The organism is Microbispora sp. NPDC004025, from assembly GCF_053604425.1.
The window spans coordinates 340,525-389,998 of sequence record NZ_JBSGHN010000001.1; the positions used below are offsets into that span (position 1 = coordinate 340,525).

Here is a 49,474-nt window from a genome sequence, read left to right on the forward strand (position 1 = left end):
CCTGCTGGCCGCCGTGCTGTCGTGGATCGGCTGGCCCTCCAAGTCCGCGCTGACGCCGCTCACCTCCACGACCCTCCTGGAGCTCGTCAAGATCGCCCTGGCCGTGGTCGGCGGCATCGGCGGCGCCGTCGCCCTGGTTGTGGCCTACCGCAAGCAGCGCTTGTCCGAGGACGACGCCCGCCGCGAGGACACCAAGCTGTACGCCGACCGCTTCGACAAAGCCACCGAGAAGCTCGGCAGCAACGCCCCCGCGGTCCGTCTGGCCGGCGTGCACGCCCTGGCCGCACTCGCCGACGACTGGGACGGCGGACGCCAGATGTGCATCGACGTCCTATGCGCCTACCTGCGCATGCCCCCCGAACCCGAACCCGATCCAGCCCAGGACGCGGCCCAACATGCCACCTGGCGGGCCATGCGCGAGGTCCGTGCCACCATCGTCCGCCTCATCACCGCCCACCTCCGTGAGCACGCAACCGTCTCCTGGCGCGGCAGCGATCTGGACTTCACTGGAGTCGTTTTCGACCACGACGCCACCTTCGTCGGCGTCGCCTTCTCCGGCGGACGGGTGTCGTTCATCGGAGCGGTGTTCTCCGCCGGTGCGGTCTCATTCATCGACGCAGTGTTCTCCGGCGGCACGGTGTGGTTCGACGAGGCGGTGTTCTCCGGCGGCGAGGTGTCATTTACCTGGGCGAAGTTCACCGGCAGCCAGGTGTCGTTCCGGCAGGCGGTGTTCTCCAGTGGCGAGGTGTCGTTCAACGGGGCGGTGTTCTCCGGTGGCGCGGTGTGGTTCGACGAGGGGGTGTTCTCCGGCGGCGAGGTGTTGTTCGACGGGGCGGAGTTCTCCGGCAGCCAGGTTTGGTTCGACTCGGTAAAGTTCGCCGGGGGCGAGGTGTCGTTCGACCGGGCCCTGTTCACCGGCGGCGAGGTGCCATTCGACAGGGCGGAGTTCTCCGGCAGCCAGGTGTCGTTCAACGGGGCGGAGTTCTCCGGCGGCGAGGTGTGGTTCGAAGCCGTTGCCAATTGGTCGTACCCACCCACCGGGCTGCCGGCGGCCGCTCCTGGGCTGTACCTGCCAGCGCCTTCCTCCGATGCCGCCGACGAACCTGACCCGGACCCCGCCCCGGACGCGGTCGCTCCTCCTATGGCTACCGAGGAGGAGGAGGCCTGACACCGGCACCGGATCGCCATCCGCGATTCCCTTATCCCGCCTCGCCGTGTCAGCCGCGGCGCGCGGGATCGCCACCCAGGCCGGATGCCTGGTCGAGACCGACGACGACAAGACCAGTCCCGCCGGCCTCACCCTCCACGCCTACGCATGTGCCAACGCGGCCCGCGCCGCTGCAGGGCAACGCGCTGAGCAGCAGGCAGTCCCCGACCCCGTCAGGGCCGGGGGCTGCGGCGTGTCTGGGACCGATCAGTCGAGGTACATCGCGCGGGCCTCATGCTCGCGGCCCGCCCTCGTATGCGACGTTCGAGCACTTTCCGACCCGCGAGGCGGCGCTGATCTCGGAGGCTGAGGCGATCCGCGACGAGCACTCCGCGTTCAATGTCGCAGGCAACGGCACCCCAGGCCGGTCGGCACGGGCGGACGCATGGGAGGCCCGGCAGGATCGCCGAGCCATCGCTGCGGCCCGCACCATGCACGGGCAGCCGGACTACTCAGTGCCGCCGTTCGACGTGCCGTGCCGCTCGTGCCTCGCCCCCGAGTTCGAGCCGTGCCGGACACCGAGCGGCCGGGTACGGGAGCACGCGCACCCTTGCCGGCCCCGCGATTCCCAGCTCGCACGTCAGTGCGCGCACTGCGGGTCCCTGCCCCCGATGCCGGGGTCGGAGCCGGGGCCGCCTCGCGGGCTGTCTCTGGGTGACCGGATCTAACCCAGCAGGCATGCGTCGATGCCGAGGAGCGGGTCGAGGGTCGCCCCCATGCCGATCCCGTCGCAGTCGCCCGCGGGCGGCGGCGGGGTCGGAGCTTCGGCGGCAGGCCGCTCCTCGGGCCGGACGATGACCGCCGGCGAGGGTGGGGGTTGCGGTGGCCGCTGAGGCGAAGGCAGCGGGGCCGGCGGTCGTCTGATCTGGGTGAGCGCGATGGTGGGTTCCGGCGGGGAGGGGCGCGGGGTGTGCGGCCGGGGGCTGCGGCTGGGCGTGGCCGGGGCCCGGCGTGTCGAGGACACGGCGCGGTGGGCCGGAGAGCGGGTCCGGGGCTGCCGCGGCGCCGATGCGGCGTGGGTCATGGTGAGGGCGGAGGCGGGCGTGCGCTCGTGCGTGGGGGAGTTCGGCCGCTGGGACAGGGCGATCGTGGGCGGCACCAGTTCTTCGCGCTCTTCCAGCGGCTGGGGGGGTCCGAGCGTGGTGAAGACTGCGGCGGCGGACGTGGCGGCAGCCACGGCGATCGGGCGCGCGCGGAGGGCCCGTTTGATCTGCTCGACCGCGAGGATCACACCGATCGGCAGGACGACCAGGCCGCGGCGCCGCTTGCGGGCATCTCGAAGGGCGGCCCGGACGGCGTCACGCTGCCGGTCAGGCGGCAGCGTGCTGTTGACGACGATGATGGTCTCGCCGTCCTCGTCCCACATCTGGACGACCGTGTCGGGCGGGAGTTCTTCGTAGCGGATCGTCGTCATGACGCGCGGCCCAGCTCGGTTCGGACGCGGCGGAACGCCCTGCGGAGCTGCTGCCAGTGGAGGGCCTCGCGGACCGCGTCGTCCGGTTGCGGTTCCGCGGAGACGACGAGGGTGACTTCGATGCCGTCCATGTCGACGGTGACCGGTCGGTCGGCGTGCGATCGCGTGTGCCAGGCTTCGACGAGCGGTCCGGGCGGCAGGTCGTCGGGGTCGATGTTGAGTGCCCGGAACTGGAGGGCGATCAGTGTCCGCGCATCGGCGAGTTCCTGCGTCATCTGCGCGAGTTCGGCGGCCATTCGATCGGTCCAGCGCGACACCGTGTTGAGCTTGGTCATTCTGGCTTGCACCCGCTGCAGGATTTCCTCTGGGCTGGCGGGTACTGAATCACCGTTTGCGGGGGTTTGCATCTGGGGGACACCTCGGCGGTCGTGCGTGTTGATCTGTCCGCTTCCCAGGCGTCTCTCTAGAAAAAATTACCCGTTTGGACCGGTCTATATCTTCAGACTTGTTGTGACCTGAAAGTTACAGTTCACGCTTCAATTACTTTTTCGGTCGTCACTACGTATTTTCGGTCGGTCATAAACCGCTGGCCCGGCGAGCGCCCTCACCCTGCTCCCGCGACGCTGTCGCCGTACCTCGCAACGCCTTTATCAACGCGACGGCCGCGGCGCGTTCCTGCTCAGTCAGTTCCTCAATTGCGTGAATCTTCCGCTCCCAGGGCTCGAGCGACGGCCGGCCTTCCGGGGCTCCGCCATGGAGCATGCGGGCGAGCTCTTCCGCGGCGTCTGTGCGGCCGACCATCGAGAGCTGGTCCGGCGTGATGTGCAGCACCCGCGCCGCCCGAGCCAACCACGAAGCCGTGTCGGCCTTCCTGGCATCGTCGGTCGTGGCGGGTCCTGCGACGAACTCGTCCCACTGCTCCTCGGTGAGGCCAGCGAGTGTGGCGGCCTCCGTCTCGGAGAGCCCTCGTCGTTGCCGCGCCCCATGAAGAAGGGCGACCAGGGTGGTGTGGCGCTGGCCGGGCTTCTGGCCGGCGGCGAGGGCGTCGAGCGCACCAGGTGCCCATCCAAGCGCCTGCTCGATCTTGAAGCGGTTGCGGGCCTGCGGCCAACGCTCGCCGGACTCAAGGTTGTAGATCGTCTTGATGTCGACGTCGGCGCGGGTCGCCAGCTGTTGCTGGGTCAGGCCTAGCTCGCCGCGTCGTGAGATCACGTGACGCGCGGCCCGGGCGCGGTCCTGGCTCATGCCCCCAATCATGCCGGGAACAAGTGGGAACATCCATCGGCCCCCGCCGGTGAGTTACAGGAACGTAGCAAGCCTGGTCAGAGGCCTAATCCACCGCAATGGCTCAACCGTTTCCCGATACTTCCAGGTTCTGCCTCGTTCCTCCCTTGAATTCTTCCCGGTTCTTCCCTACTGTTGCGGACATGACAGACAGCACGGACCTGGACCCCGAGGCCGTCCGGATCGGGGCAACCATCCGGGCTCTGCGAAACGCACTCGGATGGACCATCACCGAGCTGGCCGCCGCCGTCGGCAAGAGCCACGCCTACATCTGCAACATCGAGGCCGGCCGCAAGCGGTGCCCCGGCAAGCTCGCCCGGCAGATCGCAGAGGCCCTCGGCGTCCCGGTCGGTGCGATCGTGAGCCCCGGCTACGACACCGAGGCGATCACCGCTGAGGCGAAGTCAGCATGAACAACCTCACGCCCTACCCACCGCAGCAGCCGATGAAGCAGTGCGGCGGCTGCCAGTCGATGAACGAGCCGTACCGCACCACCTGCCGCAACTGCCAGCAGCCCCTGAGCGACTGATCATGGAGCGCTCCAGAACCACCGAAGCCGTGCGGGACGAAGAGCGCCGGGCCGCGATTGAACGGATCGCCGCCGCCGCGCCTCCACTGACCGCCGAGCAGATCGTCGCGCTCCGCCGGGTCTTCCACGGCACCGGCACCCGCAGCGCCGCCCGCCACCAGGCCGCGGCCTGACCTACCCGACCCCCACCCCCCAGGAGCCCCGATGCTCGACCGTGACCAGCGCGCCGACCGCTACCGCGCCCAGACCGGCCGCCGCGAGCTGACGCCGCGCCAGCGCCGCCGCATCGACCACAAGGACGGTCACCAGTCGCCGGAGGCCACCGGCCGCCGCGAGGACGCGAGGAAGGCCCGCGCCGAGCGTCGCGCCCTCCGCAAGATCCGCCTCGCTTCCCCCTTCGCCCGCTGACCAGCGGGCCCACAGACCGGGCGGCCAACCAGGCCGTCCACGACAGAAAGATCACATCTCAGATGAAGAAGATCCTGCTCTCCCTGGCCGCCTTCGCGGCCCTGATGATCAGCGGCATCGCCGTCGCGCCGGCCAGCACCGCCGACGCCGCCCCCGCCCCCGTCACGGGCGACCTGCGGATCGTCAGGGTCGGCACCGACGCCATGGGAGCGGACAGCTTCGCCAACCGCAACCGCGAGTACGTCACCTTCCAGAACGTGTCCGGCCACCCGGTCAACGTCGCGGGCGTGCTCGTCGAGGACAACTGGGCCCACGGCCGCACGCTCGCGCACCGGCCGCACACCTGCAACACCTACAAGATCACCGATCTGCCGGACAACAGCACCACAGAGATCGCCAACGGCGAGTACGTGACCGTCTTCAACGGCACCCGCGTCGGCGGCGACTACAAGGCCGGGGCCGAGTACCGGCTGTACGCCAACAGCGACACCGACTGCGGCACCTTCGGCCAGTTCTACAACAACGACGCCGACACGGCCTGGGTGACCAAGGCCGACGGCGGCGAGCTGGCCAACAAGAGCTGGGACTGGAACGGCGGCTACTACGTCCGCTAGTCCCCGATGACTCCCGCACCCCCGGCGCCGCGGTGCCCCCTTGGCCGCCGCGGAGTGCGGGACCCCCGGAAAAGCCGAAGCCCCGGGCTGCGTCACCAGTCCGGGGCGGGTGCCGGGACCCCCGGCACTCCCAACCCTAGTCCGAAGGGACCCCCGAAGATGGCACGCATCGAAGTTCCGGCCTCCGAGCCGCTGCTGACCCCGGCCGAGGTCGCGACGATGTTCCGCGTCGACCCCAAGACCGTGACCCGCTGGGCGAAGGCGGGGAAGCTCACCTCCATCCGGACCCTCGGCGGTCACCGCCGCTACAAGGAGTCCGAGGTCCGCGCGCTCCTCAACGGCACCAACACGGCGGCGAAGTAGCCATGGCCCCGTTGATCCTGCCCGCCTGCCGCACCCTGCTGGGTGAGCGCGAGGCGTACACCATCGAGTTCGTCGGGCACCGGCCCGGCGGCGACGTCGACGCGGTTGTGTCGGTCACGCAGTACGACCACACCGCGCGCCCGACGTACCTGCCGTTCCGCCGTAGCGGGCGCAACTGGCGGCCCCTCGCCGGCCTCACCCACGTCCTGGACGACGCGATCGGTATGGCCGAGCGGTCGCCCCGGTACGCCGGGTGGGACAGCGAGGAGCTGGCCGCCGTGCTCGCCACCACGGACGGAGGCCGGTCGTGAGCAGTCTCACTGATCTCGCGTTGACGTGGCCGGAGCGGACCCCGGTCGCGCATCGGCAGACCGGCGCGACCGGCCGGATCGCGACCTGCCCGCCCCGGGACCCGATCAGTCTCGACCAGGGCGGCGGCTCCAGGGCGCACATGTTCCTCGGTGACGGGCCGATCGTCTGGGTCGACTGGTCGGACCGTGAGGGCTGCTGGATGCGGCCCCGCGCCCTCCGCAAGGTCGGCAAGGAGGGGCGATGAGCGTCAACGCCTCCGCGCTGCGCGAGACCCTCGCCCACATCGAGGCCCTGCCCAACCTGGAGGGCTGGCAGCAGGGGTCCTACCGCTGCGAGTCCGGGATGTGCTTCGCCGGGTGGCGGTGCGACCTGTCCGGCGGCCAGTGGGCGACCGGCATCGACGACATGCGCACCGTCCGCTTCCCCGACCATGAGCCCTGGTTCGCGGCGTCCTGCCTGGTCGCCGAACCCGGCGACACCTACGTCGCCGAGCTCGACGGCGTGCGCGTCACCCCCGCCCACCACCGCGCCGCTCGTCTGCTCGGGCTGAACGAGGGTCAGGCGGCCGAGCTGTTCGACGGCGTCAACGACCTGGGCGACCTGCGGGAGAACGTCGGCCTCCTGATCGGCACCGTGCCGCACGTGACGATCGAGGCCGTGCCCGACGCGGGCCGGGACCGGGCCGCCGCCGAGCGCGATGAGGAGACGATCCTCGCCGCCCGCCTGGTCATCGCCGAGGTCCGGCCCGACCAGCCGACCGCCTACCACCGGCGCGAGGACTGGATTCCGTTGGAGGCCATGCCGTCGCACGCGCGACGCGTCGCGGAGGTGCTCGGCCTGCCGTACATCGAGCCGCTCGACCCCGCCGTCGCCGCACTGCTGCGCGGGGGTGAGGCGCTGTGACCGCCATCGCTCACCATGCCGGGCCGTCCCGCAGCGCGCACCCCGCTTCCCCGCCCCGGCACGCCCGCGCACCCCTGCCCGTCCGCGCCGCCCGCGCCGTACACCGACTCGACACGACCCGGACCGTCCGCGTCGTACTGCTGATCGCCGCGCTGCTGGAGGCGTCGGTCGCCGGCGGGTGGATGGCCGCGCTCGGCGTCACCGGCACGGGCCTGGTGCTCGCGGGTAACGCCGTGCTGCTCCTGGTCGCGGGGGCGGTGATCCGATGAACCGCCTGCTCTTCCTGATCGGGGTGGGGCTCACGGCCCTCGCCGTGGTCACGATGATCCAGGACGGTCCCAGCGTGCTCCTCGTGATCGGCGCGCTGGGCGGCCTCGGCGTCGCCGCGCTGTCCTTCCCCGTCACCACCACGAAGGTCGAGCCGACCACGGTGCTGCCGCCGGCCGACCCGGGCCTGCGGGACGAGGCGATCGCCAAGGCCCGGCAGATGCCCACCGAGGCGCTGGTCGCCCGGCACAACGTGGGCGCCCGCTACGGCGGGGTCCTGCCGGAAGTGATGGCCGCCGTCGAGGTGGTGCTGGAGGAGCGGGGCGTGCCCCTGTGCTCCTGCGGCGCGCCGCTCCCCGACGGCGTGCACGAGGCCGTCTGCCAGGAGGTTCGGTCATGAAGCACCGCCTGATGATGTGGCTCTGCCTGGCCCTGGTCCCCGCGACCGTCGGGTTCAACCTGGCCGAGGGCATGCCGTGGCTGGCCGTCGTCCACACCGCCGTCGCCCTCATGGCCGCCGGCACCTGTTACGGCCTCGCCAAGAATGACCGCCTCCTCACGGAGAACGCCGAGCAGCTCGCCGAGAACACGCGGCAGCTCGCGGAGAACGACCAGCAGCTCACCGAGCTGGCCGTCGCCAACTTCCGGCACATGCCGCTCCACGAGCTGGTCGCCCGTCACGACGACAGCGCCGTCGGCCGTCAGCCCCTCTACCCGCCCGTCATGGCCGCCGCCTGCGCCGTCCTGCGCGAGCGGATGACCGACTGCGGCTGCGAAGGAGACCCCTCGTGAACGACCTGCACCTCACCACCGTCATCCACGGCACCCTCACCCCCGACCAGGTGCGGCACCAGCTCAGCGAAGACGGCTGGTCCACCTTCGACCTCGGGCCCCTCCGCGTCCAGGTGCCCCGCACCGACGTCAGCCGCGTCCGCGCCGCCCGCGCCCTCGCCCGGACCATCGCCGCGCAGGCCGACTTCTGGGACCGCGACCTCGGCGCCATCGAGGCCGAGCTGGAGGCCGTCGACGCGAAGCAGACGGCAGAGCCCGAGACGCCCCAGGCCGACGACCCGGGGACGGCCGGAGAGCCGGCGGCCGACACGTCGGGGATCGGCGAGTTGCCCGAGAACCAGGAGCGCGCCTTCCAGAAGTTCGAGGCCGGCCACGCCACCCAGCCGCCCGAGCCCGACATCGAGGAAGACCTCCCCAACGGCGACACGGGCAAGCGGCCGGCCCGGCGACGCACACGGAGCTCGTGATGCACGGCCCCAACTGCACGTGTTCGCGCTGCACAGCGGCGACCGACCGACTGCTCCGGGACGCCACCACCCGGAGACGCGGCTGCCTCTCCTTCGTGGCCCTGCCGATCGCGGCCCTCGTCGCGCTGCTGCTCATGGGACGCCACACCGCGCCGCAGCGGAAGCTCACCGACGACGTGCTCGCCGAGTGGGAGCAGCTGTGGCGGTCGCAGAACCCCGACGAGTGGATGGGGCCGCTGCGCCGCGGCGGCTCCCGCGTCGAGCAGCGCATGCGCCAGACGTACCGCGACCGCGGCCTGCTGCTGGCCAAGCGCGTCGGCCGCAAGGCCCTGCGCCTGCGCCAGGCCATCTCGAAGGGCGGCCGGTCATGACCTACACCCCGCTCTGGTCGGAGCGCGCCGAGAAGATGCGCGAGGTCCTCGCCGCCCTCGACCCCGAGCACCCCGAAACCGAGATCGACGCAGCGATCCACCGGCTCGGCACCTGGGTCGCCACCGCCGTACAAGGCAACTTCCCCGACGTCTCCCCCCAGCTGCTCGGCTGGGTCTACCTCGACATGGCCGGGGGACTGAAGCAGGTCATCGACCAGGCCCCGCACGTGCCGCCGCGCCGCCTGGCCGGGCTGCTGCTCGTCGTCGGCAAGAACCTCATCGAGGAGAAGCCGTGATCACGACACGCACCCAGGACGACATCCTCACCCGCGCCCGCACGATCCAGAACGACGACTTCTTCGGCTTCCGCACAGAGGTCCTCGTCGGCGCCCTCGAATACGAGCACGCCCGCGGGTTCCTCAAGCCGGAGACCACGGCCGAGGAGTGGGGGCCGGCCCCAGATGACGAGGCCATCCTCGCCCAGGCCCGCGACTACTACCAGTTCGCCCTCGACAAGATCCGCGACCACCGCGGCATCTCCGCCAGCCGGTCAGTGGCCAAGCTGACCGAGTTCGCCTGGCTGCTCGGCAAGGACGACGTCGTCACGGCCATGGATCAGGCGGACTACGCGCAGTACGGCGCGCCGAAGATCAAGGCGTTCGCGACCGGGCTCGGCCTCGCCTGGCCACCCGACGAGGACATGACCCGCATGGCGGCCGGCGAGCCCTGCACGCCCGACTGCGCGGAGGGGTGCGGCCGATGAACCCCCGCATCACTCAGCTCCGCGCCGCGCTCCAGCACGACGCCCTCGGCATACACGACGTCGCCGAGACCTACCAGGGCCCCGGCGAGGAGGGCTTCACCGAGGAGTTCACCGTCGTGTTCGACGACGGCACCGAGCTGCACGTCCAGATCCAGGAGGGCGCATGCCCGGCGAAGTGAGCGATTACACGGGCCAGATCGGCCTGTGCACCGCGATCGTCTGCACGGCGCTCAGCACCGAGGAGATGACCGCCCGCCTCAACACCGACCACCCGACCGGCATCAGCTCCCGCTGGGAGATCGCCGACCACTTCCCTGATGGCACGCCCAACGGGAAGCCGTGCGATGAGCAGCCCGGCACCCGCCGACACCTGCTGTTCGAATGCTGAGGGGGAGGAGATGTCCACCACAGATGAGCTGATCACCCCGACGGCCCGCCTGCTCGCCCCCGCCGAGATCACCCGCGACGAGTGGCTGACCGTACGACAGCAAGGCATCGGCGGCAGTGACGTGGCCGCGATCCTCGGCATGGACCGCCACCGTGGACCCCTCCACGTCTACCAGGACAAGCGCGGCGAGCTGGCAGAGCGCCGTAACCCGCGCCTGGACCGCGCCGCCCGCCGAGGCCACCGCCTCGAAGGGCTCGTCGCTGAGCTGTTCGCCGAAGAGACCGGCCACGCCGTCGTCGCATCCCCGGGAACGCTCCAGCACGCCGAACACCCCTGGATGCTGGCCAACCCCGACCGCATCGTCTTCGAGGAACACGCCGACCTCCTCCACGGCCGCATCCTCGAATGCAAGTCCCGCACCTGGCGCTCCGCCCGCCGAGAGGACTGGGGCGGCGACGAGCCGCCCGACGGCCCGGCGCTCCAGGCGCACTGGTACATGGCCGTCACCGGCTACGAAGCGGCCTTCGTCGCCGGCCTCGTAGACGACGACTTCCGCTGGTTCCGGCTGGAGCGGGACGAGGACCTGATCGGCCACCTGGTGCAGCTGATCGGGGAGTTCTGGCACGACCACGTCCTCGCTGGTGTCGAGCCGGACCCGGGCGACCTCGCGAGCACCGACGAGCTGCTGTCCCAGATGTGGGACGTGAAGCCGGACTCGATCAAGCTGTTCACTCCGACGGAAGCCGCTGAGGCCGACGCCCTGATCGCCCGCCGCGACGACCTGAAGAAGCAGATCGCCGACCTTGAACGCGACCTGGGCGCCGTCGAGAACAAGCTCAAGGCCAACCTGGGCGACGCGGAGATCGCGATCGCCCCTGGCCGGGAGCTCTACTCGTGGAAGCGCAACGGCAACTTCGCGCCGAAGCGGTTCCGCGAGGCCCGGCCCGATCTCGCCGCTGAGTACCGCACCCTTGCGCCCCGGCTGGACCTGGACGCCCTGAAGTCCCACCACCCCGACGTGTACGCGGCGTTCCGCGCCCGCGTGCTCCGTGTCCCTGGGAGCCCCGAATGACCTTGAAAGATCGCGTCGCCACGCGCGCTACCGGCCAGCGGCCGTCCGGCAAGGAACTGGCCGTCAAGCAGAAGGTCGCCACCGCGCGCCAGCTGTTCAAGCAGATGGCGCCGCAGTTCCAGATGGCGCTGCCGAAGCACGTCACCGTCGACCGGTTCATGCGCATGGCGCTGACATGCGTGCAGAAGACCCCGGCGCTGCTCGACTGCAGCCAGGAGAGCCTGCTGGCCGCGCTGCTGGAGTCGGCCCGCCTGGGCCTGGAGCCCGGCACCAAGCAGGCCGCGATCGTGCCGTACGGCAAGACGGCGACCTTCGTGGCGCAGTGGCAGGGCCTCGTGCACCTGATGTACAACTCCGGCCGCGTCACGTCGGTGGTGGCCGAGTTCATCTACGAGCACGACGAGTGGGACTACTCGATCGGAGACGGCGGGACGTTCTGGCACCGGCCGAACCTGTTGGTCGCCGACCGCGGCAAGCCGGTCCTGGTGTACGCCTTCGCGGAGATCAAGGGCGGCGGCCGGTCGAAGATCGTCACCCTGAACCGGGCCCAGGCCGAAGAGGTCCGCGACAAGTACAGCAAGGCCTACCAGCTCGCCGAGAAGCACCGCCGCGAGGACCCCGCCGGGTTCGAGCGCACCCCCGACAAGGGCTGGTTCAACTCCACCTGGCACACCGAGTTCGACGCCATGTGGCGCAAGTCCGCGGTCCGCCGCCTCGCCGATTGGGTCCCGCAGTCGCCCGAGCTCGTCGAGCTGCTCCAGCGGGAGAACGAGGCCGGCGAGTCCGAGCTGCCCGAGGTCGACTGGGAGGTCGAGGCCCTTTCGGAGAGCGAGGAGCCCGAGACCCCGGGCGCTCCGGCCGACGACCTGGCCGACTCGCCCGCCCTCGCGGGGGAGCAGCAGCCGGCCGACGACGGCTGGCCGCCGGTGACCAAACCCGGGAGCGGGGTGACCCCCGGTGGCGACTGATCCGCGCTCCATGGCCTGCAGCTACCTGTCCCGCGGCAAGGTCATCGTCACGAACGTCACCCCGGGCGACGAGCAGGCCCGCCGCCCGGCCGGGGTCGTGGCGATCGTCGAGGGCAACTCCGGCAAGTACCTGGTCACGCTGCGGGACGGTGCCTGGTCCTGCACCTGCGGGCGGCCTGCGGAGTGCGCGCACGCCGCCGCGGTGCAGCTGGTCACTGGCTGGCCGTCCCTCGCCAGGAGGCAGTGATGAGCGACCGCTACGACCTGATCGACGCGCTGACCCACATGGCGGAGGAGATCGCCACCGAGGTCCAGCAGGAGCAGGCCGGAGGTGCTCCGTCATGAGCGTTGTCGGCCTGGACGACGGCGTCAAGCACGGCACGAAGCAGGGCTACTACCAGCACCGCTACCGCAAGACCGACGCGTGCGACGAGTGCAAGGCGGCCCTGGCCGAGGACCGCCGCACCGCGCGCGAGGCGAACGCCGCCGCGTCCGGCAAGAAGACGCGCACGAAGACGGCCGCCGCCCCCGCGGCACCCATCACGCTGACCCCGCCGCCCGCCCTCGACACCGACCGGCCGCACATCGGCCTGCCCGTTGCCGGGCGCGAGCTGGAGATCGGCGACGTCATCGTGCACCTCGCCAAGCACTACCCGATCGACCGATTCGAGCCCTACAACGGCGGCCTCAAGGGCGTCCTCGGGCCCGGCACCCGGGTCGCGTGCTCCGGCACCTGGGGCATGACCGTCGGCCCCGACTCCACCGTCCGCATCCTCCCGCGCCCAGGCGGTGACGCATGAAGTACGTCCTCATCGACAACGACGGCGACCTCCATGTCAAGAACGGGACCTGGTCGGAGATCCGCGTCGAGGTCGGCCCTGAAGGCCCCACCGGCGTGACCATCCCGCCGCACGACGGATGGCCCGGCACCTGGCTCCGCGGCTGGGTCAACGACGTCGGCCTGCTGAAGCCGGAGACCTACCCGCGGAACGTCGCCGGGTCGCTGGTCCTGACCGGCTGCGGCGCCGCGCTCCACCCCTACCCAGGGCCGGTCATCATCACCGGCTTCGACCAGCACACCCGCGACGTGTGCGACCTGGACGACGAGCTGATCCGCACCGTCACCGAGATCCACGCCGACGCCCGCGCCGCGCTCGCCGGCGAACCCGGGCCTCTGTACGACAGCGCCCGTGAGGTCGCTGAGCACGTGCGGACCTGCCCCACCCCCGGCATGCGCATCCTCAACGTCGACGAGTTCTTCCGGGGGCGGGGATGACGTACGCCGAGATCGCCGCCCGCCTGCGCGGGCTCGCCCAGCAGAAGCCCACCGACGTCTGGCGGGCCCTGCATGCCCTCGCCCACGAGATCGAGACCGGCCCGGACATGGACGCCCTCGTGGACGCCACCCAGCCGGCGAACCCCACGCCGCCGACGCCCACCACGCCCCAGCCCGCAGCCACGCCCACGCCTGGCCTGCTCCGCATCTTCGGGAGGTGGCGGTGACCGACCAGACCACCACCGTCGAGACCGAGGAACCGCCCGGCCTCCGGCTCACCGTGACCTTCGAGTTCGACGGCCGCGACTCCGTTGAGCGCGCCCAGGAGTTCGTCACCCGGTGGATGGCCAAGCAGCTCCGTACCGACCCCGCCGAGTTGCGCCCGGTCAAGGTGCAGGCGATGAACTTCCGCGTCGGGCAGATGCACTCCTTCCGGGTGCCCAGCGCCGCCAAGGAGCTGACCCGCCGCCGCAAGGACCTTGGCCTCACGCAGGCCCAACTCGGTGAGCTCGCCAGCGTTCACCAGGTCACGGTGTCCGCGTTCGAACGCGGGGTCATACCCAAGTCCTCCCCGTCGTACGCCGCGATCGTCGCCGCCCTGGAAAAGGCGGAGGCCCAGGCGTGAGCACGACCACTGGACTCGCCGCCGTTGAGCCGACCCACCTGGGCTCCGGCGGCGACCCGGCACGCGCGCTGAGGGGAAGCAGCGCCGTGCCGAACCCGCCTCGCCCCGATTGGGGACGGGGTGAGGCGGGCCCCACACGTCCAGGCCTGGCCCGGCTGGGGGGTCAGGGCCGGGCCTGGACCCGCACGTGGCCCGTCGCGCCGGAGGGGACGCGGCGGGCCACCAGGAGGCGGCCATGACGCGCAGCGACCACGGCCTCACCACCGACCGGGCGGCCGGCCCCGACTGGGCGGCCGGCCCCGACTGGGCGGTGCGTGGCCTGTGCCGCGAGCTCGCCGCCCGGGGCGAGGTGGAGCCCGACCTGTGGTTCCCGCCTTCGGAGTTGGCCTCGAAGCCCGAGGTCAAGAAGGCCAAGCGGATCTGCGGCTCCTGCCCCGTCTGGCCGGAGTGCCGCGCCTACGCCCTGGAGCGGGGCGAGGAGTTCGGCATCTGGGGGGCTCTGACCTCGCGGGAGCGGCGCAAGACGGCCACACGGACGGGGGCGGCGTGAAGTGCGCTTCGCGACCGCCCCAGCGAAGGGGGAGAGGATTCATGTTCACCTCGTCACCAGACGCGGTTGCAGGCGGGGCGGCCTGCGGCTCATGACCTGGTTCGCAGTAGACGACTCGTTCCACTCCCACCCCAAGGTGATGGCGCTGGCTTCGGATCCAGCTGCCCTCGGGCTGTGGGTCATCGCAGGCTCGTGGTCCTGCGCGAACCTCACGGATGGGTTCGTGCCCGACTACGCGCTGCCGCGACTGGCCGAAGGCTCGAGGGACCTGGCCAAGCAGCTCGTCGCCGCGGGGCTGTGGAGGCGAGCGAAGGGCGGATACCGCTTCCACGACTGGTCCGTCTATCAGGAGTCCCGGACGGAGCGGTTGCAGAAGCGCGAGGAATGGCGGGCCAAGAAGGCCGAACAACGCGCCAAGAGGAAGGCGCGGGGAGAAGAGCCGCAGGTGAAAGGGGAGATGTCCCCCGGGGACAACCCGGGGGACTCTCCAGGGGAGTCCCGCGAGCGTCCCGCTCTTCCCAGCCCCAGTCCCAGTCCCAGTCCCACTCCCTCTGTAGGTGGTTCTCAGTCGTCGTCATCTACTCGCCGTAACGGGCGCGCGAGCGACGACGACGATCGAAGTCCGGAGATCGACAAGCGGATCACCGAGCTGCTCGCCGACCTCACCGGGCGCACCGTGCCGCCCGACTGGGCAGCCAAGATCCGCCGCGACCTCATCGACGGCCGCGACGTCACCAACCCGTACCGGTACGTCTCCCGCGCCATCCGCGAGCGACCGAAGGACTTCCTGCCCCCGCCGGGCCCAGCCGAGCCCTGCCCGGTCCACCCGTACGAATCCCAGCCCTGCCGCAGCTGCGCAGCCGACCGGAAGGCGGTGTCATGACCGACGCCGACCCGTTCGAGAACGACGCCCGCCGCCTGGCCGCCGCGTTCACCCGGCGCCTCCGCGACGCCGGAGCCCCGACCTCCGACCTGCTCGCCGGCGAACTCGTCGTCATGGCCCGCGGGCACGGATGGCGGCCCGTCGCGAACCTCGCCCCGCCCCCGACCCCGCCGGCGGAGGGCGGCGAGACGGCCGCGCCGCGCCTGCCGGAGGAGTACCTCGTCCGGAAGGCGGCGCTCGACACCCGGCCGCCGTGCACCTGCCATCACCTCGTCGGCGAGCACGCGCTCGTCTGCGGCGCCCGGGAGGCCTGCACCAGGTGCGGCTGCCCCACCTACACCCCAGCCCCTTCGAGGAGTTCCTGATGGCCCCGCGCATCAGCGTGCACATCGAGACCCTGCCGAACGGCCGCAAGCAGGCCCGCTGCGACATGACCGACGACTGCACGGCCGGCCCCGGCGGCACTCCCTGGCGGGGCGAGGAGCACGCGGTCAAGGCCGCGGCCGAGGCGGAGGCCCGCACCCACCGGCAGTGGCACCGCGCCCAGCTACCCGTACCGACCCCCTGATTGGAGACCCCCTGATGAAGAGACGAAACCCGCAGGACTACTCGCCGGAGGAGTTCGACGCCGTGGTCGCGATGATCCAGAACGATCCGGAACTCCGCGCCGACATCGAAGCGATCACCGGCCAGACCCTCGACGGTAAGTCGCCCCGCGACCTGTTCAACCTGTTCCGCTCGATCCAGAAGGCCGCAGACGTGCAGATCGCCGTCGTGAACTACGGCCGCGCCCGCCAGGCGATCCGTGACACCCGCGCGGCGCTCGAGGCGGACGCCGACGCCGAGGAATCGCTGCGGCTCGCCCGCAACCGCATCCTGGAGCTGGAGAGGTCGAACGAGGAACTCAAGCGGAAGAACTACGCCCTGTCCCGCGGGCACGGCGCGACGCCGCTGCCGCACGCCGCTGGGGGCCGGTCATGAGCGCGACCGCCATCTTCGGCACCAGCTCCCAGATCGTCTCCTACCGGGTGCGCCTGCAGATCCTCGACAAGATCATCGGCGGCGTTCCGTCCAGCCCCAGCGTCATCAAGGGCTGGCTGAAGTCGAGGCTCGACCTCGGCGACCGGGACCTCCAGGAACTCGCCGAGCAGACCCTGGCCCAGCGGTTCCCCGACCGCCAGCCGACGGCGGACGCACTCGCCGAGGCCCTCATGGAGTCCGACGCGGCCGAGGTGTCCGTCAACGGCTTCAAGCGGATGCCGGACGGCGTGCTCGCCTTCGAGGGCCGGTGCGTGAAGGCCGGCTTGAAGGAGTGGGCGAACAGCGCCTACCCGGGCGTGGACTGGCCGTCGAAGAAGAAGGTGGCGAGCAGCTTCAGGAAGGGGTTGATGGCGACCCTCGCCGAGCGCGTGTTCGTCCCGGAGGTGTTCATCCCGCTGGGCGTGACCGCGCCGACGGGGATCGAGGAGCGCGTCAAGCACGTCAAGACGCCGTCCGGCCCGCGGTCCTCGATCTCCCGGGTGGAGTACGTCGAGCGTCCGCTGCTGGAGTTCACCGTCCGCGTCCACGACGACTTCCTCTCCATCGAGGAGTGGGGCCGCATCTGGGAGCGCGGCGAGGACATCGGCCTCGGCGCCGACCGGTCCCGGTCTGACGGTCGTTTCGAGCTGCTCTGCTGGGAGCAGGTGTGAGGCTCCCGAACCGCGACGCCGTGGTCGATACGGCTAGCCCTGCTGACAGTGCCACTCGTGGTCTTGCCCTGCCGCGCCATCCCGACTGGCCTACCGCTACCCGATCCCGGCCGTCCCCGCCGCGAGCCGACAAGCCCCGCCGCATCTGGCCATCACGTTCCGAGACGACATGCCAAGCCGTTCCGTCGCACGCCAGGCCAGGCCGACTTTCCGTTTCGAGCCGACCCAAGACGACTGCTCTCCCCCAGTCATGCCCGGTCATGCCACGCCTGCCCCAGCCGACCAGCCAAGTCAGCCCCATTCCGGCCCATCCCTACGCGACCAGCCATGCCTTCAGCGCACCGACCCCTACCAACCTGACCTCTCGAGCCCAGCCCGACCTTGCCGGAGCCGCCCATGCCCACCCAGCACGACACGCCACCCCAGGCGGAGGCCCTGCGCGCATGACCGACCACCGCGACTGCCGCGGCCTGATCGTCGGGCTCGTCGCCCGCACCAACCAGCTCGGCATCACTCGGCAGGCACTCGCCGACGCGCTCGGCGTCACCCGCTACACGGTCAACGCCTGGTTCCGCGGCGAGTACCTTCCGAGCTTCGCCCACACCGCCGCCTGGGCCCAGCACATCGGGCTGCGCCTGGCCGTCGTCGAGAACGGGCGGGTCCTCTCCCAGGGGGAGGACATCCCCGACGACCTCGGCTGGCTCCGCCGCCGGCAGAACCTGTCCCAGCGGGACGTCGCCGGCCGCGGCTACGTGTCCAAGGCGGTGATCAGCAAGCGGGAGCGCATGACCGAGCCGGGGCTGGTCACGGTGCACGACCACGTGACCCTGCTCGGCTACCGCCTCACCCTCCTACATGCCGAGCCTGCGGCGGTGGGCGCATGACGGCCCCGCTGCTGGTCCTCACCGTCCTGGGCGAGCCGGCCGGGCAGGGCAACCTGAAGGGCACCGCCAGCGGGAAGCTGCGGCACGCCAACAGCGGCGAGCTGAAGGCCTGGCGGGAGAAGATCCGCGCCGCCGCGCTCGACGCCCTCGGCGCTCACGAATGGACCGGCACCGGCAAGCAGCCGTGTGTCCTGTGCGGCCTGGTGCCGAAGGACCACACCGAGATCCTCGGCCCGGTGCGGCTGGAGGCCGTCGTCACCGTGGCCCGCCCGAAGACGGCGCACTCCGACTGGCCGATCACCCGCTCCTCCTCGGACTGGGACCACTACGGCCGCGCGATCGGCGACGCCCTCACCGGCGTCGCCTACGCCGACGACTCCCAGGTCGTCGACGGCCGCGTCATCACGACCTACCCGCACGTCCACCCCAGCGCGCTCGGAGCACCAGGCGCCGTCATCCGCATCTGGAACGGAGTCTCATGACCCAGCTCAAGTTCGATACGAAACTCGGTGCTGGCGCGTCGGCCGCGCTGGAGCCCCACATCCGGCCCATCTACGACCGGCCCGACTCCACCCGCCTGGCCATCATCGAGTTCCGCCACATCGAGCGCACCCAGCCGGCCGCCGGATCCGAGAAGGACCCCTCGGTGAAGGTGCGGATCATCTCGTGCGAGATCCCGAACAAGGACCAGGAGGGCGCGGTCCGGGAAGCCCAGCGCGCGCTGTACCTGCAGCGGACCGCGACCGGCACGCTCGACGACGACGGCGAGTTCGTACTCACCGACGCCACGCTGAAGCAGATCGGCGGCCTCCTGCACGAGGTCGAGGTCGCCCGCCTCCGCGCAGGCCTGCGCCGCTGGGTGGACTACGCCGCCCGGGTGAACTCGCAGACCAACCTCACGGACACCGAGATGCGGCACGAGCTGGACCTGGTCGCGAACGGCCTGCGCGCCCTGCTCGATAACGCCCCCGAGGAGGCGTGATGGGCTGGGCATCCGCAGGAGACATCTTCGATCCCGTCGCTCGTGAGCTGATCCAAATGGGTGCTGCGCCGGAGATCAAGCGGCGAGTCTGCAGCGTCCTTGTCAAGGCCCTGCAGGGGCCCGGTTGGGACACCGAGGGCGAGAGCCTCGGCGAGTTCGATCACGACCCCGCCATCGTCGAGGCCTTCCGCGAGCACGGCATTGTCCAGCCGTGCGCGGACGAGAGCGGCCCCGAGGGCGCCAGTTGGTGTGAGCGCGAGCGCGGCCACGGCGGCGACGACGACGACAAGCTCGGCCACACCTGGACGCGTGCAGAGGAGGACTCCTGATGTTCACGTCTCTCGACATCCGCCCCGATCTCGAAGCCGCCCCCTGGACGGACCTGGGCGCGGCGGGCGGCCCGGACCTGCACGGCACGCTGGAGCGGGTCGGCCTGCTGCCGAACGGCACCCAGGGCGGCCGGCCGTCGGTCGCGCTGCTGATCCGCCTGCCCGACGGCCGGACCGTCGTGGCGGAGACCACGTGGGCACTGCTCGACGGCGCCGCCCGGGCGCTGGCCGCCTCTCCGGTCGCCGAGGCCGACCGCCGGAAGCAGGAGGGCCGGCCGTGAGCTACACCAGCTACCTGTCCGGCGAGATCGCTGTCGACCCACCGATCCCGTGGTCCGAGCTTAAGAGCAGCCCCTTCGTCCGGACGCCGGAGCGGAAGGAGTACGAGCGGCTCGTCTGGCTACGCATGGTCGAGGAGACCGTGGAGACCGACGAAGGCACGCTCATTCGGAAGCAGGCCGTCGCGATCCGCCCGTCTCAGGCCGACGAGTTGCGTGCCGGTGGGCTCACGCGCGAGGTGCAGGAGATCGTCACGGCGCACGGCGAGGGCCGCGCTTTCCTCGGGCTGATCCTCGTGCGCGGCGAGGAGTCGCCGGACCTGTGGCGTGTCCGCGTCGAGAACGGCCAGGCGCTCGAGGAACGTCCCCGGATCACGTGGCCGGACGGAACCGTGTGGGAGGAAGCATGAGCCACGACTACCGGCAGACCGGTCACCGGATGGGCTCTGGCCGTGAGGCCCTGGTGGACGCGGTCGCCGCCTACCACCACGCGAACGAGTCGATCCACATGCACGAGAACGTCGGCAGCGACAAGCCGTGCGCGTACTGCTGGCTCCGCGCGGGCCGGGCGGTGCAGATCCTCGCCCAGCAGGGCGCGCTCCTCGACGGACCGCTCGCCGAGGTCCGCGCCGAACGAGCCCGCCAGGACGCGCAGTGGGGTGAACAGAACCACCCCGACGGCACCCACGACTGCCAGGACACCCGCGCCTACGCCGACATGGCCCGGGAGTGGTGCCAGAGCGCCGCCGAGGCCGGACAGGTGACCTGGCAGAACATCCTCAACGAGGAGGTCGCCGAGCTGTTCGCCGAGGAGGACCCGGCCAAGCTGCGCACCGAGCTGATCCAGGTGGCCGCCGTCGCCCTGGCGTGGGTCGAAGCGATCGACCGGCGTACGGCCGAAGCGGACCAGGCGGAGGAGTCGTGAGCACCGTGAAGGTCACCTGCCTCGTCATCTCCTGCGACCGCTGCGGCCTGAAGCTGGGGGAGTCCAGCACCGACGCCCCGGTCCGCCTGCCCGCTGACGTGCCGTACGAGAACAGCGGCGTGTGGCGGGAGGAGGACTGGCGGAAGGTCGGCGACCGGGACCTCGACCCGAACTGCTGGACCTACGGCGAGCCTGCGGGCACCGGGGTCATCGTGGAGCTGCCGCATCCGCTGTCGAGGCGGGTGGGGGCATGACCGAGCCGTACACCCACTCCGACACTGACCGGTGCACCCTGACCGTGGAGCCGATCGCGGGCGGCACCGCGCTCACCGCACACGATCCCTCGGACAACCACGAGGTCATCGTCCACGTGCGTGGCAGCGCCCTCGACGAGCTGGTCACCGCGATGTACGCCGCCGCCGGGCGCAAGGTCATCATCCTCCCGGACGTGAACTGGTATGGCACCGACCGGACCGCCTTCGCCTTCAACGGCATCCGCATCACCAGGAACGGAAAGACCATCACACTGCCCCGCGCAACGGTCAACGCGGTCACCGCGCGCGGCCTCGCCGCGGTCCTCGCCGGCCTGGCGGACGCCGCCGACTCTGAGCCCGACCCGGCCGAGCTCGCGGCCCTCGCCGAGCAGCTGCGCACCTGGGCCGCGCAGAACAACAACACCGTCGGTCGCGGCGACTGCCGCGACCTCGCCCGGCAGCTGCTCGCCGCCGGCTACCGCAAAGCGGACGGCTGAAGCGGGCCCGCCGCGACCCGGGGGCCGCGGCGGGCCACGCCCATCAACCACGAGAAAGAGACCCCTGATGGACACTCCCCTCCAGCTCATCCGCGTGGATGAGCCCGCACGCCGCGCCTGGCAAGGCGACCACGAGCTGACCCTGACCCCAAGGCTGTTCGACCTGCTCGCCCTGCTCGTCGCGCACGCCGGCCGGGTCGTCGCCTACGAAGAGATCCTGCGCAGGGTGTGGCACTCGACCTGGATCGGCGGGATGAAGACCGTGCACGTGCACGTCGGGCATCTGCGGCGTGCGCTGGGCGACGACGCGGACCAGCCGCGGTACATCACAACGGTCCGCGGGGTGGGCCTGCGCCTGGCGGACGACGCCGTGGCAGCGTCCCCGACGCCGGAGCCGCCGGCGTACCAGCTGCCGCTGCGGATCGACCGGCACGGGCAGACGATCTACGACGCCGACGACGTGCTCGTTGCGGCGGCGATGACTCCGCGCGCGGCCCTGTGGCTGGTCGAGGTCGCCAACACCGGGGCGACGGCATGAACACCACGGAAGCGAACGCGGTCAACAGGCTGCTGGACTGGATCCTCGACACCCGCACGCCGTCCGGCGGCCACGTCACGGACGGTGAGGCGATGGAGCGGGCGGCATGGCTGGCCGACCGGGCGCACCTGGCCCTACGGGCGGGAGGAACTGGCGAGAGTGTGCTCCGGCAGTGGCGGGAGCGGCGGCCGTATGTGATCCACGACTGCCCCGATGGCGCGCGGGCACCGCTGCGCGTCGTCCTCGACGACGAGACCGGAGGCGGCCGTGGCTGAGCCCCTGTTCGGCGTCGAGCAGCCCGCGCACCCGCCCGCCCCCGACGAGTCAGAGGGTGTGCGCCGCACGAAGCGGCAGGCGGCGCTCCTCGCCGCCGGGAAGCACCCGCTGTCCGCCGTCGTCTCCGGGCTCCGCCTCCACCCCGAGGCCGCACCCCACGATGACCGCCAGGCGCCCGGCCGCCGCTGCGGCAACTGCGCCTTCCGCCGCCCCGGCGTCTACCCCAAGTGCACCTTCGGCGACCGCACCCGCATGAGCAGCGGCCCCGCCACCGACTGCCGCGCCTGGTGGCCCGCGTGCCCCGAGCACGAATGGAAGGAGGGCGGCCGTGGCTGACCCGAACGCCGACGACATCCTCGGCGACGCCGGGTACGCCGCCATCGAACTCGTCGGCCGGACCGGCGCGAGCAACCTGGAGATCGGCTACCTCCACGACGGCGTGCCCCTCGAGGAAGCCGGCTGGTACGCCCACGCCCAGTACCGCGGGGCCCGGATCACGGCGGAGGACCACACCAGCCCGGCCGCCGCGCTGGAGGCGCTCGCCCGCCGCCTGCTCACCGGAGGCAAGTGCACGCACTGCGGCGGCCTGGTCGCCCTGACCGACCGCGGCGCGCTCGCGTACGCCACGAGCACGCTCGTCGACGGCACCCCCTGGAACGTCGAGCAGGCGCGCGAGGCCGGGCAGTGCCGGTGGCGGCGCATCGGCCGCACCTGGAAGCGAGGCTGCGAATGACCTGGACTCTCCGGCAGGGACCAGAACAGCAGTGGGTCGCTGACGAGCGGTCGGCGCCCGGCATCTACCTGGAGCACCTCGACGGAGTCGCCTGGACGGAAGCACCACTCCCGCGCCGGTGGCACCGGTGCCGGCCCCAGACCCGCGCGCTCGACCGCGGCATGCGGGTGTTCCGGTGCCCGTGCGGGGCGATCGCGTTGGACGAACCGAGCGGGTGGGTGGACCGCAACTCTGGCCGCCGGTGGTGGTCGCTGTGACCCCGGCCGTACCGGCCACGACGATCGCGGGGATCCTCGCCGCCTGGGAGCGTCTCAAGCCCGACCCGGTGATCGTGTTCTGCCGCCCGGACGACGTCGACTGGGTCGAGGCGGCGTGCGACGCGCTGCCCTGGCCCGTGAAGGTCGCGCTGAGCGAGATCATGCCCGCCGGGCAGCTGTACATCTGGAAGGGGCCGGAACTGTGACACCAGCAGAGGAAGTCGTCACGCTCGTCGGCGAGCTCCGACCGCTCATCGCCCAGCTGCAGGAGCTGCTCGCCGAGCCCGTCGAGGACGCCACCAAGGGCTCCACACAGTCCCACAAGGTCACCGGATCGCCCGCGCCCTGGCACGCCGAGGCCGGGCCCCTGCTCCTCACCATCCACGCCGGCGTACGCGACCTGGAAGCCGACCTGCGCTACCACCTGACCGGCCACACCCGCCTGCGCGTGCAGTACCAAACCACGGGGCAGCGCGACGGCCGTACGGTCCGACGCGTCCTGAAGGGAGAGGCCCCGCGCGGCGGCAGCGACGCGAACACCACCGCCGCCCTCGACGCCATCACCCACCTCGTGCACGGCGTCCCCGACGACATCGCCCGCCAGGCCCGCGCACAGCTCGACACGTGGGTACGGCAGGCGCGGGAGGTCCGCGACATCGGCGAGGCCGAGAAGTGGATCCCGATCCACGTCCCGAAGGGGGCCCTGCCGCCCGAATGCCCGTACTGCCGCACCTTCTCCCTGCGGATCGCGCAGGAGTCGGGGCGGGTGCGCTGCGCGAACGTGCGGTGCGAGGACTCGAACGGGGAGCGCCCGCGTGGCCGGATCGACAAGAACCAGCTGAACGGAGACGCCATGCTGGTCTGGGCCGACGGCCGCACCATCTACTACGGGCAGGCCACCTGAGCCCTCAGCGCGTGATCGATGTCCGCGGGGGCGTCCTGTTCAAAGTCCTGCGGCAAGGTTGAGGGGCCTGGATTGTCGTTCTTATGTGGGTGAACCGACCCCGGCGTACAGTGACGCCATGGTCGCGATATGGCAGGCGACGCTTTGGGGCTTGGCCGGTGGCGTCTGTGTGGAGAGCCTCGAATTATATGCGCGCATTAAGCGCGTCCGAAAATGGTCGTGGCGGAAGCCGATCCCGCAGGGGCTCGCCGCCTATCTAACATCAGTGGCAATTAGAGCTGGGGTGGGAGCGCTGCTTGCCGCGGCGGCGGCGAGTAGCGGGCAGATCTCGGGTGAGTTCGCCGCACTCGCACTAGGCGTCGCCGCACCCTTGGTAGTGGAGAAGCTCAGCCGGATGGCGGTTGTCATGCCACAGGGCGTGGACGCAGGCTTGAATGACGGCGAAGCGTCTAAGGCTGAGAATCGGGGACAGCACGTAATACCTGGTGTCGCTGCCGCGGAGAAGGTAACCGATGTCACCTAGAGAAACTTTCGTGCATCGCTTGGGTAGTGCACTGGCGCGCTGGGACGACAGCTACCCCAAGATACAGACGCCCGAGGCTGCGCCCCCAGTCGCCAGGAACCCGAAAACCTTCGCAGGACGTGTCCTGCTAGCCCTGGCCCGCTGGGACGGGCACCTCGCGGATGCCGAGCAAGGCACTGAAACCATTGTTAGTAGTAGATCCGTTCACGAGGAGACCTTCCAATACGTTGAGCAGCCACGTACGCGTGCCCGCCGAGCGGCGACGGGTGCCGAGAGCGCCACCGGGCTCGGGCCAGGGCGGGTTGTTGTTGCTCAGGCTGATCGTTTGCACATGGGAACGGGCGACTCCTCCCGCAGGGCCGGCCCCGTCAGTCCATCGCCCTTACCTGTCTGGCAACTTTTCCTGGGCGATGTGGCTTGCGTGCTAGCAGCAGGAGGAATTGTTATTCTCGTATTCGGGCTACTCGCCATCTTCCCTGTGTCTACAGCCGAGATACTGGTTAGTATCGCCCTCGTTGCATTATGGCCAGCGACACTGGCTCTGATGGGCGCCTATCGGGAACGGGTATACGGCGAAGGATCAGAAGAGTTCCACAGCATATTCAAGGCTGCCGCTATTTTATTGGCGGCTGCGTCAATAGCAGCTTATCTTTTCGGGCTGTATATCGCTCGCAGCCATGCCCTCACGCTGCTGTCACTCACCTTTGCGTTGACCGTTCTTTCGCGCCATAGCATGCGGCGGTTGAGGAATAGACAGGCGAAGGGCGAGGGCACCCGCCGCCTGGTGGTAGCTGGGTATCGAGCGCAGGTAAGCGATCTGGTTACTCAATTTCGGCGTCAGCCCAACCACGGCATGCAAGTAGTGGGGGTGTGCCTGGTTGATGCGGAGAGTGACATCAATGTGCACGACCTTCCCACTTTAGGAACATTGAGGGACCTCGGAGAGGCAGCCGCCCTGGTCGATGCTGACGCAGTCGTAGTCCTGGCCTCTCCGGCGCTCGACGGTACAGCGCTTCGACGGTTGGTCGAGGATCTGCAGGCACGGCATGTCGACCTGCTCATCGCACCCACCGTGATCGACATAGCTAAGCGCAGACTCAGCGTTCGATCGGTCGCGGGCATGCCACTACTTCAGGTCGAAGTTCAGGAGTCGCGGAGTGCCAGTTGGTGGGTCAAGGCGGTATTTGATCGTATCGTCGCCGCGGTGGCTCTCGTTACCCTGAGCTTGCCTATGATCGCAATTGCTCTCATAATCCGCGCTACGAGCCTGGGTCCAGCACTCCATAGGCAAACGAGGATCGGGAAGGGCGGCCGCGAGTTCCAAGCCCTGAAATTCCGAACGATGGTGGTGGATGCGGACCAGCTAAAGAATGTTCTCCTGGATGATGTGGAGAGTTCTGGGATGCTTTTCCAGATCAGGCCCGATCCACGCATCACCCGAGTGGGCGCCTTTCTCCGCAGATACTCGTTGGATGAGCTGCCGCTACTGATCAACGTACTGCGGGGGGAGATGTCGCTCGTAGGACCGCGGCCTCCGCTCCCTGTGGAGGTCGATATGCATGGCCCTGACATGCGTCAGCGTTTGAGGGTGAAGCCGGGTATGGTTGGACTTTGGCGAGTGAGTGGAATATCCGACCTCAGCTGGGAGGACATGCGTCGCCTTGACGAGCGCTATCTGCAGAATTGGTCCCTGACTCTGGACCTGCAGATTCTCTGGAAAAGTATAATCGCCGCGTTGGGATCGTGACTGATCGCGCCATGCCCCATTAACAGGGTCTGTAATTCGAGGCGGCTGGAAGTGCAATCGTCGCGATGACGCTTCGCTGGCTGATCGTCGCGGATTGATTGTGGCGTTGGAGGTGACTAGTGCGATGCGGCGGGACGCTCCGTGCTCGACACGCTGAACAGGTCGAGATGCTCGTCCGGATCACGACCGACCTCCTCGACGATCGCGCACGCGCTGAACTGACCCCGGACCGGAGCCCCCGCTGATGGCGAGGGCTCCGTGTTGCATATACCGAGCCGCAGGAGGGCCAAGGGCCGGGCCGGTTACTCGAGCGTGCGGAGGCGAGGCAGGGGGGCGCGCTCGTCCTCGTCGGTCCAGAGCAGGGCTTCCACAGCTACGCGCATGCCTGCGTCGCGGAACCACGCCGGGACCTCAGAGTTGGAGAACCTCCCATGCATGAGGGCGTTACGCGAGTGCCGCAGCTTGGCGATGTTAAGCGCGCGCCTTCCATCCGGCAGCCGCTCCACGTACTCCCAAAGGGGGTGGTCGGATGAGGCTGTTTTGGCGAGCATGATGAGTTCCGCGGTCAGCTCTTCTGCCGTGAGAGGGAAGGTCCTTGGAACACGTTGCTCTCTGCTCCGCAGAGAGCTGATCGCCTTGCCGATCGCTCTCGCAGGGCCGCCCATCAGACGAAGTGCGAACCGAACTGAGTGGTAGAGCCGCGTCAAGGGGAGCCCCGCGGATCCACGGCTGATGTGCTGCAGTTCCGGCAACCACTCGTCCTCGAAGATCTGCTGGCGGCAGTCCTCCGGCAATCCGCGGGCGGCGCGCTCAAGGAGCCACGTGGGGAAGCGCTCCAGCCTGGTGGCCGCCTCCTCCTTGATCAGATCGCTGCATGTCGTGCACACCACCGTGACGATGGCGGCGATGATGGCGGCGATCCCGCCGAGGAAGTAGAGGGCGGCCTCGACGAGGAAGTCGTTCACGCGGTACCGCCTTGCGTCCGAAGCCGAGCCGCCGCCGGCGGGCGGAAGGCCTCGCTGAGTGCCTCCAGCCGGGTGGCCGCCATGATGGCGCCGTCCGGCGTGAGAGTGTAGATGCGCCGGGCTCGGCGGCCGGCCTCCTTCGGGTCGATGTCTTCCGGGCTGCTCTTGATCCAGCCAGCGCGCTCCAGCGTGGCGAGGATCGGGTAGGTGGTCCCGCTGGGCTGGCCGGTGAGCTGCATGAGCTCGAAGCCGTAGCGGGGCTGGTCGATGTCCTCCAGGAAGACCTTCAGGATCTGCGCCATCTTGGGTGTGACGCTGACGTGTTCGGCCATGCCGAAGATCCTACATACCCCTATGTAGATTTTACAAATCCGCCACATCCTGTAGGTCCCGTCAGCTCGACGACCCGGACGCGGAACCCATCGGGGCCGAGGAGCGTCTCCGTGCTCCGACCGTACGGCCGGCCTCCGCCGTGGGCACCGCTGGCTTAACGATTCGATCTCTCGCCCTGGACGCCAGCGACCGGGGGAGGGCCACCCGGGTTCGTTTGGCGTGCGCGAGCTGGTGGAGTGGGACAGCCTGAGCGAGGAAGAGCGGGCATCGCGTCGGTGCACCCCATGCCGCTGGCCGCGCGGCTCGACGACGTTGGTGCCATGGAGGCGACGATGGAGCCGGTCTGCCGCACCTGTGAGGGGACAGGCGAGCGGCGGTAGGGCTAACAATTCGATCTCTACCACCGGACCCGATCCCCAGCGGGTGGATCATCGGCTTTTGGACCGATGCAGCTACGCCCCCCGGAGCGCACGATGGCTTACCAAATCCCGCAGCCACCCCCGTACGGCTACCCTGCAGCCCCGCCGCCGCGCAAGACCAACGGCCTGGCGGTCGCGAGCCTCGTCCTGGGCCTCACCGGGTTCGTCACCTGCGGCTTCACCAGCATCCTCGCCGTCGTCTTCGGCCACGTCGCGCTCAGCCAGATCCGCCGCGACCACACCGACGGCCGCGGCATGGCCATCGGCGGCCTGGTCCTCGGCTGGATCCTCACCGGCCTGTGGATCATCTACTGGATCCTCGTGTTCGCCGGTGCGATCGCGGGCATCGGCGGGATCGGTTCCGGCGCGGCGGGAGACCCGACCCCCGGTCGCAGCAGGCTCACCGTCAACGAGACCACCGACGGGAAGCCCGCGGCCGGCGACCACGAGGTGGTCTTCGAAGCCGAGGGAAACGGCGGCGCCACCTCGGCGAACAACGTCACCTACAACCTCGGCTTTGACCTCAAGCAGGAGGCCGGCGTGCCGCTGCCGTACACGAAGACCGTCACGGCTGACGACGACACACGGACGATTTCGCTGTGGGTGCAGAACGCCGACGACAAGGGCAACGTGACGTGCCGCATCAAGGTGGACGGGAAGACCGTCCGCGAGGCGACCGCCAAGGGTCCCTACGGCGTGTGCCGCGTCCAGGTGGACGGGCTGGGCCAGTAGCGCCCGACGTCCTTATCCGATCGCGGGTAATCTGCTGGACGAGCGCGACGCGCTGAACTGAACCCCGATCACGGAGCCCCCGCCGCTGTGATTGGGCGGGGGCGACGCTCAACCCTTGTCGCCGAACTCCTTACGGACCTCGCGGATAACGGTCTCAGCGTTCTGGTCGGCTGCGCTCTGCTGCGCAAGAGTGCGCCGGACCTCCGCCTCTTTCTCCAGTAGGTTCTCCAGAATCCGTCCGGCTTCCCAGGCGATGTCGGGGCGACCAGCCCGCAGCGCGCGCTCCAGCGCGTCCTGAGCCTCCTGGCGGATCTGGGCTCCTTCGGGGTCGTGCAGGGCGGCGCGCCCGGTCGCCGCAAGGGCCTTGGACTCCTGCAAGAGCTGCTGAAGTCGGGTCAGGTCGGGCATGTTTGGGTTATTCACGTTTGGGACCATAGCTGCCGCCCCCGACAACCCGAGCGGGTTCGGGGGCTGGCGGGGCGGCCATGGCCGCGGGCAACCCGCCGGTCCAGGCCCACCAAGATGGGACCTACTTGACCGTACGGCTGCGTCCGGCGCCGGCCTACGGGTGAATGCCGAGCAGGCGCTCGGCGAACTGCAGAAGGCTTTCGAGCACACCGACGGCCGAGGCCGCTGCGACGGCGGGCTTCCAGGCGTCGAGCCACACTCGGGCCATCTTCACCTCGGGGACGGTCGGCATGGGCGGCATGGCCGCCGTCACCACGGGGCCCGCGACATGTTCCTCGGACGGGATCCCAGTCGGCCGGATGACCTGGACGGTGGCCGTACCCGTGATCCCGAGGAACGCCGTTCCGCTCACCGGCCGGATGGACGGTTGTGATTGGAGCTCTTCGAGGAAGTCGACGGCCGTGTCGGCAACGGCTCGGATCTTGCGGAAGACGGCCAGCACTTCGGCCGGTATCTCGATGCGTTCGCTCACGCAGAATCCCCTCGTATGCGGGTCAAAGGCGCAACTCACCCCGTGCGCTTGCGGCACGGTACCGCGTCGTCGCCTGTCGCCGCCTCGGATTGAGCCCGTGTCGCCCGCTTACGCCTATCTGGTGCGCTACATCCCGCTTACTTCCCTAAAACCTTGTAGTAGTCACGTTGACTCTCGTAGTCGCGCCGCAGATACTTAGTAGTAGTCACAATTACTAAGTTTTGTCGGGAGGGCGCGATGATCGAGGTCGGGACCCTGGTTCACTACCACGGCAGCATCGAGGCGCTCCACGGCCAGACCTTCACCGTCGCCCGCCACTGCTGCGACGGCACCCGGCACGTCCTCAACGGCGACGCCGTCCTGCGCCACGTTCGCGCGGCCAGCATCACCCCGGTCGACCAGCCCGACCCGCGCGCCGAACTGGAGCGCGCCATCGCCGCCGAACTGCCCGTCATGATCACCTACGTGGCGGCGGACGGCGAGTGGACCACCCGCACGATCGAGCCGTACGAGCTGACCGAGACCCGCACGGGGGAGCAGCTCGTCCGCGCGATGGACCGCCGCTCCGGCGAGACCCGCTCGTTCCGTCTCGACCGCATCCACGCCCTGAACGTCATGCCGGGCGGGGTGTTCCTCCTCGACCACACGCCCATCCGGGAGCGTGCCGCGCTCGCCCGCATCCGCGCCGAGATCCGCGAGGTCGACCCGGTCGGCTACGGCTACGACGGCATGCGCTGGACCCCCGACTCCCCGATCCCCGTCCTCTGAACCCGCGCCGGGCGGCGAACCAGCCGCCCGGCCCCACCCTCCCGAAAGGACACGATCATGACGATCGACGTCAACCAGCAGCTGTACGACCAGCGGCGCGCCGCCGTCGCCTCCGGCCGTTGGACCCGCCGCGACGACGGCTCCTACGTCGCCTACGACCGCGCCGAAGTCGTCGGCCGCGACGGGCTCGACATGACCCTCGGGGCCGCCGCCCTCTACACCACCACCCCGGCATGGCACGGCCTCGGCAACGTCGTCCCCGGCGGCACCAGCGACATCGGCCGCGTCCTCGCGCTGGGCGGGATCGACTTCGAGGTCGCCCGCCGCGAGGTCCGGTTCTCGTTCATGGGGGAGGGCGAGGCCACCCCCAGCCTGCGGACGTTCGACGGCCAGTACGTCACCGTCCGCACCGACACCGGAGACCCCCTCGGCGTCGTCGGCGCCCGCTACGAAGTGATCCAGAACCGCGACCTGTTCACCTTCCTCGAAGACCTCGTCGGCGAGCACGACATGATCTGGGAATCCGCCGGGGCGCTGCGCGGCGGCCGGAAGGTGTTCGTGTCCATGCGCCTGCCGGAGTCGGTCACGATCGACGCGGAGGGCATCGCCGACGAGATCGTCCCGTTCGTCGTCATGCTCAACTCCCACGACGCCAGCTCCCCGGCCCAGGCGCTCGTCACGCCGTGGCGGCCGGTGTGCGCCAACACCGAACGGTTCGCCGTCCACGACGCCTACACCCGATGGTCCGTGCGGCACACCGCCGGGGCGCTCGACCGCATCCACGAAGCCCGCCGCGCGCTCGGGCTGACCGTCGCCTACTACGAGGAGTGGGCGACGGAGGAGACCCAGCTCGCGCAGACCGCCGTCGTCCTCGACGACGTGCGCCGCCTGATCGACGACCTGTGGCCCGTCGACGAAGACGCCCCGCTCCGGACGACCAACCGGGCCGACGCCCGCCGCGAGCAGGTCATGGCGATGTACGAGAACGAGGCGGACCGGCTCGGCCGCACCGCCTACGCCGCCGAACGCGCCGTCACCGCCTACCTCGACCACATCGCGCCCCGGCGGCCCGGCAAGACCATGACCGAGGAGATCGCCCGCGCGACCGCCCTCCTGGAGGGCGCCGACGACGAGATCAAGACCAAGGCGCACAAGCGGCTCATGCTGCTCGCCCGCCGCTGACCTTCACCCCGGGGCGGCCCGCTCGGAGGACGCGCCGCCCCACCCCGAACCCCTTGGGGGCCGGACACGCGACCCGGGCACGTCCCACTGGCTCGCTTCCGGCCCCCAGGCCTATCCGGACGGAGACCGCCATGCCCCTGCCCACCTTCGACACCACACGCCGCCGCGCGCACCGCCTGCTCGGCGCCGCCGCCGACGAACTCCGCGCCGACTGCCGCCCGGGCGCCGGCCCGAACCCCGCCCAGGCGGAAGCCGTCCGTACGGTGCTCGACCTCCTCGGCCGCGCCCGCGCGCACCTGGACCTGGCGGCCCGCCTCGACGACGAGCCGACCGACGACCACGCGCCGCCCACCTTCGGGGCCCGGCCGTGATCCCAGCTCCACACCCCGCGCTCGTCGAGCTCGACAGCCGGCGAATCCTGCGGGTTACCCTCCCGGCATGGTGGCGGCCCCGCGATAATCCTTGTCGTACCCGATGCGACAAGGAGCCCGCGGTGGCCGCCCCCGATCCCGACGCTGACTACTGGACCATGCAGGACATCGCCGACTACCTCGGCGTGCAACTCCGCACGGTCCACACCTACCGGCACCGCGGCGCCAAGGGCGAAGCCGGCGGCCTGCCGGCGGAGGACAAGATGATGGGCCGCACACCGGTGTGGAAGCCCGCGCGCATCATCCGCTGGGACAAGGACCGGCCCGGGCAAGGCGTCGGCGGCGGCCGGCCCCGCAAAAGCGAGGGGCAATAGACGTGGCCCAGGAGTTGCTGGTCGCGATGATCGGCGTGGGAGGAACAGTCGCGGGCTCGGCGGTGACCTTCATCGGTACCGGCGTCTTGCAGTGGCGGCAGGGACGCGGAGCGGACCAGAAGGCTCGGCAGCAGGCCGTCTCGGAACTGCTGACTGCAGCCGTGATGCTCCATAGCTCAGTACAGGCGTTCCGGGTCGCGTGGATCAACCATCGGTCGCTGTTCAGTCCGGCTCGCGCGGTGATGACCGACTACAACCTCGCCCTGTTGCCACGGCTCGAACGGGTGACACGAGCGCTCAGCGATGTGACGCAATGGCGATCGCGGAGATCGCAGCGCATGGTTGACGCGGCTCGCCGCCTCACAGACGCGGCCGGACAGCTGGTGGAGAATGCCGGCACGACGAGCGACTCCACATACAAGAAGGCGTGCACCGCATTCAATGACGCACTGCGTGAGTTCCGGTCAGCCGTGGACAAGCGTGGAGCCTGAAAAGGAAACGGGAGACGAGCGTGCCTGACGCCGAGGGGATCGAGCCGACCGCCGTCGCGATCATTCACCGGCCCGCCACGCGGATGGTCATGGAGGAGTGGCAGTCGGGCGACGTCGTACTCGACAACCGGGGCAACCTGTACGCCCGCGCCTCCGAGAGGGACGCTGGCCAGGGGTACCCCTGGGGCTACGTGAGCGGTGCCACCCGCACGGTCGACGGGCAGGCGTGGGTACCCGAGGGCTCGCTGGAGGAAGGCTTTCCAGTGCGCCCGCTGACGCTGCTCGTACGAGAGGGGAGACCCGTCCGATGAACGCGCCCGCCCCGACGAGACGCTCGCCCCGGATCGCCCAGCTCGTCCTGGCCGAGGAGTGTGTGATGTGATCGGGCCGAGGCGGCACGAGTGATTTAGGTCACAGTCGGTGGGGGGCATCTCTACCAGTGGGCAAGAGCATGTCCCCCGACCTGTAATCGCGCTCCTACTCGAAAGGGCAAGAGTCTGCCCCAGAAATAGAACGTGTTTCAGTTCGCATCAGCTCCAAAGCTAGGGTTATAACAACGTGGAAGGGCCTCCTACCTGCCCAGAGTTGACTGCCCTGACCGGTAGGAGGCCCGACCACCTCTTACGAGGTGTGATGAGAATCGACGGCAATCCAGATGATCCACAAGATCAGCCTGGCCGCCGCGAGATGGGTGCGAACCCGCAGGTTCACATCTCGGTCGTTCTCCTTACGACGGTGACGCCCCATGGGATGTCCCTTCTCCGCCGGACCGTCCGGCGGATTTGCCAACGGACGGGTTGTGTCGAGGAGACCGGGACATCTTCCAGCGCGAGCCGTCTCAGATCACCGTAAAGCCACGGCCGCGTCACCGGCGGCGTCCGGCGGCCTGGGAGAGACAAGGGGGATGACGATCCTTAACCAGGGGAGATCGCGACGCCCCCTCGGTGGGAGATGTCTCATCCCCATCCCCGGGTACCGACGGGTCGCCGGGCACCAATGGTCGGTTCAGCGCGCCGACGCTGCGCTTGATCGTCCCGTTAGAAGAGGGGCTGCGCTTCGACCCAGCGCTGCACGAACGCGACGCCCTCGTCGGTCAAGGCGTACACGTCGTTGGTCTGTGTCTCGACGATGAGGCTCTCGCCCCAGTAGTGCCCGTTGCGCAACGGGGGATACCAGGGGATCTCCTCTAAATAACCCTCCCGCAGAAGGAACATCACGAGGACGCGAGAACTGGGCGGGAGCTCAATGTGCCGCTCCTCTGGGTGCATAGCGAAGTACACGAGCACGCGGCGCTCGACGTCGCCATAGCGACTGTTCAGCAATCCGAGGTTCGCCTTGTACTGGCGGAGCGCCTTACGGTCGAGCTTCCGCGGGCCGGTGCCGTTCTGCTTCCGAGCATGGCAGTTCGCGCAGAGCAAGATCAGATTGTCGAACTCATGCTTCTTGACCTTGGCGTAGTCATCGATGTGCTCTATCTGCAGGCCCTCGGTCTGCTTGCACGTCGGTATGGCACATCGGTGGCCGGCCTCCATGAAGACGGCGCGCTCGATGTCGGCCGGGATTCGCGGGCGTCCCTCTGCCATGAGATCACCTGACCGAGGTCTTGGAAGCGCGGGCGGCGCGCCGCTTGGCCACCTCGGCGGCGATCTCTTCCCGGCTGGAGGGTTCCCACCCGTCAGGGTCCGCAGCCCATTTATCGGTCAATTCGGCGAGGGCTCCCGCCCAAGTTCCAAGGGCGACCCATGCTGAAACCTTGTCCTGGTCGTTCATGTCGAACGTGGCCTCATACTCAGGGACCCATGTTCCGATCAACTCGGTCATGCGCTCACTGAGCCACTCACGAAATGGCGCGTAGCGCTCGTCGGGTATGGCCGCCAGCGGACTTGCTGCATTCATCACCTCGCCGAGACTGGCCATAACGCTGCCTATATTGCTTTTCGTTACCGTGAAGGCCAGTTGCCGGAACGCGAGGGCGAGGCGCTCCGCTCTATCCCGGCGCCGCTCGTCCACCCGGGCCTCGAACGCCTTCCGGTCCGCCTCCTCCCGAACCTGCCGCTCGTGCTCATCCGCCGCCTCGCGGGCTTCCCGCTCCTTCCGGATCAAATACACCGTCACAGCAACAGAACCGGCGATCGCGAGGACCGCGCCAACGATCGCACCGCCGAAGTCGCCCCAGACGATGTCCTTCCAGAAGTCGATGCCGTCGGGCGGCGGAACGACGGTGATCACCGGCGTGGGGGCAGTGGTGAAGATAGGCACTGTCTGCGTGACGGTGACTGTGGGAACGGGCGACGGCGTCGGCGCCATGAAGAGCATGCGCGGAACCTATCGGACGGGGCTGACAATTCGAACAAACCGCCGGGGCTGATCATGCAACGGCCGTCGGTCGCGCTGGAGTTCCCGCAATGATGGTGGTGTGAGCGGATGGACGATCGATGACGCGGCCCAGCTGCTGCACCCGGAGATGAGCACGGAGGAGATCCGAGCCATGATCGAGCTGTTCAGCATCCCGCCGTACGGCTCACGCCGCACCGGGCGCCGCGGCCGGCCCCTCGCGACGTACGACCCCACCGTCCTGCAACACGCCCACGCCGTGGTGCTGCGCGCTCGTGTTGACCTTGGTGTATTTCGGGCCGCATAATTCGCAGTGAAGAGGTGTCCCTAAACCCGGCCGATATGCCGGGTTTTCGCATATCGGGGGTCAGTCCCAGACGCCGGTCACGCGCCACCCCGCCCGCTCCTGGACGAGCTTCAGCACGCCGGACCCGGCCGGGCCGACCGCCCGCACCACGTGGTGCCGCACCGTGAGCTTCTCGATCGGTAGCCCGGCGCCGTCGCCTGTCCACCACGGCGCCTGTTCCTCCCAGTGCGGTTCGACCGGTTCGGCCACCCGATAGATCCGGCCCCAGGCGTGGATCCGGACCGGGAGTCCGTGCTCATCGGTCTCGACCTTCGCGGGTTCGTTGTAGCGCCGCACCCGCCCAGTATCGTGCACCTGTTCGAGCCTGCTCAGTAGGCCGGGCAGATGTACGTCCGGACAGCGGCCAGGATCTTCGCTGACTTCGCCTTGCCGAAGCCATCCGGGTGATCCGGCGAGGTGAAGCGCATGTTCGTCAGCTGCACCAGCCGGTCGCGGTCGTCGGGGTGCTCCTTGATCGAACTGCACTGGTTGCGGGCCCGGTCCACAGCCTTGTCCTCCTTGCCGTGGACGATGTCCGGGTCAATCGCTTCCAGGGCCTGGATGAAAGCGGCTTGAGTCCTCGGGTCCGGCTTCGGGGGGATCCCGGCGTCCGCCTGGATGCTCGACATGACGGCCGAGGGGATCGCTGTCGGCTTGGCCGTGGTCGGCGCCGAGGGCTGGCTCTCGGAGCCGCACCCGCCGACGAGCAACACGGCAGCGATACCGAGTAACGCGATGGGTCTCATGTCGTGACCGTATGACCACGCCCCATGATCCCAAGCCTTTCGTAATCACTCCGATACGGGGAGGCGCCGTGTCGCCGTACACGAAGGCGTGGCTGATCTGGGGCGGCGTCACCGCCGGCGGGTTCGCCGTGATCGAGGGCCTCGCGCTGGCATCGGGCGACATGGCCAACACCTTGTCCGCGCACCTGCGCCTGGCCCTCGGGCTCGACCCAGCACGCCGGTGGGGCGTCATCGGGGGCCTCGCCTTCACCGCCGCCTGCGTCTGGCTGATCTGGCACATCGTGATCGACCGGTCGAAGAAAGCCCGGTGACCGGTCGGCTGTGCCCCCGCACATGGGGATCGGCCTGCCCCGACCACTACGGCCACTCGCACCGCTGCACCCGCGTCCGCGTCCACAAGGGCCCGTGCGAGTGCGAATGCTCCGCCACGAACGGCGACTACCCCTAACCCGAGGAGAGCGCGATGCCGCGGAGCCCAGGCCGCACCGGCCGACGGTGGCGCCGCGCCCGCGCCCAGCTCTTCGCCGAAGCCCCGGACCTGTGCTGGCTGTGCGGTCACGCCGGCACCACGGACGCCGACCACGAGCCCGCGCTGAAGATCCTGGAACAGCTGGGGCTCGATCCGTGCGACCAGCGCTACCTGCGCCGGGCGCACGGCGTGAACGGCTGCCCGACCTGCGGCCGTAAATGCAACCAGGAAAAGGGGGCCAAGACCATGCTCCCCGCCTCACCCACCTCCCGGGCCTGGTGATGATCTACCGGGTTCTGCCAGTTCCTGCTGGACTGGCAGTCGCATGGAGTATTCGGGGGCGGTGGCAGAGCCAGCACGCCCGGTGGCGCATCTGAGTCCGGGCAGCACGCCGTGGGGCTGATCGTCGTATCGGGGCCACCAGCATCGGGGAAAACCACCTGGGTCCGGGAACACGCTCGCCCCGGTGACATCGTCGTCGACTACGACCGCCTCGTGCTCGCTCTCACCGTTGACGGATCCGACACCCTCGACCACCCACGCCACCTGCGCAGTGTGGCCTCACGCGCCCGCAGCGCAGCCATCCGTGAAGCGCTGCAGCACACCCAGCACTGCGACGTGTACGTCATCCACTCGCTGCCCCCTGCTGACGCCCTCGCACGATACGCAGAGCACAACGCACAACTGATCACCATCGACCCCGGCCGCGACGTCGTCCTCACACGCATCCGCCGCGAGCGCCCACCCACCATGCTCGCCGTCGCAGAGCGCTGGTACGCAAGCAATAATCACGCAGCGCAACCAGCCACAGTCACATCACGCCCTTGGTGACCCAGTGCGACCGACCCAATGGTGTCACGCACAGTAACAATCAGCTCTTGCTCACAATTAGTGACAACCGCAGCTCACAGCCCGCAGGCACGTTTGCCCAGGTCGCAGGGGTAGGGGGGCTACCTCCCATCGTGATCATGTAACCCCCGGGGGACCCCGCGCCCACTCGCCCGTTTCTCTCCCCACTACAAAAAGTGATTTCCTCAAGATCGATACAGACCGTGACGATCGCCGGATCCCGCTTTGTCACTTTCCGTGAACCCCCGTGGTGTCACTCTGCGTCACTAGTGTCAGGAGGTGGCCATGGTTGCCGATGACATGCCCGCCCTCGTCGCCGCGGTGCAGGCGGACCTGAAGCGGTGGCAGATCCGCCCGGACTCGGCGCTCGCCGCGAGCGCGCTGGACCTCGCGGAGCGGCTGTCGGCGCCGGGGATCCGGCCGGCCGCGGCGAGCATGCTGCACGCGCAGCTGCGGGCGACCTTGACGGACCTGGCGAAGCTCGCGGTGCCGGAGGAGAAGCCGGGCGACCCGATCGACGAGCTGCAGAAGCGGCGTAACGAGCGGCGGAAGGGCGCATGACGACCGCGCTCACGCCCGTGATCGGCGCGCAGGAGCCGCGGATCGTCTCGATCCCGCCGTACCGGTCGTCGGCGGGGCAGGAGGCCATCGAGCTCGCCGCGTCGGTCGGGCTGGTCCTCGACCCGTGGCAGGAGTTCTGCCTTCATCACGGCCTGGGCGAGCGGGCCGACGGCCGGTGGGCGGCGTTCGAGTGTGGCGTCGTTGTGAGCCGGCAGAACGGCAAGGGCGGCGTCTTCGAAGCGAGGTGCCTGGCCGGGCTGTACTTGTTCGGCGAGCGGCTGATCCTTTACAGCGCTCACGAGTTCAAGACCGCGCAGGAGATGTTCCTGCGGATGCGGATGCTGGTCGAGGGGAGCGACGCGCTGCGCCGCCGGGTGAAGAAGATCCCGACGTCGCATGGCGAGGAGGGCATCGAGCTGCTCGACGGCCGCCGGCTGCGGTTCGTGGCGCGCTCGACTGGCTCCGGCCGCGGTTTCAGCGGCGACTTGAACATCATGGACGAGGCGTTCAACTTGCCGGACACGGCGGTGGATGCGCTGATGCCCACGATGTCCGCGAGGCCGAATCCGCAGTTGTGGTACGGCTCCAGCGCGGCGGACAAGAGGCTCGCGCCGTGTGAGCAGCTGGCCCGGGTGCGGCGCCGCGGTATCAAGGGCGACGACCCGAGCCTGTTCTACGCCGAATGGTCGATCGACCCGCACTCGGAGCAGTGCGCGCGGGACGAGAACGGCGCCCTCACCTGTACTGATCACGATGACCCGGACGCGGTGGAGTCGTGGGCGAAGGCCAACCCGGCGCTGGGGATCCGGATCTCGGTGGAGCACGTCGCCCGGGAGCGCGCCTCGATGGGGGAGAAGGGCTTCCTGCGGGAGCGGCTCGGCGTGGGCGACTGGCCGAGCGATCAGGCCGACCAGTGGGCCGTGATCCCCGAGGCGAGGTGGCGGGCGCTGGCCGACCCGAGCAGCGAGATGGTGTCCCGGGTGGCGTTCGCGATCCACACGGCGCCGGACCGGTCGTGGACGGCCATCAGCGTGGCTGGCCGGCGCGCGGATGGGCTGCTGCACCTGGAGGTCGTGGACTACCGGCCGGGCACGCGGTGGGCGGTCGAGCGTGCCGTGCAGCTGCAGGAGCGGTGGGACCCGGCGGCGCTGGTGGTGGACGCGGGCGGCCCGGCGGGGTCGCTGATCGCGGATCTGGAGGCGGCGGGTCTGGAGGTCGTCAAGCCGACCTCGCGGGATGTCGGGCACGGCTTCGGCCAGGTGATCGATGCGGTGATGCCGGAGGACGGGGAGCCGACGTTGCGGTATCTGCCGCATCCGGCGTTGGACGCGGCGGTGGCCGGTGCGGTGACGCGGCGGCTCGGTGATGCCAAGGCGTGGGACGCGCGGGCGGCCGGGGTGGACATCTGCGCGCTGGTGGCCGGAACTCACGCCGTGTGGGGCTATCTGGCGCACGGCCAGGTCGAGGCGGAGACGGTCGAGCCGTACGCGGTGTGGGACTGAAGGAGCGGAGGACCATGGTCACCTTGAGCATCCCGATGGAGCAGATTCGGGAGGAGGCCCGGCAGCTCGACCCCGTGCGGGTGCTGCTGGCGGTCCTGGTCGCGCCGTTCCTGGCCGTCGGCTGGACGGCGCGGGCGGTGTGGACGCTGCTGACGCTGGCGTACGCCGCGGTGAAGGTCGGCTGGCAGGTCGGCCCGCAGGGTCCCTCGGGCCCGAGCCGACCGCGGGATGCCCGATGAGCGCGGAGCTGGCCGACCTGCTGGAGAGCGTTGAGGAGGCGGCCATCGTCCGGCCGGGTGACACGCTCGTCCTGCGCCTCGGCGAGGGCGTCTCCGCCGAGCAGTTCGCCCGGTTCCGCGACGGCGCGCTGCCCGCCCTGAAGGAGCGCCTGCCCGACGTCGAGCTGCTACTCGTCGGCGGGGTGGAGCAGATGGTCGTGCACCGCCCCGGTGAGGGCGACGGCCCCTGATGGGTGTCCTCGAGCGGATCGCCGCCGCCTACGTCGAGACCAGCCAGCGGCCCTCCGCTGACGCGCGTTTCGGCTGGGACGACTACCTCAGCCTGTTCACCGGCGGCGACCCGTTCGTGTCCGGTTTCCGGCAGACACTCGCTGGGTCGCAGGAGCGCATCGAGGGCAACTTCGAGGGCATCGTCAACGGCGCCTACAAGAGGTCGGGCGTCGTGTTCGCGTGCATCCTCGCCCGGCTGCTGATCTTCTCCGAGGCGCGGTTCCAGTGGCAGCGCATGCAGGAGGGCCGGCCCGGGAAACTGTTCGGCACGCCGGAGCTGGCCCTGTTGGAGACGCCGTGGCCGAACGGCACGACCGGCGATCTGCTCGCGAGGATGGAACAGGACGCCTCCATGGCGGGCAACTTCTTCGCGACCAGGCGCCGGGGCCGGGCCGGGCAGCGGGTCGTGCGGATGCGGCCGGACTGGGTGACGATCGTCCTCGGATCGGATGACGACCCGCAGGTCGAGCCGTGGGACCTGGACGCCGAGCTGGTCGGCTACTTCTACCAGCCTGGTGGCCCCGGCTCGGACCGGGATCCGGTGTTCCTGCTGCCGGAGGAAGTCGCGCACTACGCGCCGATCCCCGACCCGCTCGCCACCTACCGCGGCATGTCGTGGCTGACAGGTGTGATGCGGGAGATCGAGGCCGACCAGGCCGCGACCACGCACAAGCTGAAGTTCTTCACCAACGGCGCCACGCCCAACCTCGTGGTCAGCATGGACGCCAAGGTCACGCCGGAGGCGTTCGAACGGTTCAAGGCCGTGATGGACGCCAAGCACAAGGGCCTGCACAACGCGTACAAGACGCTCTACCTGGGCGGCGGCGCGGACGTGAAAGTCGTCGGCAACAGCTTCGAGCAGATGAGCTTCAAGGCGGTGCAGGCGCTGGGGGAGACCCGGATTGCCGCCGCGGCGGGGGTGCCGCCGGTCATCGTGGGCCTGTCGGAGGGCCTGCAGTCAGCCACGTACAGCAATTACGCGCAGGCCAGGCGCCGATTCGCGGACGGCACGCTCAGGCCCCTGTGGAGGTCCGCAGCCGGGGCGCTGGCGACGCTGCTGACCAGGCCGGGCAATGCGAGCGGGCCGGCGCGCCTCTGGTACGACGACAGGGACATCAGTTTTCTGAGGGAGGACGCCAAGGAGGCCGCGGACATCCTCCGCCAGCAGGCGTCCACGATCAACCAGCTGATCATGGCGGGCTACGAGGCCGATTCCGTGATCGCCGCCGTCACCTCCGGTGACTTCACCCAGCTCACCCACACCGGCCTCTTCAGTGTCCAGCTCCAGCCACCCGGAACCCGGGCTCGCCGACGTGCTCTTGCGCAGGCGCGAGCTCGCGCGCTCGCACTTGGCGGCGCGCTCCCGAATACCGACACCGACGACATGGAAGGGCCGTGATGAAGTCGCGGGATCTGATCACCGTTCGTGCGCTCACCGTGCCTGCCGCCCTCCTGTCGCGGGCCGCAGCCGCCCAGGCGGCCGACCCGGCCGAACGCGGCGACCAGTCGACGCTGCGGGCCGACGGCGACGCCCAGGTCATGGTGCTGCGGTTCTCTGCGTTCGGCGTCTGGTACGAGATCAACTCCTGGTATGAGGGCCGCTTCCTGGAGCGGGTCCTGCCCGGTGCGTTCACCAAGACCATCGCCGAGCGGGGCGACCGGGTGAAGATCCTGTTCAACCACGGAACGGACTTCTTCATCGGCGACAAGATCCTCGGCGTGCCGGAGGTGCTGGAGGAGCGGTCCGACGGCGCGTATGCCGAGGTGCCCCTGCTGGACACCAGTTACAACCGGGACCTGATTCCGGGCCTGGCCGCCAAGGGCTACGGCAGCTCGTTCATGTTCAACGTCACGGACGAGCTGTGGAACTACGACCCCGAGCCCTCCGAGCACAACCCCGACGGGCTGCCCGAGCGATCGATCCTGCAGGTGCGGCTGTTCGAGGCCGGCCCGGTCACCTGGCCCGCCAGCCACGCCGCGACCGCCGGGCTGCGCTCCATCGGCATGACCGACTGGTACGGCGAGCAGCTCCGCTCCCGGGACCGCGACCGGCACGAGGCGCTCGTGCGGTCCTTCACAGACTTCCGTGACAAGCACGGACTTCGCACCTCCGGCGGTGAGGCCGCCCGAGCCGACGCGGACCCCGTCCGCGACGAGCCGGGCACCGCGCCGCAGGGGGCCGCGGACAGCCCGACCGACGCGCCGGACACCCCGGTAGTGCACCACGCGAGCGGTCTCACCCCATCACAGCGCGGCGCCCGCTTCCGGGCGCAGCGCTACCCATTCCTGACCAAGGAGGCGTCCTGATGGACGAGATCCTGCGCAGGCTCGGTGAGATCGAGACCGAGATGCGCGCACTGCACGAGGCCGCCGGAGACGAGCCGTTCACCGACGAGCAGCAGACCCGCTGGAACGAGCTGGAGGAGCAGCGCGCCGAGCAGCTGCGCCTGCAGGAGGAAGAGCGCGCCCGCCAGGCGGAGCTGGAGCGGCGCCGCGGCATGGTGGCGAACTTCGCCGCGCGCGGCGCGACCGAGCCCGGCGACGGCAACGTGGACGTGCGTGGCCCGCGGTCGCCGGAGTTCATGCAGCGCGTCGACCCGTGGGACGGCAGCGAGCTGCGCGCCCTGTCCCGACGGGAGGTGCGTGACCGGTCGCTGAAGGTCCTGGAGGCCAGGGACAGCACGCGGCACCTGGCGACCGACCAGGTCGACAAGGTCGACCGGCTGCTGCGCGCCCGCACGGACAACTGCGACGGCGGTGTCATCGGCCGGCGGCTGCTGGCCACGGAGAACGACGCCTACCGCAGCGCGTTCATGAAGGCCAGCCTGCACGCGCACCCGGTGTTCACCGAGGAGGAGGCGCGGGCGGTCGACGAGTTCCGCGCCATGTCCGGCGGTACCGACGCGGCCGGCGGGTTCGGGATTCCGGTCCTGATCGACCCGACGATCATCCTGACGGCGCAGGGGTCGCTGAACCCGTTCCGGCGGATCTCCCGCCAGGTGACGATCACGACCGACGAGTGGAAGGGCGTGTCCAGCGCCGGCGTCTCGTGGTCGTACGACGCGGAGGGGGCGACCGTCTCCGACGACTCGCCGACGCTCGCGCAGCCGTCCGTCAAGGTGCACATGGCCCGCGGCTTCATCCCGTACTCGATCGAGGTCGGGATGGACTACCCGGGGTTCGCCGACGAGATGTCGACGCTCCTCACGGAGGGCTACGACGAGCTGCAGGCCCAGTCGATGGCTGTCGGCACCGGCTCCAACCAGCCGTTCGGAATCATCACGGCGCTGGACGCCAACACCAACGTCGAGGTCGTCGTCACCACCGACGGCGCGTTCGGCGGCGTCGACATCAACAAGGTGTGGGGCGCCCTGCCCGACCGGTGGAAGCAGAACGCCACCTGGGTGATGAACCACGACGTCGGCAACGAGGTCGCCACGTTCGGCAACGGCAACAACCTGTCGTTCATGACCGTCGACCTGACCGGCGTGCTGGAGACGATCCGGCAGCGGCCGGTCGAGTTCGCCAGCTACTTCCCGGACTTCACCGGGACGACCAACGCGAGCAACATCCTCGTCGTCGGCGACTTCCGCAACTACCTGATCGCCGACCGGGCGGGCATGAGCCTGGAGCTGGTGCCGCACCTGTTCGACGTCACGAACAACCGGCCCACCGGTCAGCGCGGCTGGTTCGCCTGGGCCCGGCACGGCGCGAACTCGATCAACGACAACGGGTTCCGCCTCCTGCAGAACCAGTAGGCGTAACCGTTCCCCTGGCCGGTCCAGCTCCGATGCTGCCCGGCCAGGGGCCGCAGCTCCGCCGGCCGCCCGGGTGGTCGGCCGGCGGGAACACGCAACCACCCGCCACCACCCGGAGAGGCAGATCACGTCATGGACGTCGTCATCGCGACCGACACCGTCAACGTCACCTTCGACGGTCAGCGGGTGCACATCCCGCGCGGCACCGCGTGGGACGCCGCTGATCCGCTGGTCAAGAAGTTCCCGGGCCTGTTCTCCGCGGATGACCGGCACGCGATGCGCACCCAGCCCCGCCGGGATCCGGAAGACGCGGCCGGGGAGCCGCCGGTCGAGCGGGCCACCCGGGCGCCGGGTGAGCGGAGCCCGGCGCGCCGGCCGAGGACGGCCAGGTGACCGCACCGGCCGCCGAGCGGGATGACGCGTCGGCGGTCGCGGCCGGGTCGGCGTGCCTGGCGTACGTGCACGCCGAGGAGGTGGCGCATTCCTGGCACCTGTCGGTCGTGGGGATGCTCGGGTACGACATGGCGCACCAGCAGCGGCTCCTGCGCGGGGGGTTCCTCGCGATGCGGTGCGGCACCGGCGGCATCGTCGAGGCCCGCAACCAGACGGTGCGCCGCTTCCTCGACGGGGACGCCGAGTGGCTGTTCTGGCTGGACACCGACATGGGGGTCGGGGAAGACGTCCTCGACCGGCTGATTGCTTCCGCTGACCCGGTGGAGCGGCCGATCATCGGCGCGTTGTGCTTCGCGCAGCAGGAGTACGCCCCGGATGGGATGGGCGGTTACCGCACCCGGGCCTGCCCGACCTTGTATCGCTGGCTGGAGGCTGGCGATGGGCGGCAGGGCTTCACGGCGTGGCGGGATTACCCGCGGGATGAGCTCGTGGAGGTCGCCGCGACCGGATCGGCGTGCCTGGTGATCCACCGCAGTGTGCTCGTCGTGGTGGGCGAGCGGTACGGGCCGAACTGGTATGGCCGGATGACCAACCCGTCGACGGGCCAGCTGCTAAGCGAGGACCTGTCGTTCTGCGCGAGGGCCGTGCAGTGCGGCTACCCGATTCACGTGGACACGCGGGTGAAGACCTCTCACCTGAAACCGGTCTGGCTTGCGGAGGAGGACTTCCGTGGCTGACCTGGTGACTGCAGAGGACCCAGTGCGCGCCGCGCTGTCTGCGCCGGCGTATAGGGAGGCGTTCGTCAAGGCCATGAGCGGCCGGGCGGACGAGCTGACTGAGGAAGAGCGCGACGCGGTACGGCGGGCGCGTGAGGTGACCGGCACACCGGGCGGTGCGTACCCCATGCCGGTGCGTGACCGCGCAGGGGACGAGTAGGCGGCTGAGCTGTGCCCCGCAAAAACCTGTGCCCGAACCCCTGTTTGACGAACGACGTCGCGGGCTGGGGCGGCGGAAGCACACCGGTCCGTACGGACGTGTCCGGGCTGGGGTTCGCCCGCCAGTGGGCGGCCCGCTACTCCGGCGGGTCGTTCGTTCTTTCCCCGCAGGGTGCGGTCACTCCTGGCCTGACCTACACGGCGTCCACCTACCTCAGGCCGGAGACGTTCCCGATCAACGGCACCGTCTGGATCGAGTTTCTGAATTCCGGCGGCGGGTCCCTGACGTTCGCCAACGGTCCGTTCTCCGCCACCAACGGGGTGGTTACACGGATCAGCATGACGGGCACGGCGCCGGCTAGTGCGGCCAGTGCGTGGCTCGTGGTGACTGGTGAGAACTACGCCGTCAACCCCACGTCATATTCGATGTGCCTGATCGAGCAGTCGAGCACCTTGGACAGCTACTTCGACGGCTCGTCGCCGGGTGCCATCTGGGACGGTACGCCGGGCAACAGCACCTCAACCCTCCCCGATGCCGCCGCCGCGCCTCCACCGCAGTCGCCGTATCGGGGCCGCCGCCACCTGTTGATCCGCTGACCCAGTAAGTGAGGGATTCTCTATGGCCGTGTCCGTGGCCGTGTACGGCAAGATGCAGCAGTCGCTGTGGGAGGGGCGGATCAACTTCGCCACCGACACGATCAAGGCGATGCTGCTCAGCAGCTACACCGTCGGCAGCACGCAGGACAGCGCGCAGTTCGTGAGCGACGTGGTGCTCGGCGGCGTCGGCGTCGAGACCTCCGGGTCGGGCTACACCGCCGGCGGGCAGGCCCTTGCCTCCAAGTCCGTCACCTACACCGCGGCGAACAGCTGGGGGACGCAGCGCGCCAACTCCACGGCGTACACCGTCGGGGACGTGGTGCGCCCGGCGTCGGCCAACGGCTACGTCTACCAGTGCATCGTGGCCGGTACCTCGGGCGGCAGCGTTCCGACGTACCCGACGGTGATCGGGCAGACGGTGACGGACGGTGGTGTGACGTGGGCGTGCGTCGGCCGCGGCGTGCTGGTGATCGACGCGCAGGATCCGTCGTGGACGACGTCCAACCCCGGCACCCTGGCCGCGTCGCACATGCTGGTGTACAAGGACACCGGCACCCCCTCCACGTCGCCTGTGATCCTGTACTGGGACCTCGGCGGCACGCAGATCGCCTCCAACGGTGGCGCGTTCACCCCGCAGCTCGATGCGACCGAGGGCCTGCTCGTTTCGTTTACAGGGTGACGCGGCTCGTCGTCTCGCGGGTTGCCCGCCCAGGTGCGCTGGTCGTCCCGGCGCTGGTGATCGGCCCGTCGGGTCGGGTGATGCTGCGGCCTGGGTCGGCCGCCGCCGGGGGGTGGCCGGACGCGACGAACACGGGGTTCGGGGCGTGGCCGGGCTACACCGGGGCCCTGACCGACTACACGGGGCCGATGCCGATCACGGGCGGCACCTACGAGGGGCTGCGGTTCACCGGGGAGACAGCGATCGGCACCGCCGCCGCACGGCCGACCGGTGTGACGTTCCGCGGGTGCCTGTTCGAGCTGACGGTGCCGAACATGCCGAACGTGCAGGACTACGGCACGAACACGACGTTCGAGTACTGCACGTTCCGGCCAGCCGCCGTCACCCAGCCGCCGGTCAGCTTTGGCCAGTCCTACCAGTTCGGGATCAACCACTCGGGGCTGGGGCTGACCGCGCGCAGGTGCGAGTTCTGGGGCTTCGGCAACGCGATCCAGCTCGAGCGCTCGAACTCCGCCAACCCAGTGCTCGTCGAGCACTGCTACATGCACGACGCCGCCGACCAGGCGCACGGCGAGTACCACCACGACGGCATCCTGTCGTCGGACGGCGGGCCGAACATCACGCACATCACCATCCGCGGAAACACCATCGTGTCCGGCGGGAACACGAACGCGATCGCGCTGCAGACCGCCGGCCAGTACTACTCGAACTTCACCGCGACGGGGAACCTGCTGGGCGGGTTCGGGGCGACGGTCAACATCGGCGGCAACGGCACCGGCAACTCGAACGTGGTGTTCACCGACAACACGCTGACCACGTTGATCAAGCCGGTGTTCCGCGAGGTGTACGGCTGGGCGGACGGCAACGGCAACCTTTGGCGCCGCAACCGGTGGCTCGTCCCCCCGGGTGCCGAGTACGGCAATCCCGCCGACTCCGGCAAGTACTGGACCCCGGCCGGGGTGAGCGCCACCGACTGGACCGGCTGAGCAAGAGGGAGACCGGCATGGGTCGTATGTACAGCGCGCCGATCAACGTGGGCGCCCACACCGCGCAGATCGACTACTTCGAGTTGCTCGCCGCCGCCGGGAAGCCGCTGCTGCTGCACGGCTTCGAGCTGGGGCAGGCGACGGAGGTCGGCGACGCGCAGGAGGAGCAGCTCGTCCTGGTGCTCAAGCGCATCACGGGCGCGCCCACCTCCGGCAGCGGCGGCGGCACCTCGACCTTCGCCCCGCTCACCCCGAATGACACGGCGGCCGGGGCCACGCTCGAGACGGGCAACACCACGAAGCTGACCGGCGGCACGTCGGCGGAGCTGGCCCGGTTCGCCTGGAACGTGCGCGCGCCGCTGCTGTACCTGCCGCCGCCGGAGGGCCGTATCACGCTCGACGCCGGCACCCGGCTCGTCCTGGAAGAGACGACCACCCCGGCCGACTCCGTCACCGGGCCGGTCGGCTGGATCCTCGTCGAAGAACTGGTGTAACCGGTGCGGCGGACCTACCCGTCGCGGCGGTCCGGTGTAGCGGTCTACCGCAGCCCGTCCCGGGTTCACTGGCAGCGGCGGCGGCGCCTGCTCGCCTCTGCTGCCGCAACGCCGACGGGCGTCACCCTGCCGGGCCGGGTCGGTGCGGTACGGCTGACCGCCTCGGCGGGGTCCGTCGCGGTCACCGACATCCTGCCCGCGGCAGGCGAGGCAGTCGTCCGCCTGCGCGCCGGGTCCGGTGCGGTCCTCTCGGTCCGCGTCGCGCCGCTCCCGGGTGCGGGTGGGGCTGTGCGGGTCCGCGCAGCTGCGGGTGCGGTATCCGCCGCCCAGGCCGTGCAGGTTCCGGCACCCTCGGGCGGACTGCGGCTGCGGGCGTCCGCCGCGGCCGTCACCGCGGCACAGATGGCTCCGCTCGCGGGCTCGGCCGGTGCGCTGCGCCTGGCCCCGAGTTCCGGCGCGGTGACCGCAGCACTGGTGGCCACGCCGGTCGGGGCGGCTGGTGCTGTTCGTGTTCGCCCGGGCGCGGGCGCGGTGACCTCGGCGGTGGGCGTTGCCCTGGCGGCGGGGCCGGGGGGCGTGCGGCTGCGGCCGGCCGCTGGTGCCGTGTTCGCCGTCGGCCAGGCGCCGGTGGCAGGCGGTCCGGGGGCCCTGCGGCTGCGGGCGTCGGCTGGTGCGGTCTCGACCGTGGCAGGCGGCACCTCCGTCGCCGCCGCGGGGCGTGCCGGTGGTCTTCTGCTGCGCGCCGCCCAGGCGAACCTCCTGGCGGTCCGGCACACGTCCGTCGTGGGCTCCGCGGGGGCGCTCACCGTGCGGGCAGGGGCGGGGGCGGTCGCCGCCGCTCAGGTGCCGACCGTGGCCGGGGCGGCGGGTTGTGTGCGGGTCGCAGCTGGTCCCGCCCGGGTCTTGGCCGTCCAGGTCGCGGCCCCGGTAGGCCCGGCCGGTGCGGTCTTCCTACGCGGCGGGGCAGGTGCACTGACAGGGCCGGCCAGCGTGGCGCTGGCTGGGGTGGCCGGGCTGATCCAGTGTCGTGCCGGGCGCGGCTCGGTCAGCGTGAGCTCAGGGCGGCCGGGGCGGGCGGTGCTCCGTGCTGGGCATGCGGCGGCGGTGTTGGTGTCTGCGGGTTCGTCCTCGCAGGCGATCCTGCGGGGAGGGGTCTCATGACGACCTACGGGGTCGGCTCGGTCGTCACGCTGACGACGCAGGTCGCTGACAGCGCCGGAACGCTGGTCGACCCGGCGGGCATCACGCTGACGATTCAGCTGCCCGACGCCACCACCGAGGGCCCGTTCACCGCTCCGGACGTCGTGCACGAGGGAACCGGGCTGTACCGGTACGACTACACGACCACGATTGCCGGGCGGCACATCGCCCGCTGGGCGTCTGCCACCCCGTCGGGGGTGGATGAGGAGCCGTTTGAGGTCGCCGCGCAGTGGGCGGAGGCCGGGGTCCTGTCCCTGCGGGAAGGCA

Annotated in this window: 87 protein-coding genes (2 of these 87 running past the window's edge); 76 read left to right on the forward strand and 11 right to left on the reverse strand. The window is 70.0% G+C overall.

Annotated elements, in window-relative coordinates:
* Positions 1–1,168: the 3' portion of a pentapeptide repeat-containing protein gene (locus ACWEQG_RS01445; protein ID WP_452280702.1), read on the forward strand. Its footprint begins 173 nt before the window's first position; 1,168 of the gene's 1,341 nt are visible here — the last part of the coding sequence; its start codon lies off the left edge, out of view; it ends in the stop codon at positions 1,166–1,168.
* Between the two features lie 703 nt (positions 1,169–1,871).
* Here the strand turns inward: ACWEQG_RS01445 and ACWEQG_RS01450 are convergent.
* From ACWEQG_RS01450 to ACWEQG_RS01460, 3 genes are all read right to left on the reverse strand, one after another.
* Positions 1,872–2,621, reverse strand: a complete 750-nt coding sequence (locus tag ACWEQG_RS01450) for a hypothetical protein (protein WP_452280704.1) — start codon at positions 2,619–2,621, stop codon at positions 1,872–1,874.
* A complete protein-coding gene (locus tag ACWEQG_RS01455) occupies positions 2,618–2,956 on the reverse strand; it encodes a hypothetical protein (RefSeq protein ID WP_452280706.1) in 339 nt (112 codons plus the stop codon). Before ACWEQG_RS01455 ends, ACWEQG_RS01450 begins: the two co-directional genes overlap by 4 nt.
* Before the next feature lie 241 nt (positions 2,957–3,197).
* Positions 3,198–3,866 (reverse strand): helix-turn-helix transcriptional regulator, encoded by a 669-nt coding sequence (locus ACWEQG_RS01460; protein WP_452280708.1) that lies wholly within the window; start codon positions 3,864–3,866, stop codon positions 3,198–3,200.
* A 182-nt stretch (positions 3,867–4,048) separates the two neighbouring features.
* Between ACWEQG_RS01460 and ACWEQG_RS01465 the strand changes: the two genes are divergently transcribed.
* The 48 genes from ACWEQG_RS01465 to ACWEQG_RS01700 all read left to right on the forward strand — a co-directional run bounded on the left by ACWEQG_RS01465 (position 4,049) and on the right by ACWEQG_RS01700 (position 26,274).
* A complete protein-coding gene (locus tag ACWEQG_RS01465) occupies positions 4,049–4,318 on the forward strand; it encodes a helix-turn-helix domain-containing protein (RefSeq protein ID WP_452280709.1) in 270 nt (89 codons plus the stop codon).
* 118 nt (positions 4,319–4,436) lie between these two features.
* Positions 4,437–4,607: a hypothetical protein gene (locus ACWEQG_RS01470; RefSeq protein WP_452280711.1), complete on the forward strand. Its 171-nt coding sequence runs from the start codon at positions 4,437–4,439 to the stop codon at positions 4,605–4,607.
* 31 nt (positions 4,608–4,638) lie between these two features.
* Positions 4,639–4,842, forward strand: a complete 204-nt coding sequence (locus ACWEQG_RS01475; RefSeq protein ID WP_452280713.1) for a hypothetical protein — start codon at positions 4,639–4,641, stop codon at positions 4,840–4,842.
* Positions 4,843–4,904: 62 nt separating this feature from the next.
* Positions 4,905–5,456 (forward strand): hypothetical protein, encoded by a 552-nt coding sequence (locus ACWEQG_RS01480; protein ID WP_452280715.1) that lies wholly within the window; start codon positions 4,905–4,907, stop codon positions 5,454–5,456.
* A 159-nt stretch (positions 5,457–5,615) separates the two neighbouring features.
* Positions 5,616–5,819 (forward strand): BldC family transcriptional regulator, encoded by a 204-nt coding sequence (locus tag ACWEQG_RS01485; RefSeq protein WP_452280717.1) that lies wholly within the window; start codon positions 5,616–5,618, stop codon positions 5,817–5,819.
* Between the two features lie 2 nt (positions 5,820–5,821).
* On the forward strand, positions 5,822–6,130 hold the full coding sequence (locus tag ACWEQG_RS01490; RefSeq protein ID WP_452280719.1) for a hypothetical protein: 309 nt from the start codon (positions 5,822–5,824) through the stop codon (positions 6,128–6,130).
* A complete protein-coding gene (locus ACWEQG_RS01495; protein ID WP_452280721.1) occupies positions 6,127–6,375 on the forward strand; it encodes a hypothetical protein in 249 nt (82 codons plus the stop codon). Before ACWEQG_RS01490 ends, ACWEQG_RS01495 begins: the two co-directional genes overlap by 4 nt.
* Positions 6,372–7,034, forward strand: a complete 663-nt coding sequence (locus tag ACWEQG_RS01500) for a hypothetical protein (RefSeq protein WP_452280723.1) — start codon at positions 6,372–6,374, stop codon at positions 7,032–7,034. The genes ACWEQG_RS01495 and ACWEQG_RS01500 overlap by 4 nt, the downstream gene beginning before the upstream one ends.
* Positions 7,031–7,303, forward strand: coding sequence for a hypothetical protein (locus tag ACWEQG_RS01505; protein ID WP_452280725.1), 273 nt, complete (start codon positions 7,031–7,033; stop codon positions 7,301–7,303). The genes ACWEQG_RS01500 and ACWEQG_RS01505 overlap by 4 nt, the downstream gene beginning before the upstream one ends.
* The gene (locus ACWEQG_RS01510; protein ID WP_452280727.1) at positions 7,300–7,701 is read left to right on the forward strand and encodes a hypothetical protein; all 402 of its coding nucleotides are present in this window, start codon (positions 7,300–7,302) and stop codon (positions 7,699–7,701) included. The genes ACWEQG_RS01505 and ACWEQG_RS01510 overlap by 4 nt, the downstream gene beginning before the upstream one ends.
* Positions 7,698–8,093, forward strand: a complete 396-nt coding sequence (locus tag ACWEQG_RS01515) for a hypothetical protein (RefSeq protein ID WP_452280729.1) — start codon at positions 7,698–7,700, stop codon at positions 8,091–8,093. The genes ACWEQG_RS01510 and ACWEQG_RS01515 overlap by 4 nt, the downstream gene beginning before the upstream one ends.
* Entirely contained in the window at positions 8,090–8,560 is a 471-nt protein-coding gene (locus ACWEQG_RS01520) for a hypothetical protein (RefSeq protein ID WP_452280731.1), read from the forward strand. Before ACWEQG_RS01515 ends, ACWEQG_RS01520 begins: the two co-directional genes overlap by 4 nt.
* Positions 8,561–8,655: 95 nt before the next feature.
* Complete coding sequence (locus ACWEQG_RS01525) at positions 8,656–8,931, forward strand: hypothetical protein (RefSeq protein ID WP_452280732.1); 276 nt, start codon at positions 8,656–8,658, stop codon at positions 8,929–8,931.
* Positions 8,928–9,227: a hypothetical protein gene (locus ACWEQG_RS01530; protein ID WP_452280734.1), complete on the forward strand. Its 300-nt coding sequence runs from the start codon at positions 8,928–8,930 to the stop codon at positions 9,225–9,227. The genes ACWEQG_RS01525 and ACWEQG_RS01530 overlap by 4 nt, the downstream gene beginning before the upstream one ends.
* The gene (locus ACWEQG_RS01535; protein WP_452280736.1) at positions 9,224–9,694 is read left to right on the forward strand and encodes a hypothetical protein; all 471 of its coding nucleotides are present in this window, start codon (positions 9,224–9,226) and stop codon (positions 9,692–9,694) included. Before ACWEQG_RS01530 ends, ACWEQG_RS01535 begins: the two co-directional genes overlap by 4 nt.
* The gene (locus ACWEQG_RS01540) at positions 9,691–9,873 is read left to right on the forward strand and encodes a hypothetical protein (protein WP_452280738.1); all 183 of its coding nucleotides are present in this window, start codon (positions 9,691–9,693) and stop codon (positions 9,871–9,873) included. Before ACWEQG_RS01535 ends, ACWEQG_RS01540 begins: the two co-directional genes overlap by 4 nt.
* Positions 9,858–10,082 (forward strand): hypothetical protein, encoded by a 225-nt coding sequence (locus tag ACWEQG_RS01545; RefSeq protein WP_452280740.1) that lies wholly within the window; start codon positions 9,858–9,860, stop codon positions 10,080–10,082. Before ACWEQG_RS01540 ends, ACWEQG_RS01545 begins: the two co-directional genes overlap by 16 nt.
* Positions 10,083–10,092: 10 nt before the next feature.
* Complete coding sequence (locus ACWEQG_RS01550; protein ID WP_452280742.1) at positions 10,093–11,154, forward strand: YqaJ viral recombinase family nuclease; 1,062 nt, start codon at positions 10,093–10,095, stop codon at positions 11,152–11,154.
* Positions 11,151–12,122, forward strand: a complete 972-nt coding sequence (locus ACWEQG_RS01555) for a recombinase RecT (RefSeq protein ID WP_452280744.1) — start codon at positions 11,151–11,153, stop codon at positions 12,120–12,122. Before ACWEQG_RS01550 ends, ACWEQG_RS01555 begins: the two co-directional genes overlap by 4 nt.
* Positions 12,112–12,369, forward strand: coding sequence for a hypothetical protein (locus ACWEQG_RS01560; RefSeq protein ID WP_452280746.1), 258 nt, complete (start codon positions 12,112–12,114; stop codon positions 12,367–12,369). The genes ACWEQG_RS01555 and ACWEQG_RS01560 overlap by 11 nt, the downstream gene beginning before the upstream one ends.
* 94 nt (positions 12,370–12,463) lie before the next feature.
* Entirely contained in the window at positions 12,464–12,922 is a 459-nt protein-coding gene (locus ACWEQG_RS01565; protein ID WP_452280748.1) for a hypothetical protein, read from the forward strand.
* Positions 12,919–13,398 (forward strand): hypothetical protein, encoded by a 480-nt coding sequence (locus ACWEQG_RS01570; RefSeq protein ID WP_452280750.1) that lies wholly within the window; start codon positions 12,919–12,921, stop codon positions 13,396–13,398. Before ACWEQG_RS01565 ends, ACWEQG_RS01570 begins: the two co-directional genes overlap by 4 nt.
* Positions 13,395–13,625: a hypothetical protein gene (locus tag ACWEQG_RS01575; RefSeq protein ID WP_452280752.1), complete on the forward strand. Its 231-nt coding sequence runs from the start codon at positions 13,395–13,397 to the stop codon at positions 13,623–13,625. The genes ACWEQG_RS01570 and ACWEQG_RS01575 overlap by 4 nt, the downstream gene beginning before the upstream one ends.
* The gene (locus ACWEQG_RS01580) at positions 13,622–14,023 is read left to right on the forward strand and encodes a helix-turn-helix domain-containing protein (RefSeq protein WP_452280753.1); all 402 of its coding nucleotides are present in this window, start codon (positions 13,622–13,624) and stop codon (positions 14,021–14,023) included. The genes ACWEQG_RS01575 and ACWEQG_RS01580 overlap by 4 nt, the downstream gene beginning before the upstream one ends.
* Positions 14,024–14,258: 235 nt before the next feature.
* The gene (locus tag ACWEQG_RS01585; RefSeq protein ID WP_452280755.1) at positions 14,259–14,573 is read left to right on the forward strand and encodes a WhiB family transcriptional regulator; all 315 of its coding nucleotides are present in this window, start codon (positions 14,259–14,261) and stop codon (positions 14,571–14,573) included.
* Between the two features lie 91 nt (positions 14,574–14,664).
* Entirely contained in the window at positions 14,665–15,456 is a 792-nt protein-coding gene (locus ACWEQG_RS01590) for a hypothetical protein (protein ID WP_452280757.1), read from the forward strand.
* Complete coding sequence (locus tag ACWEQG_RS01595) at positions 15,453–15,821, forward strand: hypothetical protein (protein WP_452280759.1); 369 nt, start codon at positions 15,453–15,455, stop codon at positions 15,819–15,821. The genes ACWEQG_RS01590 and ACWEQG_RS01595 overlap by 4 nt, the downstream gene beginning before the upstream one ends.
* Positions 15,821–16,024, forward strand: a complete 204-nt coding sequence (locus tag ACWEQG_RS01600) for a hypothetical protein (protein WP_452280761.1) — start codon at positions 15,821–15,823, stop codon at positions 16,022–16,024. The genes ACWEQG_RS01595 and ACWEQG_RS01600 overlap by 1 nt, the downstream gene beginning before the upstream one ends.
* 14 nt (positions 16,025–16,038) lie before the next feature.
* Positions 16,039–16,437 carry a hypothetical protein gene (locus ACWEQG_RS01605; RefSeq protein ID WP_452280763.1) on the forward strand — a complete coding sequence of 133 codons (399 nt, stop codon included), beginning with the start codon at positions 16,039–16,041 and terminating at the stop codon, positions 16,435–16,437.
* The gene (locus ACWEQG_RS01610; RefSeq protein ID WP_452280764.1) at positions 16,434–17,147 is read left to right on the forward strand and encodes a hypothetical protein; all 714 of its coding nucleotides are present in this window, start codon (positions 16,434–16,436) and stop codon (positions 17,145–17,147) included. Before ACWEQG_RS01605 ends, ACWEQG_RS01610 begins: the two co-directional genes overlap by 4 nt.
* A gap of 443 nt (positions 17,148–17,590) precedes the next feature.
* Positions 17,591–18,031, forward strand: a complete 441-nt coding sequence (locus ACWEQG_RS01615) for a helix-turn-helix domain-containing protein (protein WP_452280766.1) — start codon at positions 17,591–17,593, stop codon at positions 18,029–18,031.
* Positions 18,028–18,513 carry a RusA family crossover junction endodeoxyribonuclease gene (locus ACWEQG_RS01620; RefSeq protein WP_452280767.1) on the forward strand — a complete coding sequence of 162 codons (486 nt, stop codon included), beginning with the start codon at positions 18,028–18,030 and terminating at the stop codon, positions 18,511–18,513. The genes ACWEQG_RS01615 and ACWEQG_RS01620 overlap by 4 nt, the downstream gene beginning before the upstream one ends.
* Positions 18,510–19,013, forward strand: a complete 504-nt coding sequence (locus tag ACWEQG_RS01625; RefSeq protein ID WP_452280769.1) for a hypothetical protein — start codon at positions 18,510–18,512, stop codon at positions 19,011–19,013. Before ACWEQG_RS01620 ends, ACWEQG_RS01625 begins: the two co-directional genes overlap by 4 nt.
* Positions 19,013–19,342 (forward strand): hypothetical protein, encoded by a 330-nt coding sequence (locus ACWEQG_RS01630; RefSeq protein ID WP_452280771.1) that lies wholly within the window; start codon positions 19,013–19,015, stop codon positions 19,340–19,342. Before ACWEQG_RS01625 ends, ACWEQG_RS01630 begins: the two co-directional genes overlap by 1 nt.
* Complete coding sequence (locus tag ACWEQG_RS01635) at positions 19,342–19,623, forward strand: hypothetical protein (RefSeq protein WP_452280773.1); 282 nt, start codon at positions 19,342–19,344, stop codon at positions 19,621–19,623. Before ACWEQG_RS01630 ends, ACWEQG_RS01635 begins: the two co-directional genes overlap by 1 nt.
* The gene (locus tag ACWEQG_RS01640) at positions 19,620–20,030 is read left to right on the forward strand and encodes a DUF6205 family protein (RefSeq protein WP_452280775.1); all 411 of its coding nucleotides are present in this window, start codon (positions 19,620–19,622) and stop codon (positions 20,028–20,030) included. Before ACWEQG_RS01635 ends, ACWEQG_RS01640 begins: the two co-directional genes overlap by 4 nt.
* Positions 20,027–20,545 carry a hypothetical protein gene (locus ACWEQG_RS01645; RefSeq protein WP_452280777.1) on the forward strand — a complete coding sequence of 173 codons (519 nt, stop codon included), beginning with the start codon at positions 20,027–20,029 and terminating at the stop codon, positions 20,543–20,545. The genes ACWEQG_RS01640 and ACWEQG_RS01645 overlap by 4 nt, the downstream gene beginning before the upstream one ends.
* The gene (locus tag ACWEQG_RS01650) at positions 20,542–20,799 is read left to right on the forward strand and encodes a hypothetical protein (protein ID WP_452280779.1); all 258 of its coding nucleotides are present in this window, start codon (positions 20,542–20,544) and stop codon (positions 20,797–20,799) included. The genes ACWEQG_RS01645 and ACWEQG_RS01650 overlap by 4 nt, the downstream gene beginning before the upstream one ends.
* The gene (locus ACWEQG_RS01655) at positions 20,796–21,296 is read left to right on the forward strand and encodes a hypothetical protein (RefSeq protein WP_452280781.1); all 501 of its coding nucleotides are present in this window, start codon (positions 20,796–20,798) and stop codon (positions 21,294–21,296) included. The genes ACWEQG_RS01650 and ACWEQG_RS01655 overlap by 4 nt, the downstream gene beginning before the upstream one ends.
* A gap of 67 nt (positions 21,297–21,363) precedes the next feature.
* Complete coding sequence (locus tag ACWEQG_RS01660; protein WP_452280782.1) at positions 21,364–21,834, forward strand: winged helix-turn-helix domain-containing protein; 471 nt, start codon at positions 21,364–21,366, stop codon at positions 21,832–21,834.
* Positions 21,831–22,109, forward strand: a complete 279-nt coding sequence (locus tag ACWEQG_RS01665) for a hypothetical protein (RefSeq protein ID WP_452280784.1) — start codon at positions 21,831–21,833, stop codon at positions 22,107–22,109. The genes ACWEQG_RS01660 and ACWEQG_RS01665 overlap by 4 nt, the downstream gene beginning before the upstream one ends.
* On the forward strand, positions 22,102–22,446 hold the full coding sequence (locus tag ACWEQG_RS01670; RefSeq protein ID WP_452280786.1) for a hypothetical protein: 345 nt from the start codon (positions 22,102–22,104) through the stop codon (positions 22,444–22,446). Before ACWEQG_RS01665 ends, ACWEQG_RS01670 begins: the two co-directional genes overlap by 8 nt.
* Complete coding sequence (locus ACWEQG_RS01675; protein ID WP_452280788.1) at positions 22,439–22,843, forward strand: hypothetical protein; 405 nt, start codon at positions 22,439–22,441, stop codon at positions 22,841–22,843. Before ACWEQG_RS01670 ends, ACWEQG_RS01675 begins: the two co-directional genes overlap by 8 nt.
* A complete protein-coding gene (locus tag ACWEQG_RS01680) occupies positions 22,840–23,100 on the forward strand; it encodes a hypothetical protein (RefSeq protein WP_452280789.1) in 261 nt (86 codons plus the stop codon). The genes ACWEQG_RS01675 and ACWEQG_RS01680 overlap by 4 nt, the downstream gene beginning before the upstream one ends.
* Positions 23,085–23,306 carry a hypothetical protein gene (locus ACWEQG_RS01685; protein WP_452280791.1) on the forward strand — a complete coding sequence of 74 codons (222 nt, stop codon included), beginning with the start codon at positions 23,085–23,087 and terminating at the stop codon, positions 23,304–23,306. Before ACWEQG_RS01680 ends, ACWEQG_RS01685 begins: the two co-directional genes overlap by 16 nt.
* The gene (locus ACWEQG_RS01690; RefSeq protein ID WP_452280793.1) at positions 23,303–24,004 is read left to right on the forward strand and encodes a hypothetical protein; all 702 of its coding nucleotides are present in this window, start codon (positions 23,303–23,305) and stop codon (positions 24,002–24,004) included. The genes ACWEQG_RS01685 and ACWEQG_RS01690 overlap by 4 nt, the downstream gene beginning before the upstream one ends.
* 118 nt (positions 24,005–24,122) lie before the next feature.
* Positions 24,123–24,527 carry a hypothetical protein gene (locus ACWEQG_RS01695; RefSeq protein WP_452280795.1) on the forward strand — a complete coding sequence of 135 codons (405 nt, stop codon included), beginning with the start codon at positions 24,123–24,125 and terminating at the stop codon, positions 24,525–24,527.
* A gap of 331 nt (positions 24,528–24,858) precedes the next feature.
* Positions 24,859–26,274, forward strand: coding sequence for a sugar transferase (locus ACWEQG_RS01700; RefSeq protein WP_452280797.1), 1,416 nt, complete (start codon positions 24,859–24,861; stop codon positions 26,272–26,274).
* Positions 26,275–26,576: 302 nt separating this feature from the next.
* Here the strand turns inward: ACWEQG_RS01700 and ACWEQG_RS01705 are convergent, their stop codons facing one another.
* The gene (locus tag ACWEQG_RS01705; protein ID WP_452280799.1) at positions 26,577–27,239 is read right to left on the reverse strand and encodes a hypothetical protein; all 663 of its coding nucleotides are present in this window, start codon (positions 27,237–27,239) and stop codon (positions 26,577–26,579) included.
* Entirely contained in the window at positions 27,236–27,571 is a 336-nt protein-coding gene (locus ACWEQG_RS01710) for a PadR family transcriptional regulator (protein WP_452280801.1), read from the reverse strand. The genes ACWEQG_RS01705 and ACWEQG_RS01710 overlap by 4 nt, the downstream gene beginning before the upstream one ends.
* Before the next feature lie 474 nt (positions 27,572–28,045).
* On the opposite strand from ACWEQG_RS01710, the gene ACWEQG_RS01715 reads away from it, so the two are divergent.
* On the forward strand, positions 28,046–28,723 hold the full coding sequence (locus tag ACWEQG_RS01715; protein WP_452280803.1) for a DUF4190 domain-containing protein: 678 nt from the start codon (positions 28,046–28,048) through the stop codon (positions 28,721–28,723).
* 108 nt (positions 28,724–28,831) lie between these two features.
* On the opposite strand, the gene ACWEQG_RS01720 is transcribed toward ACWEQG_RS01715, so the two are convergent.
* Together ACWEQG_RS01720 and ACWEQG_RS01725 are read right to left on the reverse strand one after the other, a co-directional pair.
* Positions 28,832–29,131, reverse strand: coding sequence for a hypothetical protein (locus ACWEQG_RS01720; RefSeq protein WP_452280805.1), 300 nt, complete (start codon positions 29,129–29,131; stop codon positions 28,832–28,834).
* Between the two features lie 154 nt (positions 29,132–29,285).
* Positions 29,286–29,663 carry a hypothetical protein gene (locus ACWEQG_RS01725; RefSeq protein ID WP_452280807.1) on the reverse strand — a complete coding sequence of 126 codons (378 nt, stop codon included), beginning with the start codon at positions 29,661–29,663 and terminating at the stop codon, positions 29,286–29,288.
* Positions 29,664–29,900: 237 nt separating this feature from the next.
* On the opposite strand from ACWEQG_RS01725, the gene ACWEQG_RS01730 reads away from it, so the two are divergent.
* The 6 genes from ACWEQG_RS01730 (at position 29,901) to ACWEQG_RS01755 (ending at position 33,160) form a co-directional block, all read left to right on the forward strand.
* Positions 29,901–30,431 carry a WYL domain-containing protein gene (locus tag ACWEQG_RS01730; protein WP_452280809.1) on the forward strand — a complete coding sequence of 177 codons (531 nt, stop codon included), beginning with the start codon at positions 29,901–29,903 and terminating at the stop codon, positions 30,429–30,431.
* A gap of 57 nt (positions 30,432–30,488) precedes the next feature.
* Positions 30,489–31,613 (forward strand): DUF932 domain-containing protein, encoded by a 1,125-nt coding sequence (locus ACWEQG_RS01735; protein ID WP_452280811.1) that lies wholly within the window; start codon positions 30,489–30,491, stop codon positions 31,611–31,613.
* Between the two features lie 131 nt (positions 31,614–31,744).
* The gene (locus ACWEQG_RS01740; RefSeq protein ID WP_452280813.1) at positions 31,745–31,984 is read left to right on the forward strand and encodes a hypothetical protein; all 240 of its coding nucleotides are present in this window, start codon (positions 31,745–31,747) and stop codon (positions 31,982–31,984) included.
* A 122-nt stretch (positions 31,985–32,106) separates the two neighbouring features.
* Positions 32,107–32,358, forward strand: a complete 252-nt coding sequence (locus ACWEQG_RS01745) for a hypothetical protein (RefSeq protein WP_452280815.1) — start codon at positions 32,107–32,109, stop codon at positions 32,356–32,358.
* A gap of 2 nt (positions 32,359–32,360) precedes the next feature.
* Entirely contained in the window at positions 32,361–32,849 is a 489-nt protein-coding gene (locus tag ACWEQG_RS01750) for a hypothetical protein (protein WP_452280817.1), read from the forward strand.
* Positions 32,850–32,869: 20 nt separating this feature from the next.
* Positions 32,870–33,160 carry a hypothetical protein gene (locus ACWEQG_RS01755; RefSeq protein WP_452280819.1) on the forward strand — a complete coding sequence of 97 codons (291 nt, stop codon included), beginning with the start codon at positions 32,870–32,872 and terminating at the stop codon, positions 33,158–33,160.
* Positions 33,161–33,886: 726 nt separating this feature from the next.
* Here ACWEQG_RS01755 and ACWEQG_RS01760 read toward each other — a convergent pair.
* Both ACWEQG_RS01760 and ACWEQG_RS01765 read right to left on the reverse strand, forming a co-directional pair.
* Positions 33,887–34,432, reverse strand: a complete 546-nt coding sequence (locus ACWEQG_RS01760) for an HNH endonuclease signature motif containing protein (RefSeq protein ID WP_452280821.1) — start codon at positions 34,430–34,432, stop codon at positions 33,887–33,889.
* A 4-nt stretch (positions 34,433–34,436) separates the two neighbouring features.
* Positions 34,437–35,165 carry a hypothetical protein gene (locus ACWEQG_RS01765; RefSeq protein ID WP_452280823.1) on the reverse strand — a complete coding sequence of 243 codons (729 nt, stop codon included), beginning with the start codon at positions 35,163–35,165 and terminating at the stop codon, positions 34,437–34,439.
* 100 nt (positions 35,166–35,265) lie between these two features.
* Here ACWEQG_RS01765 and ACWEQG_RS01770 point away from each other — a divergent pair, with 100 nt between their 5' ends.
* Positions 35,266–35,490, forward strand: coding sequence for a hypothetical protein (locus ACWEQG_RS01770; RefSeq protein WP_452280825.1), 225 nt, complete (start codon positions 35,266–35,268; stop codon positions 35,488–35,490).
* A 60-nt stretch (positions 35,491–35,550) separates the two neighbouring features.
* Here the strand turns inward: ACWEQG_RS01770 and ACWEQG_RS01775 are convergent, their stop codons facing one another.
* Positions 35,551–35,844: a hypothetical protein gene (locus ACWEQG_RS01775; protein WP_452280827.1), complete on the reverse strand. Its 294-nt coding sequence runs from the start codon at positions 35,842–35,844 to the stop codon at positions 35,551–35,553.
* A gap of 14 nt (positions 35,845–35,858) precedes the next feature.
* The gene (locus ACWEQG_RS01780) at positions 35,859–36,275 is read right to left on the reverse strand and encodes a hypothetical protein (RefSeq protein WP_452280829.1); all 417 of its coding nucleotides are present in this window, start codon (positions 36,273–36,275) and stop codon (positions 35,859–35,861) included.
* Between the two features lie 68 nt (positions 36,276–36,343).
* On the opposite strand from ACWEQG_RS01780, the gene ACWEQG_RS01785 reads away from it, so the two are divergent.
* The 19 genes from ACWEQG_RS01785 to ACWEQG_RS01875 all read left to right on the forward strand — a co-directional run.
* Positions 36,344–36,586: a hypothetical protein gene (locus ACWEQG_RS01785; RefSeq protein ID WP_452280831.1), complete on the forward strand. Its 243-nt coding sequence runs from the start codon at positions 36,344–36,346 to the stop codon at positions 36,584–36,586.
* Positions 36,587–36,738: 152 nt separating this feature from the next.
* Positions 36,739–37,026, forward strand: a complete 288-nt coding sequence (locus tag ACWEQG_RS01790; RefSeq protein WP_452280833.1) for a hypothetical protein — start codon at positions 36,739–36,741, stop codon at positions 37,024–37,026.
* 111 nt (positions 37,027–37,137) lie between these two features.
* The gene (locus ACWEQG_RS01795; RefSeq protein WP_452280835.1) at positions 37,138–37,575 is read left to right on the forward strand and encodes an AAA family ATPase; all 438 of its coding nucleotides are present in this window, start codon (positions 37,138–37,140) and stop codon (positions 37,573–37,575) included.
* A 303-nt stretch (positions 37,576–37,878) separates the two neighbouring features.
* The gene (locus ACWEQG_RS01800; RefSeq protein ID WP_452280837.1) at positions 37,879–38,154 is read left to right on the forward strand and encodes a hypothetical protein; all 276 of its coding nucleotides are present in this window, start codon (positions 37,879–37,881) and stop codon (positions 38,152–38,154) included.
* On the forward strand, positions 38,151–39,656 hold the full coding sequence (locus ACWEQG_RS01805) for a hypothetical protein (protein WP_452280839.1): 1,506 nt from the start codon (positions 38,151–38,153) through the stop codon (positions 39,654–39,656). The genes ACWEQG_RS01800 and ACWEQG_RS01805 overlap by 4 nt, the downstream gene beginning before the upstream one ends.
* 14 nt (positions 39,657–39,670) lie before the next feature.
* Complete coding sequence (locus ACWEQG_RS01810; protein ID WP_452280841.1) at positions 39,671–39,895, forward strand: hypothetical protein; 225 nt, start codon at positions 39,671–39,673, stop codon at positions 39,893–39,895.
* Positions 39,892–40,125, forward strand: a complete 234-nt coding sequence (locus ACWEQG_RS01815) for a hypothetical protein (RefSeq protein ID WP_452280843.1) — start codon at positions 39,892–39,894, stop codon at positions 40,123–40,125. Before ACWEQG_RS01810 ends, ACWEQG_RS01815 begins: the two co-directional genes overlap by 4 nt.
* On the forward strand, positions 40,125–41,564 hold the full coding sequence (locus ACWEQG_RS01820) for a phage portal protein (RefSeq protein WP_452280845.1): 1,440 nt from the start codon (positions 40,125–40,127) through the stop codon (positions 41,562–41,564). The genes ACWEQG_RS01815 and ACWEQG_RS01820 overlap by 1 nt, the downstream gene beginning before the upstream one ends.
* A complete protein-coding gene (locus ACWEQG_RS01825) occupies positions 41,564–42,472 on the forward strand; it encodes an HK97 family phage prohead protease (RefSeq protein WP_452280847.1) in 909 nt (302 codons plus the stop codon). Before ACWEQG_RS01820 ends, ACWEQG_RS01825 begins: the two co-directional genes overlap by 1 nt.
* Positions 42,472–43,923: a phage major capsid protein gene (locus ACWEQG_RS01830; RefSeq protein WP_452280849.1), complete on the forward strand. Its 1,452-nt coding sequence runs from the start codon at positions 42,472–42,474 to the stop codon at positions 43,921–43,923. Before ACWEQG_RS01825 ends, ACWEQG_RS01830 begins: the two co-directional genes overlap by 1 nt.
* 132 nt (positions 43,924–44,055) lie before the next feature.
* On the forward strand, positions 44,056–44,316 hold the full coding sequence (locus tag ACWEQG_RS01835) for a hypothetical protein (RefSeq protein ID WP_452280851.1): 261 nt from the start codon (positions 44,056–44,058) through the stop codon (positions 44,314–44,316).
* Positions 44,313–45,053, forward strand: coding sequence for a hypothetical protein (locus ACWEQG_RS01840; protein ID WP_452280853.1), 741 nt, complete (start codon positions 44,313–44,315; stop codon positions 45,051–45,053). Before ACWEQG_RS01835 ends, ACWEQG_RS01840 begins: the two co-directional genes overlap by 4 nt.
* On the forward strand, positions 45,046–45,252 hold the full coding sequence (locus ACWEQG_RS01845; protein ID WP_452280855.1) for a hypothetical protein: 207 nt from the start codon (positions 45,046–45,048) through the stop codon (positions 45,250–45,252). The genes ACWEQG_RS01840 and ACWEQG_RS01845 overlap by 8 nt, the downstream gene beginning before the upstream one ends.
* Before the next feature lie 44 nt (positions 45,253–45,296).
* Entirely contained in the window at positions 45,297–45,848 is a 552-nt protein-coding gene (locus tag ACWEQG_RS01850; RefSeq protein WP_452280856.1) for a hypothetical protein, read from the forward strand.
* 22 nt (positions 45,849–45,870) lie between these two features.
* Complete coding sequence (locus tag ACWEQG_RS01855) at positions 45,871–46,527, forward strand: hypothetical protein (protein WP_452280857.1); 657 nt, start codon at positions 45,871–45,873, stop codon at positions 46,525–46,527.
* Entirely contained in the window at positions 46,524–47,513 is a 990-nt protein-coding gene (locus ACWEQG_RS01860; RefSeq protein WP_452280859.1) for a hypothetical protein, read from the forward strand. The genes ACWEQG_RS01855 and ACWEQG_RS01860 overlap by 4 nt, the downstream gene beginning before the upstream one ends.
* Positions 47,514–47,530: 17 nt before the next feature.
* Positions 47,531–48,007 carry a hypothetical protein gene (locus tag ACWEQG_RS01865; RefSeq protein WP_452280860.1) on the forward strand — a complete coding sequence of 159 codons (477 nt, stop codon included), beginning with the start codon at positions 47,531–47,533 and terminating at the stop codon, positions 48,005–48,007.
* Between the two features lie 3 nt (positions 48,008–48,010).
* Positions 48,011–49,168 (forward strand): hypothetical protein, encoded by a 1,158-nt coding sequence (locus tag ACWEQG_RS01870; RefSeq protein WP_452280862.1) that lies wholly within the window; start codon positions 48,011–48,013, stop codon positions 49,166–49,168.
* Positions 49,165–49,474: the 5' end (the start) of a hypothetical protein gene (locus tag ACWEQG_RS01875; protein ID WP_452280864.1), read on the forward strand. 509 nt of this gene lie beyond the right edge of the window; 310 of the gene's 819 nt are visible here — the first part of the coding sequence; it begins with the start codon at positions 49,165–49,167; the stop codon falls past the right edge of the window. The genes ACWEQG_RS01870 and ACWEQG_RS01875 overlap by 4 nt, the downstream gene beginning before the upstream one ends.

Bases quoted from the DNA above. Each gene is read 5' to 3' on its own strand.
- ACWEQG_RS01805 (WP_452280839.1), top strand. From the start codon at position 38,151: ATGACGACCGCGCTCACGCCCGTGATCGGCGCGCAGGAGCCGCGGATC.
- ACWEQG_RS01635 (WP_452280773.1), top strand. From the start codon at position 19,342: ATGTTCACGTCTCTCGACATCCGCCCCGATCTCGAAGCCGCCCCCTGG.
- ACWEQG_RS01730 (WP_452280809.1), top strand. From the start codon at position 29,901: ATGATCGAGGTCGGGACCCTGGTTCACTACCACGGCAGCATCGAGGCG.
- ACWEQG_RS01865 (WP_452280860.1), top strand. From the start codon at position 47,531: ATGGGTCGTATGTACAGCGCGCCGATCAACGTGGGCGCCCACACCGCG.
- ACWEQG_RS01455 (WP_452280706.1), bottom strand. From the start codon at position 2,956: ATGACCAAGCTCAACACGGTGTCGCGCTGGACCGATCGAATGGCCGCC.
- ACWEQG_RS01680 (WP_452280789.1), top strand. From the start codon at position 22,840: ATGACCTGGACTCTCCGGCAGGGACCAGAACAGCAGTGGGTCGCTGAC.
- ACWEQG_RS01550 (WP_452280742.1), top strand. From the start codon at position 10,093: ATGTCCACCACAGATGAGCTGATCACCCCGACGGCCCGCCTGCTCGCC.
- ACWEQG_RS01590 (WP_452280757.1), top strand. From the start codon at position 14,665: ATGACCTGGTTCGCAGTAGACGACTCGTTCCACTCCCACCCCAAGGTG.
- ACWEQG_RS01830 (WP_452280849.1), top strand. From the start codon at position 42,472: ATGGACGAGATCCTGCGCAGGCTCGGTGAGATCGAGACCGAGATGCGC.
- ACWEQG_RS01630 (WP_452280771.1), top strand. From the start codon at position 19,013: ATGGGCTGGGCATCCGCAGGAGACATCTTCGATCCCGTCGCTCGTGAG.
- ACWEQG_RS01485 (WP_452280717.1), top strand. From the start codon at position 5,616: ATGGCACGCATCGAAGTTCCGGCCTCCGAGCCGCTGCTGACCCCGGCC.
- ACWEQG_RS01470 (WP_452280711.1), top strand. From the start codon at position 4,437: ATGGAGCGCTCCAGAACCACCGAAGCCGTGCGGGACGAAGAGCGCCGG.
- ACWEQG_RS01545 (WP_452280740.1), top strand. From the start codon at position 9,858: ATGCCCGGCGAAGTGAGCGATTACACGGGCCAGATCGGCCTGTGCACC.
- ACWEQG_RS01710 (WP_452280801.1), bottom strand. From the start codon at position 27,571: ATGGCCGAACACGTCAGCGTCACACCCAAGATGGCGCAGATCCTGAAG.
- ACWEQG_RS01665 (WP_452280784.1), top strand. From the start codon at position 21,831: ATGAACACCACGGAAGCGAACGCGGTCAACAGGCTGCTGGACTGGATC.
- ACWEQG_RS01620 (WP_452280767.1), top strand. From the start codon at position 18,028: ATGACGGCCCCGCTGCTGGTCCTCACCGTCCTGGGCGAGCCGGCCGGG.
- ACWEQG_RS01780 (WP_452280829.1), bottom strand. From the start codon at position 36,275: ATGAGACCCATCGCGTTACTCGGTATCGCTGCCGTGTTGCTCGTCGGC.
- ACWEQG_RS01595 (WP_452280759.1), top strand. From the start codon at position 15,453: ATGACCGACGCCGACCCGTTCGAGAACGACGCCCGCCGCCTGGCCGCC.
- ACWEQG_RS01720 (WP_452280805.1), bottom strand. From the start codon at position 29,131: ATGCCCGACCTGACCCGACTTCAGCAGCTCTTGCAGGAGTCCAAGGCC.
- ACWEQG_RS01515 (WP_452280729.1), top strand. From the start codon at position 7,698: ATGAAGCACCGCCTGATGATGTGGCTCTGCCTGGCCCTGGTCCCCGCG.
- ACWEQG_RS01695 (WP_452280795.1), top strand. From the start codon at position 24,123: ATGGTCGCGATATGGCAGGCGACGCTTTGGGGCTTGGCCGGTGGCGTC.
- ACWEQG_RS01700 (WP_452280797.1), top strand. From the start codon at position 24,859: ATGGGAACGGGCGACTCCTCCCGCAGGGCCGGCCCCGTCAGTCCATCG.
- ACWEQG_RS01615 (WP_452280766.1), top strand. From the start codon at position 17,591: ATGACCGACCACCGCGACTGCCGCGGCCTGATCGTCGGGCTCGTCGCC.
- ACWEQG_RS01600 (WP_452280761.1), top strand. From the start codon at position 15,821: ATGGCCCCGCGCATCAGCGTGCACATCGAGACCCTGCCGAACGGCCGC.
- ACWEQG_RS01575 (WP_452280752.1), top strand. From the start codon at position 13,395: ATGACGTACGCCGAGATCGCCGCCCGCCTGCGCGGGCTCGCCCAGCAG.
- ACWEQG_RS01450 (WP_452280704.1), bottom strand. From the start codon at position 2,621: ATGACGACGATCCGCTACGAAGAACTCCCGCCCGACACGGTCGTCCAG.
- ACWEQG_RS01810 (WP_452280841.1), top strand. From the start codon at position 39,671: ATGGTCACCTTGAGCATCCCGATGGAGCAGATTCGGGAGGAGGCCCGG.
- ACWEQG_RS01625 (WP_452280769.1), top strand. From the start codon at position 18,510: ATGACCCAGCTCAAGTTCGATACGAAACTCGGTGCTGGCGCGTCGGCC.
- ACWEQG_RS01610 (WP_452280764.1), top strand. From the start codon at position 16,434: ATGAGCGCGACCGCCATCTTCGGCACCAGCTCCCAGATCGTCTCCTAC.
- ACWEQG_RS01765 (WP_452280823.1), bottom strand. From the start codon at position 35,165: ATGCTCTTCATGGCGCCGACGCCGTCGCCCGTTCCCACAGTCACCGTC.
- ACWEQG_RS01835 (WP_452280851.1), top strand. From the start codon at position 44,056: ATGGACGTCGTCATCGCGACCGACACCGTCAACGTCACCTTCGACGGT.
- ACWEQG_RS01565 (WP_452280748.1), top strand. From the start codon at position 12,464: ATGAGCGTTGTCGGCCTGGACGACGGCGTCAAGCACGGCACGAAGCAG.
- ACWEQG_RS01825 (WP_452280847.1), top strand. From the start codon at position 41,564: ATGAAGTCGCGGGATCTGATCACCGTTCGTGCGCTCACCGTGCCTGCC.
- ACWEQG_RS01735 (WP_452280811.1), top strand. From the start codon at position 30,489: ATGACGATCGACGTCAACCAGCAGCTGTACGACCAGCGGCGCGCCGCC.
- ACWEQG_RS01655 (WP_452280781.1), top strand. From the start codon at position 20,796: ATGACCGAGCCGTACACCCACTCCGACACTGACCGGTGCACCCTGACC.
- ACWEQG_RS01800 (WP_452280837.1), top strand. From the start codon at position 37,879: ATGGTTGCCGATGACATGCCCGCCCTCGTCGCCGCGGTGCAGGCGGAC.
- ACWEQG_RS01585 (WP_452280755.1), top strand. From the start codon at position 14,259: ATGACGCGCAGCGACCACGGCCTCACCACCGACCGGGCGGCCGGCCCC.
- ACWEQG_RS01465 (WP_452280709.1), top strand. From the start codon at position 4,049: ATGACAGACAGCACGGACCTGGACCCCGAGGCCGTCCGGATCGGGGCA.
- ACWEQG_RS01490 (WP_452280719.1), top strand. From the start codon at position 5,822: ATGGCCCCGTTGATCCTGCCCGCCTGCCGCACCCTGCTGGGTGAGCGC.
- ACWEQG_RS01815 (WP_452280843.1), top strand. From the start codon at position 39,892: ATGAGCGCGGAGCTGGCCGACCTGCTGGAGAGCGTTGAGGAGGCGGCC.
- ACWEQG_RS01460 (WP_452280708.1), bottom strand. From the start codon at position 3,866: ATGAGCCAGGACCGCGCCCGGGCCGCGCGTCACGTGATCTCACGACGC.
- ACWEQG_RS01500 (WP_452280723.1), top strand. From the start codon at position 6,372: ATGAGCGTCAACGCCTCCGCGCTGCGCGAGACCCTCGCCCACATCGAG.
- ACWEQG_RS01790 (WP_452280833.1), top strand. From the start codon at position 36,739: ATGCCGCGGAGCCCAGGCCGCACCGGCCGACGGTGGCGCCGCGCCCGC.
- ACWEQG_RS01540 (WP_452280738.1), top strand. From the start codon at position 9,691: ATGAACCCCCGCATCACTCAGCTCCGCGCCGCGCTCCAGCACGACGCC.
- ACWEQG_RS01855 (WP_452280857.1), top strand. From the start codon at position 45,871: ATGGCCGTGTCCGTGGCCGTGTACGGCAAGATGCAGCAGTCGCTGTGG.
- ACWEQG_RS01820 (WP_452280845.1), top strand. From the start codon at position 40,125: ATGGGTGTCCTCGAGCGGATCGCCGCCGCCTACGTCGAGACCAGCCAG.
- ACWEQG_RS01645 (WP_452280777.1), top strand. From the start codon at position 20,027: ATGAGCCACGACTACCGGCAGACCGGTCACCGGATGGGCTCTGGCCGT.
- ACWEQG_RS01555 (WP_452280744.1), top strand. From the start codon at position 11,151: ATGACCTTGAAAGATCGCGTCGCCACGCGCGCTACCGGCCAGCGGCCG.
- ACWEQG_RS01660 (WP_452280782.1), top strand. From the start codon at position 21,364: ATGGACACTCCCCTCCAGCTCATCCGCGTGGATGAGCCCGCACGCCGC.
- ACWEQG_RS01605 (WP_452280763.1), top strand. From the start codon at position 16,039: ATGAAGAGACGAAACCCGCAGGACTACTCGCCGGAGGAGTTCGACGCC.
- ACWEQG_RS01475 (WP_452280713.1), top strand. From the start codon at position 4,639: ATGCTCGACCGTGACCAGCGCGCCGACCGCTACCGCGCCCAGACCGGC.
- ACWEQG_RS01715 (WP_452280803.1), top strand. From the start codon at position 28,046: ATGGCTTACCAAATCCCGCAGCCACCCCCGTACGGCTACCCTGCAGCC.
- ACWEQG_RS01740 (WP_452280813.1), top strand. From the start codon at position 31,745: ATGCCCCTGCCCACCTTCGACACCACACGCCGCCGCGCGCACCGCCTG.
- ACWEQG_RS01530 (WP_452280734.1), top strand. From the start codon at position 8,928: ATGACCTACACCCCGCTCTGGTCGGAGCGCGCCGAGAAGATGCGCGAG.
- ACWEQG_RS01570 (WP_452280750.1), top strand. From the start codon at position 12,919: ATGAAGTACGTCCTCATCGACAACGACGGCGACCTCCATGTCAAGAAC.
- ACWEQG_RS01510 (WP_452280727.1), top strand. From the start codon at position 7,300: ATGAACCGCCTGCTCTTCCTGATCGGGGTGGGGCTCACGGCCCTCGCC.
- ACWEQG_RS01760 (WP_452280821.1), bottom strand. From the start codon at position 34,432: ATGGCAGAGGGACGCCCGCGAATCCCGGCCGACATCGAGCGCGCCGTC.
- ACWEQG_RS01480 (WP_452280715.1), top strand. From the start codon at position 4,905: ATGAAGAAGATCCTGCTCTCCCTGGCCGCCTTCGCGGCCCTGATGATC.